This is a genomic window from Leptospira sp. GIMC2001 (assembly GCF_028462125.1).
Classification (GTDB): domain Bacteria; phylum Spirochaetota; class Leptospiria; order Leptospirales; family Leptospiraceae.
This window is the reverse complement of record NZ_CP115468.1, coordinates 3,684,662-3,742,332: the sequence shown is the minus strand read 5'-3', so window position 1 is coordinate 3,742,332 and position 57,671 is coordinate 3,684,662. Positions and strand designations below refer to the sequence as shown.

The following is a 57,671-nucleotide window of genomic DNA, read 5'->3' as shown; positions in this document are numbered from 1 at the left end:
CCAAAATCTCTATATGAGACTAGTGTCCGAAATACGCATGGCGAAATTGTAATGCTAAGTCGATTGTTGAAATTTGAAGAAACTGAATCTCAAAAAAATATCACACGTGTTGATAGGGCGAGATCAATCACAATTTATGGCAATCCTAAGGATCCTTTTTCTCAGCAACAGGCTATTGAAGAATCCCTTCGCATTGCGAAAGAAATTCTGCCTCAAGGCTATATTGCAAAAATAACGGGTGCAGCAAAAACATCTTCCGAGTCAATGAATAGTTTAATAGCTGTGTTAGGTGTTGGTATTTTGATTTCGTATATGATACTCGCAAGTCAGTTCAATCATTTGCGACAGCCAATTTATATATTGTTGGCGTTACCCTTTAGTTTCTCCGGTGCTTTAATCGCACTTTATAGTTTTGGTCAGAGTATCAACGTATATAGTTTTATAGGATTGATACTCTTGTTAGGTTTAGTTAAGAAAAACTCAATCATTCTGGTTGAATTTATCAATCAAGTAAGACATAAATTACAAACTTCTAAGAAAATTTCAAAGGCTAGATCCAAGAAAACTTTTGAAAATGCGGATATTGATTCTGCTAATTCTTTAGAAAATTATAAAGAAGAAATGCATTCAGCAATCTTGGAAGCAAGCCCACTTCGAATGCGTCCGATACTTATGACTTCGTTTAGTTCTATAGCTGCAGCAATCCCGCCAGCACTAGCAATTGGACCTGGCGAAGAAACCCGAATTCCAATGGCAATCACCATACTTGGTGGAATGTTCTTATCAACTTTGGTTACCTTATACTTAGTTCCTGTTGCTTACGGCTGGGTTGAAGGAAAAATGTTGAATCGAAAATGATAAAGTATCTAATTCTCTATGAGTTTTCAATTTTAATTAAATAACCTAACCTAACCTAACCTAACCTAACCTATGAATAATCCCTTTCTACGGATGGTATACGGCATGAACTGGCTTTTTAGTTTTTAGCTCTTCGAACGGAAATTTGGTCTCTAAAAGTACTTTCAACTCTTCCACATCAATTACCTTCATTCCGTTATCTTGTTTATTGTAATTGATCACAATCAAGTAGGGACTATAACTGAAAGTTCTTTTGGATAATCTACCCGGTTCCGAAAGTAATTCAGCTTGTTCGTCTAATAGAATTTCTTTTCTCTTTTCACTCGAAATATTATAGGCAATGTAAGATTTCTGATTGCTAGCTGTCACAATCTCTTCTTTGTTAGCCGGAGATGTCGAACTGTTTGCTTCTGGATTTGTTGGCTGAATAAATCTTTCATATATGATCCAATTGTTTCCAATCCAGGAAAGCCAGAAAGGAGTTTGCTGTTTATTTAAATCTTCATGATTTGATTGTGTAATCAGTTTTATTGAGCCATTATCTAGATTGATAGAATCTAAAATCCAAACTTTATCTTTTAAATTTTTATGCCATATTACAATAAAGTTATCTGAATCTCCAGTAAGCATAGGATTTATTCCGGGTTCAATGGAACTAATTTTTTCTATCTGAGCTAAATCCGAACTCATTACACAAATACTCCACATTTTCCCTTTCTTTGATCCTTTGAAGCTATCACATTTTTCATCTTCAATGATGTAGGCGATGCTATTGTCCGCACGTGGAAACCAACCTCGAATCTTTATCGAAGACTGAATTTTTAATATCTTCTCTTGGTCCGAATCGTAGTAAGAGTATTCAGTTTCATTCTTATTGGAAAGATAAATGTGATTTCCAACTCTTCTAATAGGAATTAAATTAGAAGGTATTTTAGAGTAAGGTTGAAATGAATTTTCTTTTAAATTCCAGAGTCCCCAAGATGGTCGTTTCCATTCCATTGTCTCAGGAATTTTATACGAGTTGAGATAGATATAAAGGTGATCCCGGTCAGCTTCTAGGATTTCATTGCTTTTCCAAGAAGAATTTTTAAAAAAATATTTCCAAGTATTTCTGTCCAACACATAAGGTTTGTCACTTATTAGCAAAAGTTTTTCTGCAAGCAAAGGAGTGATAGAATAAAAAAGAAATAAGACTGTAAAAGTTAATCTCTTAGTCATACTGTATATTCTAATTAATGAACTTAATCGTAAATCTTTTTTTGACAAATATTCTAATATTAAATATAATGTAAACTAGATGAAAATTGCCGTAATAGCTGTCATTTTCTTTTATAATATATCAATATTCGCAGATTCTCAAGACAACAAACCCAAGAAAAATCAAGTATATAAAATTCCTGATGTAGAAGGATTTCCACTATCAGATATTAAAGAACCTAACAAGCAAGAGAAAGATATTGTAGCAGAAGAACCAACTGAAGAAATTGAAAAATTTTATATCTCTAATGTGCGAGCATTGCCAATTTCTGAAGGATTTGCAAATAGACCTAAAGAATTAGAGAAAGAAAAATTATTAATTGCAGGTCGCATTCAATTTAGAGGTATGTCAGGACAACGTGAGTCAAGCTTTAACAACGGGTCATCGGACTACAATGCTGTGGATTGGAATTTTCGAAGATTAAGGTTTGGTTTTATTTATGAAGGAAATAAATGGTGGGGAATGCTTGCACAGATTGCAATGGAAAAGCAATCTGTAGGGCCTTATATTTCATCAAAAACTAACCCTATAACAGGCGCAGTTGAACAAGTTGAAATTAATAAAAGTCAAGGATCAATATACCAAGCAAATCTTTGGTTTCATATTCCAGTAATGGAGAGCATGCTTTTTCTAGGTCAGATTCGTCTCCCTTTTCTTCGTGAGTGGAGCTCTGCTGCAAATCTTTTAACGCCTGAAAGATCGTATGCAAATTCTACCTTACCTCAATTCGACCTAGGTGCACAATATGTATTTCATCCACTGAGTTTGTTTTCTGATAAATATAAAAATCATCTCTTGGTAAGAGGTTCTATTACAAATGGGACAGGTGCCAGTAGTGAAAGTGTGGGTTATAAATCAGGTCTCACAGAAACTAGGGGTGGATCCAGACCTCTATTGATATCGCCTGCTTATCATTGGAGAGTCACCTATGATCCATTTGGTGGTTTTATAAGGGATGGTTATGATGTAGGTTGGCATGAAGGAGAGGAAATTTTTCAGAGCAATCAGAGACTATCTATTGGGATAGGTGGAATGCATATGAATGAGTTAAAGGTAATGTCTTCGTATGAACCCTTTACTCGAGGTGTTTCAAATCAGACTTTTCTCACCAATCAATCTTCTGAATCTGGAGGATTGGTAAGACAGGATCTGCCTGATTACAATGTTGATAATACAATCACAACTCCAAGTAGAAAACAATTTGATCTTCAAGCTTTGACCTATGATTTTACATACACTGTAAACGGATATTATGCTTCAGGAGCATATACAAGGTTTAGAGGTCAAGCTTCTAACGATACTGAAACTTATAACTATACTTTGGGATATGTTATTCCAATTAAAAGTATGTATTTAATGCCAACATATCGATATGAAGTAATTGAAGGAGATTTTAATAGAAATGGTAGAAGGGATAACACAGATATTCTCAGAAGTCATTGGTTAGGTGTAAATTTATTTGCAGAAAGGCATTTGATGAAATTCCAATTTTTTTATCAAATTGAAAATGATAGATACGGATATGATCCAATCTCGAATCAATCAAGAGATATGGATAATAATAAATTTTATTTTCAAGTTCAGATGATTTTTTGGTCGGGCGCTGTAAAGATGGAAGACTAACTAAAATGCTTAAAAATAGATTTAGAAATAATCTCAATAAATTTATTCTAATAAATTTAATCATCATTGCATCCATGATCAATTGTTCTAAGGATCGAACGGATGAGGATTTGATTGGATTTTATCTATTGTTACTTCAGAATCCTAGCAATCAAACAGCTACCTCTATTATTACTATTGACCAGAGGGATTTTGCTTCTTATGAAGGTTTGTGCTTGGATCAATTTTTAGGAATCAATGTTGTCTCATATTATAATATTTATTACCCACAAGAAATAAGAAATTTACCAACCAAAAAATCTGTATTAAGTGACAAACCCTGTGCACTCCTGGGATTTTCCGGAGGGGTCGAGAATCGTGTGAATGGAAGAAATATTTCCATGCGTTCATATACTTGCAGTCCTCAGACTTCTTTATGTGATACAAAAGCAATTAGAGAAGCTGGATTTTCTGATTAAAAAAACAGCACGATTTTCGTTATTTATCATTAAATTTTTCTTTAGAACGTTTTGTATCTTAAACAGAGAGCCTGCAAATTCCCTCTATTGCAATTGATTTAGCTTTAATTAAATTCTAATATTCTATATCAATTATTTGATTAAAAAAATTTCGTTCGAATTTTAAGCAGGATTATATTTTAGATTTTGGATTGTTCAATTAATAGGCACTAATTTTGCATAATAATATTTGAGCAAATCAATGAATACCACCGATTCTTTAAGTAGTCTTATGATCATTTTATCAACAGCCCTTGTACTTTTTATGCAGGCTGGATTCCTTTGCGTGGAATCCGGACTCACTCGCTCCAAAAATTCAATCAATGTTGCTATAAAAAACATTACAGATTTTGGAATTGCTACTATCTTCTACTGGTTAATCGGATTCGGGATAATGTTTGGTGTTACTTTCCAAGGTTGGATCGGTCTTGATTCTTTTGCTCCAACATGGGAAGGAGAATCGGCTGATTTTATGTCTGGTTTTTTTATCTTTGAATTGGTTTTCTGTGGAACGGCAGCGACCATTGTGTCCGGTGCAGTTGCAGAGAGGCTCAAATTCCAAGGTTATTTGATGATTACTTTTTTGGTTTCTGTTGTTATTTATCCCTTCGTTGGCCATTGGATCTGGAAAGGATTACTTCCTAATTCTGGAGAAGGATGGTTGGAGGCGATTGGGTTTCTAGATTTTGCTGGTTCAACTGTTGTGCACAGTGTTGGAGGTTGGGTTTCACTTGCGGCATTGATTGTTATTGGGCCACGATTAGGAAGATATGATGAAAATGGAAATCCAGTTCAGATAAATCCAAGTAATTTGCCGATGGCAATGTTAGGTGGAATTATTCTCTGGTTTGGATGGATTGGTTTCAATGGTGGAAGTGCTTTGAATTTTGATGGTCGCGTAACGAGTATTATAATGAATACTTTGCTTGCAGCCGGAGCAGGACTCGTGATCGCATTATTTGTTGGATGGAAATTTGAAGGATATCCAGAACCTATTGCGCCATTAAATGGATCATTGGCTGGATTGGTAGCAATTACCGCTGGTTGTGATGCAGTCACTGCGAGAGAAGCGATTTTTATTGGTGCTGTTGGTGGCGCACTTGTTAAGCCAGCGGAAGCTTTATTGAATCGATTTCATATTGATGATGCCGTTGGTGCAATTCCCGTTCACCTTGTGGCTGGGATTTGGGGTACACTTGCAGTTGGGATTTTTGGAAAGGGTGAATTTCTCGTACAATTGTTGGGAGTTGTAATCGTTGGAATTTTTGCTTTTGGTCTTACTTATATAATTCTATTCTCTATAAATAAATTTTTTCATTTAAGAGTTAGCATTGAAGAAGAGAAAGATGGTCTTAACATCAGCGAACATAAAGCAAGGACAGATCTAATTGATCTCTTGATCGTTATGGAGAAACAGAAAAAAACGGGTGATCTAACTGATGATGTTCCAGTAGAACCGTTTACGGAAGTAGGACAAATCGCCATTCAATACAATAAAGTTCTTGCCAAAGTTCGAGAGACATTGGCTGCAAATGAAGCTGCACGTCAGCAGATTGAAGAAGCATTTGAAAACATTGCATTGGAACAAAATCGAGCAGAGAGACTTCTACTCAATATCTTGCCTGATTCTGTTGCTCAGGAGTTAAAAGGGGAAGAGAACAAAGTAATTGCAAAAAGTTTTCAAGAAGTGACAATTCTTTTTGCTGATATAGTTGGTTTTACTCGGATATCGGAATCTATGACTCCACATCAAGTGGTTGAGATGTTAAATATGATAATATCAGTATTCGATAGGCTAACAGATAAATACGGTCTTGAGAAAATAAAAACAATTGGTGACGCCTACATGGTCGTGGGCGGAGTTCCAAATCCATTACCTAATCACGCCGATGCGATCGCTGGGTTTGCTTTAGATATTCAGAATCAGATAAAAAAATTTACTTGGAAAACAGGCGAGCCTCTTCAAATGCGCATGGGAATCAATAGTGGGCCTGTGGTTGCTGGAGTCATTGGAGAAAAGAAATTTATTTATGATATTTGGGGTGATGCAGTGAACGTTGCTAGTCGTTTGGAATCACATGGTATACCTGGTAAGATTCAAATATCTGAAAGAACAGCAAAATTACTGGATGGAAGATTTGAGTTGGAAGAACGAGGTGAGATCGAAGTGAAGGGGAAGGGTAATTTATTTACCTACTTTTTGCACAATCGTAGATCGAATCAATTCTCTTTTAGTTGAAGGGAAGATGGTAGAATAGATTTCGAAACTGCGAAAGTTGGAATATTTAATTTTTTCAACTCTTTAATAAAGTTTCGGTCGAATGTAACTGTTTGTGCATCTAAGGATTTGCTCGCAGCTGCTAGTATTGCATCATCCTAATCTTTAATTTCTCTTTGAAACATTGCTCATGATTGCTTTTGTTTAAAGTTTGAAATCTTTTTAGTTTAGCATAATGTTCAGCGAAATCTTATTCATGTTCTTGCGAATACTTCATTTTTGGCTCAATGGCTCATATTTTTTCTAAATAAAAAAGTCTCCAATTCTCCCGAAAATACTCTACTATTTGGTTTAGTAATTGACAGAATTTTAAGATCAAATATATTCAACTAAATGGTTGAGTATATTAAAAAGAATCCTAATCTGGATCGAATTTTTGCAGCTCTTGCAGACAAAACAAGAATAGCGATATTGGAGCGATTGCGAAGCCAATCTCTTACAATTTCCGAGCTTGCCGGACTATTTTCTATGTCTCTCGCAGGTATCGCAAAGCATATAGAAGTTTTATCTCAAGCAGGATTGATTCAAAAAGTTAAGTCCTTAGAAGATGCGAGAAGTTTTCGTTTGGAATTGAGAGAAGAACCGATTGCTTCTGCAAACCAATGGCTGACATATCACCTGCAATTCTGGACCAACAAGCTTGATCATTTAGAAAAATTCATTGAGGAAGAGAAAGATGTTCCAAGAAATTCTTAGAGTTGAAAAGAAGATTAAGTCGAATCCTGTTCGACTTTTTGATGCATGGCTCAATCCCGATCAATTTGCCAAGTGGTTTCTTTCTGGCAATGGAATCACTATTGAGTCTGTTGCTTTGGATCCAAGACCAGGTGGTAAATTTCAGATCAACATGGAATTAAGCGGAATCTTATTGCCACATTACGGTGAGTATGTGACAATTGATAGACCCAGAAAATTGGTATTTACATGGAGATCTCAAGAAACACAAGGACTTGATACCTTAGTCACAGTAACTTTTGAAGAAATCCATTCCGAAGAAATAAACCAATCATTAGCTCTAGATTCTAAATCCAATATAAAGATTGGAGATTCACATGGTAAGCGGCAAAATAATTTTGAATCAATTACATTAATTACTCTGACTCATGAGAGATTAGCGAGCTCCGAATCTGTAGGCAAACATCGATTTGGTTGGGAAAGCATATTGGATGCTTTTGAAACATGGATAACTAACTAAGAAGTTGCTATGGAATATTAAGATTTGGTAATTAGCGATTCTAGGATTTGAAGAATTGGAAAATTCAAATATTTGCAAGTAAAATTTATAGGAAAAAGGAGATAGAATATGAATGGAATCTATCATAAAATTGGTATCCTCAGTGAATCTGAGAATGTAATTGAAGCTTTGACAACCAAATCTGGTTTGGCTAGTTGGTGGACTGAAGAAGTGGACGGTGAATTCAAAGATGGTAAATCCAATGTCGGTGAAATGATACGATTTACTTTTGGTGAAAAAGGGAAAATGGAAATGAAAGTGAAAACTATCGAATCCGATGCGATAAAATGGGAATGTATTACTGGCCCAGAGGAATGGTTGGGATCACATATTGATTTTTTATTAAAACCAAGCAATTTTCCGGACGGAACACCAATGACTATCATCCATTTTAAACATGAGGATTGGAAAACTGAGAATGAAATGACAGGTCATTGTAGTATGAAATGGGCAACCTTTCTATTGAGTCTTAAAAGTCTTATCGAATCAGGTAAAGGTAGGCCAGCACCTAATGATTTAAAGATCGACGATTGGAATTAAAAGATAAAACCAATCATTCTAATATTAGTATATGAATGATTGGCGCAATTGCTAAGAAAACTTTTATTTTAGATCACACGCCAAAATAAAATCTTCAAACACTTGACTAATGAAAAGAGTTTTGCCATAGGCTATAGCTCCACTTGCAGCAGAGATTTCGTCACCAAGATTAGAATAGATTAAATTTGAATCTCTAGGAAGATTGATTCGGTATATTTGCGAAGGAGAGAATTTACTTTTATCTTTTGCATGTCCAAGAAAATCTGTGTTAGACGGATGAATAGATGCGTAGAATCCTTTTTCTGTTTTGTATAGATTGTCCACTCCACCGGAAAACGGAATTTTGTATTTAAGATTGAGAATCGGGAAAGAATTTTCAATCCAACGTGCAGAATATACATAAATCGATTGATCAAAATGTGAAGCACGATAGATTAATTTCTCCTCGTTATTTTCTTCATACCAGATCCCATTTCCAAACGGAATTTTCTGATCTAATAAATACCATTTTCCATTTTCATAATAAGTGATATCTGAAGTGTTCAAATTGAAAACCAAATCTATTAAAGTTACAAACAGATTTGCAGTTCCATCATTGGAAATTAGGAGTTTTCCCTCTGGAAGTGCGAACAAATCATTCGGACTCATCAATTTATTGCTAGATAATGTCTCTATATGTTTCCAGGAAAATTGAGAACCTGATGCTTCTTCAAAAATTTCAATCGTGTGAGCCAGATTTTCTAGCTTCGGATGAGATATAACATAGAGTCGATTTTTGCCATTTACTTGCGTGCTACTGATTCCATGTGGGCGAAAGTTTGGTGGATAGGAATCAACTTTCAATGGAGTGAGAACTAGTGGGTTGTTTTTCTGGGAACCGACCCCTTGAGAATTGCTTAGGCTCAAATTTGGTTTGAGCTCCAGATAAAAAAGACCACCGTTCAGGTTTGGAATTCTCCTTTCATGAGAAGAGACAATGAGATAGTCTTTGGATTTGGCTCGAATCAATTCGAAATCTTCGGGACCAGGTGCCTGTCCAATTTTTTGGCAGTTTGCTCCTTTATCTCCCATTGGTTTTAGCTCAGGAATCTCTTTTCCACAATAAAATAGACCAAATATCAGGATTGAAACGACATAAATACGGATTCTCATAAAAATAACCTCTTGACGGTTTATAGTGCGATGCAACATTGACTTATGGGAAAAGACTCAAATAAGCTAGAAGACATGGTGAATGTTGGGATAGGCGCTGTCAAGACTTCCAAAGAAGTTTGGGATAAGCTCATGACCGATCTTCATTCGAAAAAGGGAGAACTCACGGAGTCCTTCGAGAAATTAAAAGAAAATGGTGAGAGAGATTTTAGCGACAACGCTTTGAAATTCAAAGTCGGAGCCGCTTGGGGAATTGTTAAATTTGATGAACTCAAAGACAATATCATTCAATTCTTAGATAAAGAGAAAAATAAAGAATCCTAAACCATTAGAATAATACTATTTTCTAATAAACTCTAATATGCCCGAAATTACTTTCGGGTCATTGAGCAGTGCAGAATGTTCATATTCTGTCTCCAAACTATCATATTTGATTCCATCCGGTGGCAAAGAGTCCTCATAGCAGACACTTCCATCTCCAGGAACTTTCGGACTTGAATCAAATTTCCATTCACTTCCTTTACCCATTTCAGCTTTCGACAAACGAACCATCGAACGCATGGTAGATCTGTTTTTGGCGCTTATAACCAATCTTCTATTTGTAGAATTGATTGGCTTACTCGGATCTAGACTTTTACGAAAAAGTTTTGCTCGATTAAGAATATCTTGAAATGCAATTGGATTCGGTAAGTCATCTGGTTTACAATTTATACTATAGTGACCGAGAGAATGATCATGCCAATCCTTCGCACTAAAAAAGTCAACGGATAGGCTCTTACCCTGCTCATCCAAAATTGTATTTTTGGAATCTGCAGTATTTAGCCTCGGGAAAAAACCGTATACAGACCGAAACTTAGCGAGCACACACGGACTCACAATTTCAGAATTCAATCCAGTATCGACACCTAACATAAGATCATCCATAAATCCAATTCCACCGCGAAAAGGAGTTCCCACATAAATGACTTTATCAACTAAGTTTGGTTTTGAATTCTCAATCGACAGAGATATCATTCCTCCCATTGAATGACCAACTAGGATTGGTTTCTTTTTATATTTTTGGTTGAGAGATTCTAAAAATGAAATCAGTCGATCACGATTGATGAGATTATCCTTTCGCCAGTCATAGGAAAAAACATAAAAATCAATATCTTTCTCTTGGGACATTGATTCAAGAAAAGGTGAATATATAGCAACATCTAGAATATATGGAATCGCTGTTACTCTTGGGATCGCTCCACTGGGAATCAAATCATAGGACTCACCGTACAATCTCAGCTCTGGAGTGGAAAAATTCAAAGATTGGAATCCAGTCAGCCATCGGATATCTCCTTTGTTATCTTTGAGAATCGATCCTTTGATTCCGGGGACTAAAACCACTGGCAAATTATCGACATTAAAATCTTTTCTAATTTCTGCGATCTGAATCTCGGGAGGGATGGACGTTCTGCACGAAACGAAAAAAGAGATAAGTAGAATCACAGAAAAGAGAATGGATCGGAAAAAGTACATTCCTCTTTGTAAAAAAGGAAATTGAATCTGTCGAGTAGATTGTAGGTCTAAATTCGAAATTTCCTCAATCTTTTTACCAAATCTACATAATCCTGTCACAATCCTGTAACATGAATCACTTACATTGATTCTTGCGAGGGGATGAATTATCTCCGAAAGCAAACGAAATCAAATGGAAATGAATTTTCGAAAGAATGTTCAAGGAGATATTTAATCATGAAAGATTTTTTAAAAAAATACTCTCGTATAGGACTAGTTGCCTTGTTGGCGATTTCCTTTACGACAAACTGTCCCGGAAAAGATGACGATGATGACAACCTGTTGTTGTTAGGTGCATATTTGCTATTGAACCAACCACAATATGCAGTTTCTATTGTGGGTGAGCTTAAGACCAAGTCAAATGGAGCTTGGACATTGGCAAGTTTCTCTGGCGCAAATGATAATGAGAGAAGATACTATTCTGCTCGTCAAATGAATTTAGGATCTGAACAGCTAATTCTAGCAGATGGTGAAGTTGTAAGACAAATTACATCTGGTGCCGATGCACAAGGTAAATTTTCACTATCTTTTAAGATGCGAAGTCTGAATGCAAATATTGCAATCACTGGATTGGGATTGCCGGATAGTGTACTAACAAATTTGGCAATAAATTCTTTCGGAAATAGTGTAGAGGGTGATAAACCTGAGAATTATACTGCATCAAAAGGCTCATTTAGTTTTTCTCTAACTGGTAACTTAGCAGATCCAAGTAATTTAAATCAGATTTCTGGTAAAGTTGTGAACAGCGATGATTTCAATGCTGATATTACCCAGATCACAGTTACACAGATTGGTGTTTACAACCTTCCAAATCCTACAGTTGGCGAGCAAGTTTGTGACGGGGCTCGTGTGACGGGTTCACCAACCGTTAAATCGGGAACCATCAATGCAGCGGAAACTTGGTCGGGAGCGATTCTTCTTCAAGGAACTGTAACTGCTAATGCTGCAATTACAGTGCAACCAGGAACCGTAATTTTTGGACAGAGAGGTTCTTCTTTATTTGTTTTAGGAGCTAACAAGCTGACAGCTATCGGAACCGCTGCAGATCCGATTTGTTGGACATCTGCTTCATCTCCAGGATCAAGATTCCCTGGTGACTGGGGTGGTATCGTAACAGTAGGAAATTCTGGGGCTTCCAGGACTGCAACTACTGAAGGAACAACTCCTCAAAACTACGGGGGCGTTCCGAGTGGAAACACTTTGAATGTCGAAATGGAATATAATATTATCGAATTCGGTGGCAACGAGGTTGCTCCAGGTGATGAATTGAATAATATTTCCATGTATGCATCCAATACAAAACTAACAAATGTTCAAGCGCATAGAGGTCTAGATGACCAATTCGAAGCTTGGGGTGGACAATTAGCTTGGAACAGAATGCTTGCAACAGGTGGTTTGGATGATGACTACGATCTAGATGAAGGGGTTACAGGAACAATTTCTAATGCCATTGGACATAAATATCCAGCATCATGTGGTGGATCAGCTTCAACTGACCCACATGGCTTAGAATGGGATGGTATTCATTCGAATGGAACACCTGCGTGTAATACTTCATCTACTGGGGGTTGTACAACTATTACTCTAAATAAATTTACATTGATTGGTGCGAATATAACATCTGGTCAAGCAGGTAGACTTAGAGAGAGAGTTGTTGCGACTCTAACGAATGGCGTGAATTATGGTTATTCTGCGGGCTTTAATGCCAGAAATACTGGAACTGCCGTAACAGTAACGAACGTTAAAACAGACAAAGCAAATACGGACGATGGTAGTGCAACAATTCAGGCTGCAACTGTCGATCTTAATGCATTGCCAATCGTTTCTGATGGCGGAATTTCAACCGACTGTGGATTTGGAGAAGCAAATCCTGATTACACACTTACTTCGGCAGCAAGCGGAGCTCTCGGTGCTACAGACGGGGTTGGAAAATTTTGGGAAAATTGGGCAGTGTTTAGAGCTAGATAAATTGTTCTTTTAGCTTTTACAGTCTATGCAAAAAGAAGGGGATCTTTAGATCCCCTTTTCTAATTCTAGTTCATATACTAGTAAAAAATTCAATTCTATGGATACGCTTTTATGGTCTCAAATAAATACAAAAAAATGTTAAAATGGAAATTTATAATTCTTTTAGCTCTAATTTTTTCCTCCATACTTATTAGTTGCAAAGACAAAGATTGGCGTGAAGACCTTGACGAACTGAATAAACAAGCAGAGATGAAATTAAAATCTGATAAAAATTTACTTTTAAGTTTAAAAAAAGATAAATATAAGATAAACAATTCATTTGAAAATCGCGATAAAGCAGTACAACAATACTTAATCGAACTCGAAAAAAATCAAACATCAGACGAACATGCGTACGTTTTTTCCAAGAAGGAATTAAAGGAAATTCTTTACCCGAATGCATTGGGTTTGGGAACATCTTTGGATAAAACTCCTTTAGACGATTATGAAAAGCTAATTTGGGAACGAAGAAAACTAGGGGAAGCAAGAATACTTCAAAAACTTCCCAGTGGATTTAAAGTTGGAAAAATATTTTGGAAGGATGAAATTCGTCAAATTGGTGTTCTTAAAGGTCACAAGCCGGAATCTATTGAAATAATTTACAAAGAAAATAAATATTTCATAAATGAGATAAAACAAGTAATTGAACACAATGGTCAATTCAAAGTAGCCATAGTTTCACCGTAAATTTTGTAACCCAATTGTAATACAAATTAAACTGTTTGTAACATAAATCGTTCGGTTTCTCTTTCGGTATTTCTCAGCTCGAAAAATCTGACTTCATAAAACCAATTTATAGAGTTATTATGAAAACATTTAGAACCAAATTAATTATAGCGATTGTCGTTGGACTATTACCTAGCTTACTATTTGCACAGGCAACGGGAAGCTTACGAGGAACAATTATTGATTCCGAAAATGGAGAAGCGGTCTTCGGTGCAACGGTTGTCATTCGCTCTGTAAACAAATTTGCAAAGTCGGACTTTGATGGTAAATACAACGTTGCTTTACCTCCCGGCAACTATGAAGTAGAATACCAAATGTACGGATATGGACCGCAGATAAGAAAAGTCACTATTGCATCTGGTCAAGCACAATCTGTAAATATCACATTCGGAGCTCAGGTTCTTCAAACGGTCGAAGTTTCTGATCGAGCTCTCAACAATACAGATTCCGCGCTTCTGGCTCTTCAGAAAAAATCAGCAACGGTTTCGGACGGAATATCTGCGGAAGCAATTAAGAAATCTCCAGATTCCTCTGCAAGTGAAGTTATGAAACGTGTTACTGGAGTTACTTTAGTTGGAGGAAAATTTGTTTTCGTTCGGGGACTCGGCGAACGATATTCATCCACATTCTTGAATGATGCATTTATTCCTTCTACGGAGCCTGACAAAAGAGTTGTACCGCTGGATATATTCCCAGCTAGCCTACTAAAGAATATTCGTGTAATTAAAACTTTTGTCCCAGAAGAATCTGCTGAGTTCTCCGGCGGACTTGTAAAAATTGAAACTAAAGAGTATCCAGATCAGTTCACAATGACAGCAGGTCTGGGAATTGGAATGAACTACAATACGACCAATAGAAAATTCCTGAGTCCTCCACAGAAAGGTGATTTTTTTGGAAGACCAACATCCTCTCAAGAACTTCCAAGTATTGTTCAGTCTGTACCTGATGTTTTGCCTTTTGAACCTGGGAATAGATTCGGAGGACTTCCTCCTCAACTAACTAATCTGGGAGCAGTTACATTTCCTCAAGCATGGACACCAAAAGAAAGTAAAGCTCCGTATGATAAGAATTTCAATTTTACCGTTGGAAACACTTTCAAAACTACAGAATCCGGTCAAAGATTAGGATTGATTTTTGGAACTGTTCACCAAAAGGATTATCGATTTAAAAAAATTAAAGATGTTAGATATGTTCCAGTTACTCCATTAGGTGTTTCTGATCCTAGAGTATCTTCGGTTACTCCGCTTCAAGAGCAAGATTCAGATGTCTATTTGGAAGAAACTCTATGGGGTAACAATTTAAACCTTGCTTACGAATTCACAAATGGACAACAACTATACTGGAAAAATCTATATACGGTTCAATCAGAGTCTCAAGTAAGAGAATTTCGGGGTGTGAACAACATTGACAATTTTGAGTTTTTTTCAACTGCATCAGAATTCACAAGTAAGGAATTACTCAATTCCACTTTCGGAGGAAATCACGCTTTAAATATACCCGGTCTAAGCAGACCCCATAAATTGGAATGGCAGTACAATTATGCGGAAGCCAATCGAGATCAACCCAATTTACAACAACAAGTCTGGAGACGAAGCAATCCAGCACCAGCAACTCAAATACCAACTAGGTTAGGTAATAACCCTGATGGTTCAAGATTTTATTCAAACGCTGAAGACACAATCCGTAGTGGAAGTCTCAAATACGAGATTCCTTTCGATCAGTGGGATGGTTTGAAGTCAACTTTTAAATTCGGTGGATCAGTTCTTGATCGAGAAAAAACTTTCCGATTTCGAGAATTTGGTTCAAAATCAAATATTGGAGTAAGACCTACAGATTCATACTTGGTTCCAGGAGAGGTGGTTTACAACCCAGCTGAGTATTTGCAAGCAGATCCTCTCACTCGATTGAACAATAAAACCTTCTCAGAAAGACAGGTGGAGCCCAACGCATATGACGCATTCCAAAAACTTCAAGCATATTTCTCTCAAGTTGATCTTCCCATATTTTCGGGATTGCGTTTCATAGGTGGAGCAAGATATGAAGATTCCTATCAAAAAGTTAGAACTTTTGTTCTTAAGGAACAATATAATGGAGCGAGACCAACCTATTCTTGTGATGATAGAAATGCGCAAGTGCGTATTGCATTGATTAATAGCAACGTATGTTCAAATGATAACAATGGAATCGGAGAATTGCGAACAAGAGACTTATTGCCATCAGCAAATTTTGTTTGGGAATTTATAAAGGATCAGAACCTAAGATTTGGCTATAGTGAGACTCTCACAAGACCGGATTTTCGCGAAATGTCTCCATTTGCATTTACACCATACTTTGGTGCTGATCGGATTCGTGGTAACTCCAATTTGCAAAGAACCTATATTCACAATTATGATTTTAGATGGGAATGGTATGCTACCGCAACTAATTATATTGGGGTAGGTATATTTCTTAAAGATCTTTCTAACCCAATTGAGACTATTGGACAACCTGTAGCTGGACAAGTTTCTCCGTTCTTTACGTATGCAAATGCTAATAAAGCAACCTTGCGAGGAGTTGAGTTTGATTTTCGTACAGACTTAGGGAGACATTTTCGTTTTGAAACTAATATTTATTTTATCAAATCGGAAGTGAATGTCCTAGATTATGCCCAATTTAGTTTAGGTAAATTAGGATTATTGGATTTAAATGATCGTGCATTTGTATACGATCCTACAAACTTGAAGAGACCACTCCAAGGGCAATCAGAATTTGTCGCAAACTTGAAATTTGATTACTATCTAACTAGGAAGAAAAACTCCACAATAGGAATCTACTACAATTATTTTGGAGATCGTATCTATGTCGTCGGTGCGAATGGAACTCCTGACGCATACGAGCGAGGTGTTGGTCTAACAGATATAGTCTACACATACAAGCACGAAGAGCGCATGGACTTCAAATTTGCAGCTAGGAATGTCTTGGATACAAGGTTTAGAATTTATGTTAAAGATGAAATTTTTGGAGAAGAAAGACTTTTCCGAGCATACAGAGAAGGCGTAAGTTTCTCAATGTCGGCTAGTTATAAATTTTACTGAGATCTATTCATTCAAATCAGTAAATTAAGTATTGCGTTCTTCCAAATATTCAATTGGCAAGAACGCGATTCATTACATCGAAAAAAAGAAAAATAGCAAATTTGATCCAAATTTGTTCAGCAGTTTATGGTAGAGTTTTTCTAACAAGGGGAAAAGCTATGAAAACAACTCTACCAACGAATCAAAATCAATTAGTTGCAATTCAAAAAGGAATCATTACAAATTTCTGAATTCTTCTAAGCTTTTCGTGCGAAAGGATTGAAATTCAGCTATGGAATTGAATTTGCATCTTGTAAGAACCGCGTAAGGAATCTCAGTTGCTTTCGCCTCAAGGAAATTGATCTTAATCATCATATCAGAAATGTAGATCGGATAGATTAAATCCTTATATTGCTCAGCAACCAAGAGAGGTTTATGATGATACTCCATTGCTTTAGAGAAGATTTCTGGAAAAAACCATTTTTCTGCGATCATTGCACCTAACTTAGTATGCGTGATCCCAAAAATGGATTCCTCCATAGACAAGGTAGATGATATTTCTTTCGAATTTGAATACTTTTGCAATTCGGTCATCTTATCGCCTTCAATTGACAAAAGTATGATTTCTCCAATGTCATGAAGTAATGCAGCTGATATTAAGTTGCTTGAGATGTCTTTGGGAAGACCCATTTTTTGTGCTAATTTTTTGCAATAGAAAGCGCATTCATTAGATTTTTCCCAGATCGTTGCAAAAGCGGGAAATTTATCCTCTAATATTTGTTTGGTGCCTAATGAATAAAGGATTGTTTGCAATTCTTTGAGTCCGATCAATTGGATTGCACGATCTAAGGATTCTACTCTATCACCTCGACGAAATGCAGCGGAGTTTGAAAGCTTGAGAACGCTTGCAGACAGGGAGACATCCTTTTTTATCATAGTTGCAATATCAGAAATACTTGAATTAGGTTTTTCGATAGAAGCTTGGATGTCTTGAATTGTTTTGGGAAAAGTTGGGAGATGATCTATCTCGGAGAGAATGCTGTCGGCTTTCTGGATCTGCGGATTATTAATACCCGTACTAGTTGGCACATCAATGATCACAGAAGTTTTGTCTTGGACACTTTCGTATTTGAAAGAGTTCACTCCCAAGCCATCATTCTTTAGCATCATCATAGTCATAATGAGCCCAAGTCCAGCACCTTCGGTATCATCACCTGCATCCATAAAAGCTTCACCTAAATCTTGGTATTGGCTAGCTTTCTGGATTTTCTCTTTGATGCGATTCACTTCTTCCGAAGTGATTTGGATATTGTTCATTACTCGAATTCGGAAAAGATCTTTATTGTGAACAAAAGAGACGATTATTAAAAATTTTGAACCAGCTAATTCCTGTTCGAATGCTTCCTTTTCTTTCAGGAAATCTGTTTTGAACGTTTGCATATGAGACTTATAAGAGCTTGAATCCATGATATCAGAATTCTTTTTTTGGAAGTAGAGTCGCTTAGCATTTGCTTTGACTGCATTGGTAACACTTTCTCTAAGGGCAGCGATCAGCGACTCTCTTAGGAATAATAAATCTAAGGTTACTAAGTATCGATCTAGAATTTGGATAGTTGTGTTCTGGGCAGCTTCAGTAAAATGTGAGAATCGAAAATGAATTGGATTATTCTCCAGAATAGGATCGGTTATCGTCTTGAGGGTAGTGGTAACCCCCAAATCCTTATTGAAAATCAATTGATTCGGCGTTGAAGCGCTCATATAGATTCATATTTGTTGGACTCAGTAATTGGTCAACCAATCTAGGAAATATGCAAAGTTTTGGTGCCAAATTAAATGCTAACATTGAAAATTTGCCAGTTTTTATGATTAAATAGCGATAAAACGGGCATTTTGTTAGTTAATTCCTATCTTAGTTGGTATAAAAATTGCGATTGAAAAATATAATATGTATAGCGTATATATTATATATGAAAAATTAATCCAGCTTCAGCATTGTTTGATTTTATTGTTTCATAAATAATTAGAATACAACTCTACTTTTCGTATTAACAATTCTCAGTTCAGTATTTTACTCTATAGGTTTTCAGCAGTCAGCAGATGAGATCGTAAATTTATTTCTTAACTTGTTCGATTTCGGTTCGAAATGAACTCAGGACGAAATACAATTTTGGAATTCTTATAGAATAAGAATCAACAGATTGAAGTATTGGGTAATCAATTTCTGCGAATGAGCTCTTCTTAACCCAAGAGATATTTCTAGAGTTTCGAATGTAGGGAAATCCTTTTTGAAGTAATGCAAGGGAGGGATAAGGTGATGGCTGGAGAGAGTGAGAGTGATTGGCTGAGGGAGGGGCTTAAGCCCCGGGCTAAATTAAATTAACCCACAACAAAATTGAGAATTTTACCAGGAACAAATACTACTTTTCGAATGGTTTTACCTTCGAGAAAAGGTATAACTTTCTCGTGAGACTTGCCAATCAGTTCAGCCTGTTCTTGATTTATATCCTTAGGAACTTTTGCTTCGCCACGCAACTTGCCGTTGACTTGAATGGGAAGAATGATCTCATCATCTACTAAATATTGCGGATCCGCCTTAGGAAAAGCCTCATAAGCTAGTGTCTTGTTGTGACCCAGTTTCGACCAAAGCTCCTCAGCAATATGTGGAGCAAAAGGGCTTAGCAAGAGTACAAAAGGTTCAAGTATTTTCTTAGGTCTACGATCTGTAGGCGTGATTTCGTTAACAAAAATCATCATTTGCGAAATCGCAGTGTTAAATGAAAAATTCTCTATGTCTTGGCGGACTTTTTGTACGGTTTTGTGCAAAACTTTCCATTCTTCTTTTGTTGGTTCGCTATCATCAACTTTGAACTGATCGTTGGTTCCTTGATGATAGAGTCTCCAGACTCGATGTAGAAAACGTGAGACTCCTTCAACGCCCTTGGTCGACCAAGGTTTGACCATCTCAAATGGGCCCATGAACATTTCAAATAGCCGCAGTGAATCAGCTCCGAACTCTGCAACTACTTGATCTGGATTCACAACATTTCCCAGTGATTTGGACATCTTTCTTTTGTCTTCACCTAGAATCAATCCTTGATGAACCAACTTTTGAAATGGTTCAGGAGTTGAGACATGACCTAAGTCGAAAAGAATTTTATGCCAAAATCTTGAATAGAGTAGATGCAATACTGCATGTTCTGATCCACCGACGTACATATTGACCGGCATCCAAGCCTTTTCGAGGTCTGGATCACATAACCGTTCTTTGTTGGTTGGATCGATATATCTTAAATAATACCAGCAAGATCCTGCCCATTGAGGCATAGTATTGGTCTCACGCTTGCCAACCATTCCGGATATAGGATCTTTGTATTCTAACCAGTCCTTAGCGAGGGCTAGAGGTGATTCACCTGTTCCGGATGGTTTGAACTCAGCTAAATCAGGTAGAACAAGCGGGAGCTCTGAGGTTGGGATCGCACGCGTTGTTCCATCTGGATAATGAACCAGTGGAATTGGCTCGCCCCAATATCTCTGTCTAGCAAACAACCAATCGCGAAGTTTGAATTGAACTTTTGCTTTGCCGATGGATCGTGAGGCAGTCCATTCTATCATCTTGTCAAAAGCAGCTTGATATCCTAGTCCATCTAAGGTAATTGCACTCGAAGAAGAGTTGATACAAATGGATTCCTTGGAATCGAAAGCCTCAGCTAATTCTAAGTTGGTGGTAGTATCCTTTGGATTCTGAATTACTGGAAGTATAGGGAGGTTGTATTTTTTGGCAAAATCAAAATCTCTCTGATCGTGCGCAGGAACTGCCATAATCGCACCTGTTCCGTAAGTCGCTAAAACATAATCAGATATATAGATCGGAATTTTCTTAGTTGGATCCACTGGATTGAGGCAGTAAGCCCCAGTAAATACACCCGATTTATCTTTATTCAGTTCTGTGCGATCTAAATCACTTTTGAGAGCTGTGGATTTCTTGTATTCGTTAACAGACTCGCGATAATCTGAAGTAGTGATCAGATCCACGAGTTCATGTTCTGGCGCAAGAACCATATAACTTACACCGAAAATGGTATCTGGTCTAGTTGTGAAAATTCGCACGGAGTTGTGATTGGGAGATTGTGCCTTTTCTAATGGAAAATCCATTTCAAGACCTGTACTTTTGCCAATCCAGTTCTTCTGCATTTCAAGCGTGGAAACCGGCCATTCACATAGGCTAAGATCTTGCAAAAGTCTTTCTGCATAGCTTGTAATCCGCATCATATACTGACGCATTGGCTTTCTTTCGACAGTATAGCCCTTTTGTACCCACTCGTCGACTTCCTCATTGGCGAGAACCGTTCCTAGCGCTTCGCACCAATTTACTGGGATATTCGCTAGATAGACCAATCGAAAGTAACTTAGAATCTGGTCTTTTTCAGCAGGAGTTTTACTTTTCCATTCTGATTCCGAGAACTCGAAACCTTCTGGTATTTCGTGTCCGTCATAATCTTTAGAACCTTTAGATTCTAGATTTTGGATGAGATCTTGGATTGGCTTAGCTCTGCCGACCGAACGATCGAAATAAGAATTGTAGATTTCCAGAAAAATCCATTGAGTGAATTTGAAATAATCAGGATCCGTTGTCGATATTTCTCTCTGCCAATCATAAGAGAGTCCTAGAGCCTTAATCTGCCTTCGGAAGTTGTCGACGTTGTTCTTGGTCGTTATACTTGGATGGATACCTGTTTGCATCGCATAGCGTTCTGCAGGCAAACCAAATGCATCCCAGCCCATTGGATGCATAACTTCAAAGCCTTCCATTCTCTTGTAGCGGGATAGGATATCGGTAGCTGTGTATCCTTCTGGATGACCGACATGAAGACCCGCTCCGCTTGGATAAGGAAACATATCTAAACAATAGAACTTCTGCTTACTTGATTTGCTATTCGTTCGGAATGTATTCTCATCCTCCCAAATTTTCTGCCACTTCTGTTCTATATTGTTAAAATCGTATTCCATCACCTAATATTGAAAAATTGTTTCTATTGTCCTTCGTCTTTTCGCTTGGTTAAAAACTTAAATAGCATTTATAAGCTACATTCTATTGGTATGAATTTATTTTCTGACTGAATCAATCACTTTTACCAGTGATTTGAATCTCTCAGTCAAACATTCCCTGCATAAATCATTTTGATACACTTCTTTCACAATCTTACCACATGCGCAAACTTTGCCTGTAGCTTGATTCTGAGTTCCGACTTCTGAGTCGTTTTCCACCATCTAGTATACACCCTAATATTTATTTATACTTTATTGACATCCATCGTTCGTAATCCAGAAAACTCAACGTTTCTTATCTGAATTATTAAGAGGATGAAAGATACTGTATAATTTTTCTTCGCTTATGGGTCAAAAAAAAAGCATCATACGAATTCTTTTTTTGTAAGATTTTTTTTCAAAAAAAACCAAGTTACTGAAAAATCAACGTGCCAACTTTGTTGCAAACGAAAGCTGCTATACTTAACAACCACTGCCCAATTCCAAACAGTTTAACACTTAGTTTATATATACGATTGATTTTTTTGTTGGATGCCTTAGCGTTTTCTGTCTAAAGTGCAGAATGTTAGAATTCCAATCAGTCAATAAATCCTTTAAGAACAGTACAGAAGAAATTCATGTTGTAAAAAACGTCCATTTTACTGTAAGATCAGGCGAATTTGTCGCAATCGTTGGCCCATCCGGGTCTGGCAAATCAACATTATTGGGTATGGCAGCTGGCTTGGATCGACCAGATGATGGATTTATAATATTAGATAGTACGAATATATCTTCAATGAACGAAGATGATCTCGCGAAATTGCGATCCAGTAAGATCGGATTTGTATTTCAAAATTTTCAACTACTTCCAAACCTTACAGCGCTTGAGAATGTGGCAGTACCTTTGATGGTTTCGTCCAATCTTCCTGAGAAAGAAATTTTCAATAAAGCATTAGAATTGTTACAGTCGGTTTCTATGGATCATAGAGCTTCCCATTTTCCTTTGCAACTATCCGGAGGAGAAGAGCAACGTATAGCGATCGCTCGATCATTTGTGAATGATCCTAAGATTCTGTTCGCTGATGAGCCAACAGCCAATCTTGATACTAAGAATGGTAACATTGTAATGCAACTATTGCAGGACTTGAATCGTAAGAAGGGTTCAACTTTGATTGTTGTAACACATGATCATGCTGTTGCGGCACTAGCTGACCGTGTGTTTGAGATGAAAGACGGTGAATTGACCGAAAGGACAACTTCTTCTATAAAGAAACCATCGAAATCGAATAAGTCAGCTTCTTCCTCTAAAACAATTCCATCCAGAAAATCCAGCAATCCGAAAGCAAAAAAGTCAGCTACGAAAACGAAGCGGAAAAAATAAGAAACTATGAATCAGGCCGCTTTTTTTAAAACTTTTATCAAACGTGAGTTGTTTAGTCGAAAGACCTATTCATTACAAGTTATTTTGTCGGTGGCAATTGGAGTTGGGGCAGTTGCAGGTATTCAATCATATAAATCATCCCTGACTCAGCTTATTAGTTCGGAAGCAAGAAATATGATGGGTTCTGATATAGTGCTTCAGACTCCAGAGAAATTTCGTGATTTTCAATTCAAACTAATGGATCGAACACTTCCACCAGGCTCTAAGAAAGCAGAAGTCGTTCAATTTCTTTCCATGCTTCAAAATCCAGCAAATGAAGAAGTATCACTGTCTTTGATTCGTGCTATGGAAGAGTCTTATCCTTTTTATGGAGGAATTGAGACTTCACCTCCCGATAGTTATAAAACTTTAGATTCAGCTGGAATCATATTGGAAGATAATTTAGCAAAAAACCTTGGACTATCAATTGGAGATAAGATTCGATTGGGAGACAAATTCTTTCGCCTTCATGCCATTCTAACTAAAGAACCTGGAAGCGTTGGTGGATTCACTGGAATGGCTCCAACTTCAATCGTTCGACGAGCTTCCTTAATTGGATCAGGTCTTGAGGAACGGGGAAGTCGGATTCGATATATGGAGTATATCAAGCTTCCAGCTAACACTGATAGTTCGGTATTCAAAGACAAATACTTCGACGAATACAATGAAGCAGATCTAACCATATTGCATAATACGGAAGTCAATTCTGGATCTCAGTTATTCATTACCAATACTCTTGATTTCTTAAGTCTATTAGGTCTATCTTCCTTCTTTCTTGGTGCCATAGCAATATTTATATCTACAAGAACAAGAGTTTTGGATTCGCAGAAACAGATTTCTATTCTAAAATGCCTTGGACTCGAATCAAGGTATGTACGAATGTTAGTTGTCGGCGAGACAGTAGCTCTTTCTCTGATTGGTTCAATTGCAGGACTTGCACTTGGATATTGGATTCAATCTAGTTTACCCAATATTCTTTCAAGCAATGATATTCCAAATTTAGGAACTGGCCTCACAAATATCGCTCTACTAGAATCAATCGGTCTTGGTTTATTGGTTCCGATTTTTGTCTCAGTCCATTCTCTGATTAAGGCAGGCAATGTAAGTCCGATCAATGCTTTAAAGAATCCCGAAGGAATCTCTCTAGATGATACACCGGCATCACAGGGATTTGGAAAGTATGAATATGTTATGCTTGCTGTAATTTTTGTAATATTTTTCCTGATAGCATGGTTGGACACTGGAAATATATTGAAGGGTTTGGTGCTCTGTTCAATATTTTTTGTCTTACCTCTTCTTATCTGGTTGGTGTATCTAATTGTTCGATACATGATCTCTGTCTTTGTTAAAAAAGTTCCCGTAGCACGTGTAAGCTCTCTTGTTTTTAAAAAATTCATCCGCCAATACGGGTTGGTTTCATTATCCATCATTGGACTTGGAGCTGCTATTTTTGTTCTGTTATTGTCATTGATTCTGCGAGAGAGCTTATTGCAGTTAGGTGGCGGAAGGCAAATTATCAAAAGACCGAATGTTTTCGTTCTAGACATTCGATCTGAACAGAAATTAGCTTTTGATGAGACTGTGCAGAAATTTCAACCTAAAGAATATCGTTTAGTTCCAGTAATTGGTGCAAGATTATCCAAAATCAATGGTGAGAAAATTGATAAATCTTCTATAGAAAAAGACGCTCGCAAAAGAGATTGGAGGGCAACTGCTCGAACCAGAGAGTATATGTTGTCCTATCGTGATGACCTCTATGAAACGGAATCTGTAACTTCTGGTGAATTCTGGAATTCCAATTCCAAAAATGAAATCTCTGTCGAAAAAGATTTCTCGAAGTATCTAGGTGCAGGTATCGGAGATGAGCTAGAGTTCTCGGTGCAAGGATTCCCAGTTAAAGGTAAGATCACAAATTTAAGATCAGTAAATTGGTCAGATATGAAACCAAACTTTGTAGTTTTGTTTTCTGGAGGAGATCTAGAGGCTGCACCTCGGTATTACCTCTCATCATTCTTTATAGAATCTCCAGAAGATCGATTCGCACTGCAAAAGGTTATTGTGAAAGATTATCCAAACATAACTTTTATCGATACAGAAAAGGCAGTAAAAAGTTTTGAAGGAATCATTGTTAAAGTATCAGGAATTATCAATATAATGTCATCGCTTTTGATTTTTGCCTCGGTCTTATTACTAGTATCTGTTTTGTATTCTTCTGCAAGAGAACGGCTAAGAGAGTTAGTTCTATATCGAGTCGTTGGTGCGGAGAAAATTTTTGTTCGAAAGTTGATTTTCCAAGAAGCACTGCTGCTATCCTTCTTTGCCTTTTTTTCAAGTCTTGCATTGTCATTGATTGCTGATTTTGTATTGAATCGATTTGTCCTGGAATTGGAATCCGTTTATCCGGTTTTGGAAATTGGTCTGGTCGGTATCTTTGTATTTGTTGGTGTAATTCTTGCTTACTATCTGACTTCAAGAAGACTATTCAGCATTCCAGTGAAGCAATTGATGAAGTCAACTAGTTGATCGGGATTTTAATAGATTTCTATTCTGAAATTGTCGAAAAATGAATTGAAAGAAATCCAGAAAACTAGAACGGATTAAAATAAATTTGTATTTATTATTGGTAGATCTTCAATTCTTCTTTTCATGAATTGGTATTGTAAACCAAAACCGAGTACCTTTTCCTTCGGTGGATTTGATTTCTAAATTTCCACCCAATTGCTTGATAAATTCTCTGCAAAGGGCTAAATCCAGTGATATCAAAGTTTGGTTATTGTCTGGATGATTGTAGGATCTATATGTAAAATTTTTGCTTTGGATGTCCAGGCCATGTCCTGTGTCAGTGATAGTAAAATGGAATCGACCAATATCGGATGATTCCAGATTTCCTATATCAGTGTTTCTTCGAATCGATAGTTCAACTTTACCCTTGTTAGTTGATTTTATTCCCATATCTATTAGTATTTTCAATGCCTGACACAACTTTGTGACATCTCCTTCCAATAGAAAATGCATTGGAAAAGTAGATTCAATTTTGAACTCAATGGATTTTTTCTTTGCCATCGGTATGAAGTGATTGTAGAGATCCTCAACCACTTGATTGATTGTGAAGGTTGTTAAATGCTTTTGGTTGCTACCCGATTCAAGATTCGATAAGGATAAAATGGAATTGATCATTTCGAGTAATAAATTGGAGTTATTTTGAATCGCTTCTAAGAAGGGAGCTGTGTTTTTGGGTAATTCAGAATTATCCATTAATATTTTATTACTGTTCAGAATAGCGTTGAGAGGTGTTCTGAAATCTTGAGTAAAGTTAGAAAAGAAATTTTTTCGGGCTAGATTCGATGACTCGATACCGGAAAGCGCTAGTTGCAATTTGATATTTTTATTTTCAATTTCTTTAGTATATTCGCGGAGAAGCTGTTCATTCCTTTTCCTCTCAGTAATATCCTCAATGATTCCAACTATGTACCGATTGTTATTTTCATCTAAATAAAGTTTCTTTTTGGTAATAATATTTTTTTCAATTCCGTTTTCATCAACGTATCTCTCTTCGTGAGTAAGATCGATTCCGAAATTTAACATCTGTATGTCTCTTTTTCTATACAATTCTGCATATTCACTTGGAACCGCTTCTAAATCAGTTTTACCAATGAAGTCCTCTTTCGTCTTATTTACAAGATTCACAAAAGCGTTATTAACTAATATATATGTCAGATTCTCGTCTTTAATAAATATTGGCTCAAGGATAGAATCAAATATCTTATTCAAAAAAATAAATTCTGATCTATCATCTGTTTTGATCTTAGTTCTAAACAAAGTAAGCTTTTTGTTACTTCGGTCATTGTGATAATTAATGTTAACTATCATAACAACGAGAGCGAGTAAGGAGAAAGTCAGCATAATACTGAACATGTAATCTTTGAGTTCATCTGGAAGTTGTGAGTCTCCAAAATAAGAATATTCAACCCATTCAAGAAATATTATTTCCGCAACGAGTATTGTGAATAGAATTGCAATCGTAAGTCTTTCGGAACTTGCAAAAATTACAAATATACCTACACAAATCGGGAAATAAATAAAGTAAATTCCTGATTCTTTCCCAAGTAAATTGGACATAATCAGCATTACAAAAAGGTTAGCTAAGAATAAACTGGTTCGTGAAAGAAGAAACCAACCTTTTGAATTGAATAGAATGACAAATGGAAAAAATAAAGATAAAATTCCGACTGTGATAGCTAAATTTTCAGCACCATAAAACCAATAGATTCCACTAAAACTCAAACAGGAAACGAGTGAAAACAGAGACAATTGATTGGTAATTGTAATTCGATAGTACAATCCTGGATCATTGACTTCGCGAACGCTGCTAGGTATTCCATATTTAGTAATTAAATTATTGATAAAATTGAAAAGAAAGTTCATGATCCTGTTTTTCAACATTTATCAGTAATTGAGAAATTGTGGAAGTTAAAAAAAAAGATTTTCAATTATTTCAAAGTCGATCGTATCAGTGGATCTTTTGCACTTGAACTCCAATTTGGAAAGTAAGTATGACTTGATAGATTGTTATTAAAAATGAAATCTATGCGATTCCTGGCATATATCTCTAACGTATAAAAAATAACTAAAATATTCTGGAAGGAATGATAAGTAATAAGGTAGATAAATTCAGCAGGATTAGATGGGCTTGTGTAATTTGAACGGTTTTCTATGCATTCTTTGAATCAAAATTTTCTAGTAAGAGAAAAGGCCCGGACTTAAATCCAGGCCTCACTCAGACTAAAAAAGAGACGCGATTGGTAATTAAGGAGTCACCGAAATTACTTCGTCCCTGTTTACAAGATTTACGATATGCTTGTATTCGGGAGAATCTTTTCCGTATTTCAACTCAGTAGCTCTGAGAAGATGAACGTTTTTCTTATAGCGGTATTTCAACATTTGATCTTCTGATCCACCGCCATATTTCTTGATCATATTTTCTTCAAATGCATAAGCACTCGCAAGATATTTATGAGCAGGATACTCTTTTTCGTTATCATCGATCTCAATATAAAGCTCTAAGATTGGGATAGTCTGTGGAAGGTTTTGTAGGTCATACTCAACCATGATCCAGTTTCTATATACATCAGAGAGAAGTCTCTTGAATTCAGGTCTTTCTCTAAGATCTGGGTTATTGATTTCGTCCAAGTGGTTGATCGATCTTGTGAAGTAATTCAAAGCCATTTGCTTTGATGAGTTCTTCTCTCTAGAGAGTACTCTTTCTTCACGAGCTTTACGATCGACTTTTTGCCAATACCATTTCTCATCTAGACGCTTCTTTTCTGCTTCTTCTTTGCGATATTGTTCCACCCACTCTCTGTTCTTCAATAGAACGTTAACACCAGATTGGTAGTTAGATAGAGCGAGACGAAATTTATTGTTCGCGAAAGCTTTGGACAATTGGTGAAGCTCTTGAAATGTCTTATGGTAAGCTTTGAAATCAGGGTTCTTCCAAATAGCTTCCTGCTCTTGGATGATGTTCCTTCTTTCTTTCTGCTCTTCAGTCAGATCGGCGTCTTCATCTTCGGGAACAAGTTCCCCTTTCAGAAGTTCGTCAGCTTGTGGTTCGTCCTGGCCTTGGCCTGGTTGTGGTGCTGGAGCTGCTTGAGCGTAGATAGCTACATTCAATGACAGTGCTAGCATGAGGATGAGGAGTTGTTTCATGATCTTCATATCCTTTGACCCTTTCGTTCTCTTTCGATAGTCTTTTAAAGAGAGGGAATCCGTTCCCTGTTCTTCATTTAATACATCGGAAAACCGTCTGTCAATAATAACCATAAGACAGATATTTTTTTGCTATTCTTCTTAAGAAATTTCCGAAAATAACAGTTTCATGGGACATAATTAAATAAAAAGCAACCTAGTTCAATGGTTTTGTTGACAAAGGCATATAATCCATCAGTGTTTCCTTTAATAATGAATCTCTCCGAAGTATTTCCTTTCAAGCATGGTATTCCAGATTGCCCATATTGCGGTGGGGCTGGAATTGTTTTGGATGAAAATATTCGAGGATCAAGATCTGGTGCTTTAGGAATATGTCATTGCGTAGCTTCTGATTGTAACACTTGTCCCTCTGCTGGACAACCGCCTTACTTAGTATATGACGAAGAACAAGATATGCAAATTCCTTGCTTATGTCAAGGCGCAAGATTTGAGCTTTTAAAATTAGAATCGTTGGTCGCAAAAGCGGGCATTCCTCCGCGATATAGATTTCAATTTTTGCAAAGTGTTGATTTGGGTGATAAGCTGAATGATCCTGAGCTTTCATTTCTTATTGCGCATGACTGGGCAAGTGAGCTCGTGCATAAATGGAAAGATCCCAATTTTATACCAAAAGGTTTCTATCTATGGGGTGGAACGGGAAGTGGCAAAACATTACTTGCATGCGTTATTCTAAATGAATTGATTTTTCGTTTCGGTGTGAAATGTAAATATGCAAAAGTAAATAAAGATTTTCTCAATGCAATTCGCAATACATACCAAAAAGACAGTGATACCCATGGTCAAGAAGGGTATATCGAAAAAGAATTTGCCAATGTTGATGTTCTTATCATTGATGATTTCGGTGTTCAGAAAGATTCAGATTTCAACAATTTGAAGTTATACGATCTTATCGATACAAGATATGAGAATGATAAATTGACCTTACTGACATCCAATCATCCTTTGATGGATTGGAAAGAGAAAGGTGACGGAAGAATATACAGCAGACTCTGTGAGATGACAAAAGAAATTCAATTGAAATGTCCTGATTATAGGCTCAAAGGTGTTCACTCTTAGTCACCAATTTGATTTAGGAGAGAAAGATTGAAATCATTCCTCTCATTAGGAACCAATCTTGGCAATCGAGAAGAATATTTAGAATTAGCTAGAAATTATTTACACAATCCTCCAATAACCAAATTGGTTCATTCTTCGCAGATAATCAATACACCTGCCATGGATTTTCTAGATCAGCCTGATTTTCTCAATCAGGTTTTGGAAATTGAAACTGAATTGGCTCCTTTAGATCTACTCGACTTCACTCAATCCATTGAACAAAAAATAGGTCGTGTCAAAAGATTTGATAAAGGTCCAAGAGAAATAGACATTGACATCTTGTTATACGAAGGAATTGAAAGAATGGTTAATGACAGATTAATCCTGCCACATCATTCTATTGAATCGAGGCCTTTTATCGGGGAATTACTAGAAAGTATTTATTAACTATAACTCATATCATCTATTAGTGATCTGAGTTGAGGCATAATATTTCGGTTTCGATCGAAGGAACGAACGAACGGATGATACGTAAGTCTGCGTTTAAGGTGAGGGATATGAACAAGAAGGAATAACAAGCCAGGGGCTTAAGCCCATGGCATTTCACGATCTCCTATAAATCAAGAAACACAAAATACTCCAACAGTAAAAACAATGCAAGATTTTTAGCGATATGGTAATTCTGTTATCTAGCCAATCTGGTTAAGAAAACATAAAATTCAAGAAGCTTGAAGCTTATAAACGCAATCGTAAAGCGGAGGATTGATCTCTTTATCAACGAGATATATAATTCTAGTTGAGTCTACAGTTTTCTCAAGATCAAAATTTGCTTTTCTACGATCTACTTTGATCTGTGTTCTATCAAAATCCACAATTTTGTATTTATTATCTTTTTTAATAATAGGTTTGATCGTTCCAATTCTTTGAAGCAATGGACGAGTTTGGTATCTCGCAACGGAGACCACTTTACAAATATCAAAGTGAACACTTCGTTCAGAATCCATCGAAGCAGTAATGACAAAATCATTTGCATTAATTATGGAAATATTATTCGTTAGACTCGAACCAACATAATCAATTAAATGCCGAATGTTCCTATTGCTATAAGAAAAGAAAGATTCATTCAAAATTAATTTCAGTGCTTTCTCGGGTGCGAGTGCTTGCCTCCAAGATTGCTCCGAAGTTAGCGAAGAAAATTCACTTGCAAGAGAAAGAATCGCAACATCTTCCTCCATATTCGTTGAAGTAACATCATTTGCAATCAACCCAATTTGATTTTGAATATCCGTAACTATCCTTTCTTTATTCGTTTCTTTAGAATATTTGTCTCTAATAGCCATTAGTCGATTGAATATAACTCTTTGGTCTGGATAGTTATTATTAACTCCGATACCGCGATATGGCCTATGATGATTCAAAATCATAGTTCGAACATAAGTTGAGACTTCTGGTGCAGTAAGCGACATCAAGTAGCTTATGATTGGATGTTGTTGAATAGTTGCATAATCTTCCGCACTCAGTTTTGGATTTTCTTTTAAGTTCATCCGTGTGTAACCAATATCAAGAAGATAACTCGCCATCATAAGATTGAGGTGATCTTTTTTGTCTTGATTCTGATCCGCATTTTGAATTACTTTTCTATTTCTGACTTTCATACCCATTGCAACAATGGTACGTTTTGTCATCATTTCAGATTCCAGAGAAACTCCAGCCTTACCCATTATCTCAACTACATTTATAATTCCTGTTTCGTATTCTGGATTCTTTATGAAATCTGTTAATAGCTCATTAATTGAATTGTGAATGAAGACAGCGTGATTTGATGAAAGTGAAGATTTTCTCAAATCATCGATAAGCGCGTTAGTTCTTTTCGCAAACGCGATCGTTTTCTGCTGATCAATTAATTTGGATCTAATCTGAGTTTTATCAACAGATTCTTCTCCAAACGACATAAGTCTTTTTAGATCGTCTTTTAAAAAGAAAATGCCTTGAAAGGCAAATTTAAGTAAACGTCCAAAATCATCCGAATTGGCATTATCTTGTTTGTGAATTAATACCTGACCTTCTTTGTTGTAAAAATCCACTGGAATGACAGCAGCTTTGCGGAAGCCGTCAATTATTTCCTGAGTGAACTCGAATTTCATCAGTCGATCTTTGGATACAATTTTCGAAGTTAACATGGATGTTTCTCCCAATGTCTATATAATTTATTTCCTGTAAATGAAAAAACATATTATAGATCTTTAAAATTCATTAAAAATACATTAATTCAGAATGCTTCAAAAAAATGACATTTTTAACACGTATTAAGTTCTAAAAGTATAGCTTGTTAATTTAATGGGATAAAAAAATGATTTTTAGGGCTATCAAAATGGATAGTTTTGTCATTTTTCAGAAAAATAAGATAATTGAACCATTAAATTTTAAGAACTCTAGAATTTAACCCTCCGATTTTGGGAATTTTGAAAGACAATTTATTTTTTAAATATAAGAATTGGTTAAAATGAAAAGCCATGTGCTTATAGAAAATGTAAGTGCGCCGGAAATTAGAATCTCTCTAAATTTTGAATATGAACAAAATCCTAGAAAAATTGACAATTAAGGTTTTGTTTTACGTAACAGAATGATTAAATTTTAGCATTCTCTCTGCTAAACTGATTGAGATTGAGAGGATGGTAGCCACAGCTGAATTGCCCGTCAAAATCACTTTCGACCAGGCTCGAAAATCATGCATATTTGGACAAAACATGAATTTGAATTAGATCATCTATTTTAAGCAAAAAAAGAAAAATTCAAATTCTTCAAAAATTGAGTTTGAAATTTCTTTACAAAATTAGATTGTTAGTATATATAATAAATAGAATATACTGATGCTATGAAGTATTTGATCCTACTTAATATCATATTTTTGCATATTTGGAATTGTATTCCATCCGATCTGGAATATCCTTGTGATCTTGAAAATCCATCTTTTCTTGATACTCTGATTGCAAAATCTATCATTGGTGAAACTTCTCCCCATTGTGGAGTTCAGATACCTAAGCCAACGACAGAATCGGTTCCCGAGGAAGCATTTGTCTGCAGCATCCAAGATTCCTTTGACACAATACAGCCAGGTAGTGTTCAGACATTTTTCGATGAATTGAATGCGCGAGCAAGTCTCGGATCTTCTGGGACTCCAACAGCGGACACAACATCCATAGTGGGTCTTTTTGTTGGAGCAGCTTGGGCCGGTGGAGTTCTTGCGCCCAATGGTAAGATTTATGGAATTCCGTTTGAATCAAACAGCGTCTTGATTATAGATCCAACTAATAATACAGCAGATACCTCTTCGATCACAGGACTTACTGGTACGTTTAAGTGGATCGGAGGAGTTCTCGCTCCTAATGGTAAGATATATGGAATTCCTTTCAATTCTGGTATTGTATTGATCATTGATCCAGAAACAAATACGGCAGATACAGCATCCATAACCGGTTTAACAGGTTTTTCAAAGTGGGCAGGGGGAGTTCTCGCACCGAATGGGAAGATTTACGGAATTCCTCAGAATAGTGATGACGTACTTATAATAGATCCAACGAATAATACCGCTGATCGAGCATCAATTACAGGTCTTGGAGTAGGAGGAACTAAGTGGAGGAGCGGAGTTCTTGCACCAAATGGGAAGATTTATGCCATGCCTTATGATTCGAATAGTGTATTGATCATAGATCCCGAATCCAACACAGCAGATACAGCTTCAATAACCGATCTTGGAGTAGGAGGAACTAAGTGGGGAGGAGCAGTGCTTGCACCCAATGGTAAGATATATGGAATGCCGTTTGGAGCAGATCATGTGTTGATTGTAGATCCTGCTAACAATACTACCGATACGACTTCTATCTCTGGATTAGGTGCTGGTCAAAAATGGTCTGGTGGAGGTCTGGCTCCGAATGGAAAAATCTATTCGATTCCTACTAGCAGTCAATCTGTACTTATTGTTGATCCAGAATCCAACACAGCAGATACAACTAGCATTTCGGGTTTGGTTGGAGGCACAAAGTGGCAAGGTGCAGTCCTTGCACCGAATGGTAAGTTCTATGGAATTTCGGATAACGCAAGTAATGCGATAATAGTAGATCCAAAATCCAATAGCAGTTTCTGCAAATCTACCGTTGAATCTAGTTATATTAATAAATTTTAAAAAAAGCCCCCCGTCGCCGGGGGGAGTTAGGTGTTGGTCGTCCGTATCCTTAGGTTGGAAACTAATAAGATACCATCAATCTTCTGATATGAAGGGAAAGCCCCGGATGACCTCTCGGAAGGCTCCTTCATCTTTTGCTTTAATTAAATAAATCCAATTCTTATTCGACCAGGCATACACTCTGGTTCCATCCTTCAATGTTCCGCGTCCAATCCAATTATTGTTGAATTTTCCTGAGGCTTTCGTTTTGAAATCACCTTTGAAATAATTCTCTAAAATTTTCGATTCAAAAAACTGATCAAGTATCGCTGTGTCTTTTGTTTCGATGGATTGAATCTCTGCATAATCTCCATACTTCGCACGATGACCGAAAATTTTCTTATCATCGTTGTCAGGCAAAAATTCAAACTTCGGATCAATTCCTCCAATAGAACTGGGATAGATGGCTCCGATTTTTACACCCTCATCCGGTGGTGGAAAATCAGTATTGAAATCAGTTTTCTGACAATTGGCTAATATCAATCCAATACTTAGGAGATTCAGCCAAGTCCTTATCATTGTCAAAATATTATCATTCTCAGATCAATAAAACAATAGGGGGATTTACCCTATATATATTTACTTTATCAAAAAATTTCCTTCACTTAGAATCAACATATACAAAATGGTATATTATGATTGAAACCAGACCCGCGAAAAGAGGGGATGTCGAACGAATTTTTTCGCTCATTCAAGAGCTCGCAGATTTTGAAAGATTGTCTCATGAATTCAAAGGAAATGTAAAGGATTTAGAGGAACATCTCTTTGGTACTAAGCCATATCTACAAGCAATCGTTGCAGAACTCAAATCTGAAGTTGTCGGATACGCATTATTTTTTTACAACTACTCTACATTTCTAACAAAACCTGGGATCTATCTTGAGGATCTATATGTCCTCCCCCATCATAGAAAAAAAGGAATTGGAAAATCTCTTCTATCTGCTGTGGCTCAGCGTGGGAAAGAAATAGGTGCTGGGCGATTTGAATGGTCTGTATTGGACTGGAATGAACCTGCAATAAGATTCTATAAATCGATGGGCGCTAAGATCTTACCTGATTGGCGAATTTGCCGATTGAGTGGTGATGATCTAGATAACTTCTGGACTTGATGGATTATAAAGATTCAGATAATCGATCAGATCGAATTAACACTGAGTTATCGTTATTGAATTTTATTAGTTGCGACTATAAAAAATGATAGAAATTAATTATTGAATGCCTTAGTCTACCTGGGAGGTAGCTTATGGCTTCGGACAAATTGCACTCAAAAAAGATTCTCAATCAGTTGCTCATAATGAATGAGTTACCTCTTTATTTACTTAGTTTTCCTTATTTTATTAATTTTGCTATTGTCGCAAGTGAACTGGAAGGAATGCGATTATTTACTATCGGAGCATGGGGAACTCTAGCATCTGCAATTCCACTTGCTATAGGAACCTATATTAGGCATAGAAAATTGAATCCTATTCTTAAATTTCTGAATGAAAAAGATTCTTACGATTACAAATCAATAAAGAAACAGCTACTAAACCATCCATCATGGGAAGGAAGATTAATTCTGCTTCGATGGAATTTTGCGATTTTAGTTTTTGTAACAATTGCAATACCTGCATTCGATTTGAGCTTCAAGGAATTCCTTCCGTTAATTTATGGATGTTTTATGCTTTCTCCAATTCTCTACCTATCTTTTTACTATCAGACTGAAATTCAATTAATACCTGTTCTGAATAGGAAAGAACTTGCTAATACTATATTTAATATATCTGATATTAAATTATTCTCACATGCTAAGAGAAATCTCTATACTCAGATTGCAGTAAGCCTACTTCCAATTATGACATTAGGATATTATTTAGTCGCTTTTTACCAGAAATTAATTCAACTTCCTAATCTCGCGATTCAGTTGCCCTTAATCCTAGCTATGATGGCTCTGATAATTGCTTACACATCTTACGTTGGTAGCAATTCTCTAAATAAGGATATTGAGAATATCAATCAATCAATCCATGAAATTGGCCAAGGGAATCTCGGAGTAAAAGTTCCCAATATTTCCACAACGAATCTAAATCTAACGAATCAAAATTTAAATAAATTCATAGAAAAATTAGGAAATTTTTTCAAATTAGTTCATATTGAATCCTCTAAATTAAAAGAACATTCTTTAACGCTCGGACATGATAATGAATTGTTCGTCAAAGAGATACAGATAGAAAAAGATAGCTTAATCAATATTGAAGAATCAATAAATTCTATCAATAGACTATCTAGTTCGATTCTTGATAGAGTGAATATTCAGTCTGAGAAAACTTCTTATCTGAACACTTCTTTGAATTCGATAACATCAAATATGGATGATTTATCTAAAGAGGCTGATCGATTAGTTGATTCAACTTCAGCATCATATGACTTTTCACTGGAAGGACAGAATATTGTAAACCATGCACTTGCAAAGGTAACTGAACTTGCTAAAAGTAATGAGAATATTCGGATGACTGTCTCAATAGTTGAAGAGATATCCGATCAGATAAATCTTCTCTCACTCAATGCTTCTATTGAAGCTGCCCGCGCTGGTGAATATGGCCGAGGTTTCGCTGTCGTTGCTGGCGAAGTTTCTCGTTTGGCGGATAAAACACGGGAGAACATTGATAGCATAAAACAAGTAGTAAAAGATTCTCAGCGAGCATCAAAGGAAAGTTTGGATGCAATGAAGCAAATACAAGAAACAATGTTGAGTTCCATGAATGATCTAAAAAATATCTCTGAGGATATTCAGAAAATTGCAAAAGGTAGTACTAAGAGTTCAATCAATGTCCAAGATTTAAAAATTACAGTTGAGGAATTGAGTTCAAACGCCAATATTATTTCTTCAAATATTGTGGATCAATGGAAAATGTCAGAAGAAATCAATTCCTCACTTTCTGATATTACAGAAATCAATTCCAAGATCGATGAATCTTTTAAGAAAATGCAAAATCTATCAAAAGATATCAATGGAATCACAGAAAGCTTGGATTCGAATCTAAGAACTTTCCAAGCCTAGAATAAGAAATTTCAATCGATATTGATCAAAATAACGAATATTATTCAGTTATAGCAGATTTTATACTTGTATTATCTGCTATATTGGAATTATTATCCATTAAGACAGTATTTTGTTCGAATTTAGATCGGGCTACTTTCCAATTCAATTAGAACACATGGAGAAGTTTAGTGCAGTTTTCAGTTACCAAAGTCCGATTCCTGCAAAATGAAAAAGTTTTCATTGTTGTACTTTTATTTGTAAATATATTGTTTCCTTTATTTGCAGAATCGACTGAACAAATCAAACCCGAGAATACTAAGTCAGAAATCAATGCAGGAGAAGATAATAAGTCAAAAAATTATTATGTTAATCCACGTAGTTATGGAACGAAGAGAGTTCCGCAACCTGATGAATATGTTAAGCTTGGAAGCCAAACTGGAATTCCTGGTTTAGAAGATGTTGATTGGTTGGAGATGGGGTTGGATTACAGAACCCGATATGAATATCGAGAGAATGATTTTCGAAGAAACAAAGAATTGATAGACCGACCATTATTATTACGGACGAGAGGTTATGTCGGTGTAAAAGAAAAATTTGATCCTTTTCGTTTTGCTTTAGAGATCGAAGATGCCCAGAGAATTCAAGGAAAATTTGAACGAGATACACGTGACTTCAATCAGATTGAACCTATTCAAAGTTTTTTTGAGTTATATTATCCTGATGCTCTAGGCAAGAATCGACCACTATCAATCCGTGCAGGTCGAATGGCGTTTGAATTTTTGGATAGACGTCTATTGGCAAGGAACGCTTGGAGGAATACAACGAACACTTTCCAAGGATTAAGAATGAGTCTTGGTAAAGAAGAAAATGACTGGAATCTCGATGTTTTAGCTCTATCACCTCTTGAAATTATTATTGATAAAGTTGACAAACCAGTCAGGAATTTATATCTATATGGACTGCTTGGAAGCATTCAGGCTTGGAGCGATATAATAACCATTCAACCTTTTTATATTGGACTTGTGCAATCTAGGCTCAATGAAAAAAAATATTCACTAACTAAATTTAATTTTGAAGAAACGAAGCGAGTTGGTAGAGAAATCCATACAACAGGCATTAGGGGATATGGATTAATTGGAAAAACTGGCTTTGACTATGATATATCTGCGATCTATCAATTTGGTATCAATGATATAGAGAAAGGCCAAGCTCATTTAGCTTATGCGTTTACCTTCGATTCTGGATATACTTTCAATTTTTCATGGAAGCCAAGACTTGGATTTTTTTATGGATTTGCAAGTGGGGATCGAGACCCATATGATAAAGTCAATAATCGATTCGAAAGGTTGTATGGTTTTGCAAGACCTTGGTCTAGTAATGATTATTTTCAAATGGAGAACCTAAGTAATCCAAAAATTGTGATTGAATTTTCTCCAATTAAAGATTTACGAATTGATACAGCATATGTTTGGTATTATTTAGCGAGCAACACGGATCGGTGGAATAATGCTAGGTTAAGAGATGAATCTGGACAAAGTGGAATAGCTATTGGTGAAGAATACAATATAAGAATGCGATACAAAATAAATAATAAATTGAATACTACAATCGGTTATGCTTTCTTCAAACCAAATGAGTTTACGCTTGAGACAAGCGGTCGCGAAAAAGATTCTCATTTTGCCTATATAGAAATGTCACTCAGTGCATTCTAAAAATTAAATTGAGAAATCTTCTGTATAAACTTGAGCTTTTCTAATTCGAAGGTAGACTATCTCGCCCGGTAATAGATTCAGTTCTTTGTAAGTATCGCGATCTATGACACTTTCAACCAAGAAACCTGTATCTTGTCGTTTGAGTTCGACACGTACATTTCGTCCAGTTGAATGGATATGTCTAATCTCGGCTGGTATTCCGGATTCTTGTGAACGAACGATCTCTACATCGTAAGGTCGAACATAAGCTACTGATTTAGGATCTGCTCCATCTTCTGAATTTTCAGTATCACTGCGATTGTCTCCATCCTGAATTCTTCCATGGAAAAGATTTACATCGCCTAGAAAGTTAAAAACAAATGGTGACTTTGGACTGTTATAAACTTCATCAGGAGTTCCAATTTGCTCGATTCGTCCATTATGGAGGATGACAATTCGATCGCTAACTTCAAGAGCTTCATCCTGGTCATGAGTTACAAAAACGCTTGTTATGTGAATTTCGTCATGCAAGCGACGTAGCCAATTTCGAAGTTCTTTTCGAACTTTTGCATCTAAGGCTCCAAATGGCTCATCTAATAATAAAAATTTTGGTTCAATAGCAAGAGCTCTTGCAAGTGCAACTCTCTGTCTCTGTCCACCTGATAATTCAAAAGGATATCGATCATGAAAATTTTCTAGCTGAATGAGCTTTAAGAGCTGAAGTACCTTTTCTTTAATTTCTGATTTGGTTGGTCGTTCCGACCGGGGTCTTACATTCAAACCAAAAGCTATATTATCGAATATACTCATATGCCTAAATAGAGCATAATGTTGGAATACGAATCCCACTTTTTTGTCTTTTTCAGTTTTTGCATTCTCTGGGAAAATAATTTCCCCGGTATCAGGTGAATCCAACCCAGCAATCATTCTTAGAAGTGTTGTCTTTCCTGAACCTGATGGTCCAAGGAGAGCCACCAAATTACCATCAGGAATTTCTAAGTTTATATCATGCAATACTTGAATATTTCCAAAACTTTTATTAAGATTTTTGATTTGAATTGGCATTTTAAAGACTCATTTTCTAGTTTATTTAGTTAACTCTTTGTTATTCGGTGACTCAATCTGAATTTTCTTTTCCAGAAAAAATTTTATAATGAGTGTTCCAAGTGATAGAAAAACCAGCAGAGAAGCAGCGGAAAATGCTCCAACCGAATTGTACTCATTGTACATCATTTCTACTTCTAATGGTAAAGTATTGGTTTTGCCCCGAATATGTCCTGATAAAACCGAAACCGCTCCGAATTCGCCCATTGCTCTTGCATTGCAAAGTATGATCCCGTAGACCAATCCCCATTTTATATTCGGTACTATAATTTTTATAAATGTCTGCAGCATAGAGGCGCCAAGTAATAAGCCAGCTTCTTCCTCTTCCTTACCTTGTGATTCCATCAGAGGAATCAATTCTCGCACAACAAAAGGAAGTGTGATAAAGCAGGTTGCAATAATCAACCCAGGTGTATTAAAAACTATTTCAAGATTCAAGCTTTCCATTGTTGAACTCATCCAACCTTGCTTTCCAAATATAAGAAGGAAAATCAATCCCGATATGACCGGAGATACAGCAAAAGGTGAATCAATGATTGTCATTAGTATATTCTTACCAACGAATGTAAATCGAGTCAAGAGGAAAGCTGCTATGATTCCGAAAACAGTATTGATCGGAACGGATATAGCTGCTACTTTAATCGATAACCAAAGTGCTGTTATGGTCTCACTAGCGCTAATCCCTTTTATGTAAGCACTAACTCCATCTGCAAAGGCTTCAGTAAAAACATTAATCAAAGGTAAAAAAAGAATGATACTTGAAAGGAAATAAACAATACCAACGAGACTGTATTTGATCCATCTGGATTCTGTTCTGTTCAACCTAATTTCCTCGCTGCCTTGTTCTGAAGATAGTTGATCGAAAACATTATTCCAAATGATAATACTAACATTAAAATTGCGATTCCTGTGGCTTTTGAATATTCATATTGTTCTAGTTTAGTTACTATTAATAATGGTAAGATTTCTGTTTTGCCAGGAATATTGCCGGATATGAATACAACCGAACCATACTCACCAATTCCACGAGCAAATGCCATACTGGTGCCTGCGAGAATCGAAGGCCATAACTCAGGCAAAATTACTTTATAAAAAGTCTGAAATCTATTTGCACCAAGACAGAAAGAACTTTCTTCCAATTCTTTCGGAAGTCCTTCAATAACAGGTTGTACGGTTCTTACTACGAAGGGGAATCCTATAAAAACTAGAGCGATGATGATACCGATCGGAGTGTATGCTACTTGTATTCCTATAGGCTCTAAAAATTGTCCAATCCAACCATTTTTTGCATATATTGATGTTAGCGATATTCCTGCAACGGCAGTAGGTAACATAAAAGGTAAGTCGATTAACGAATCTATCAATTTCTTTCCCGGAAATTCATAGCGTACCAAAACCCATGCGAATACAAAACCGATAACTAAATTTAAAATTGCAGCAACAGCACCTGTCCCAAAGCTTAAATATAAGGCTGATTGAATCCTTGGATCTGTATAAATTGATGAAAGGTCATTCCAACTTAATTTAAAAGTTTGATAGAATAAACCGAAAAGAGGAATAACAACTAGTATGCTTAAGTAAAAAACTACAATTCCTAATGATAATCCAAAACTAGTTTTGGTATAAGGACGATATGTAAATCTCATAAAAAAAATTGAACAGATTCCAAAAGTTTAGAACTTTTTATCGGAATAAATTTGATCAAAAATTCCTCCCTCAGCAAAATGTTTCTTTTGAGCGTCTTTCCAGCTGCCCTCTAAGTCACGGATATTTACAAGCTTAATTGGCTTGAAAATTGTAGAATATAATTTTAGTATTTCATTATCAAAAGGGCGAAAGAAATGCTTTGCTGCTATTTCTTGACCTTGCTTCGAATAAATAAATTTAATATAATCTGCTGCTACTTCAGTTGTTCCTTTTTTCTCATTGATTTTGTTCACAGCGGCGACTGGAGTTTCTGCTAATATACTAATACTCGGATAGACTATTTCAAATTTGGCTTGTCCACCATTTTTGCGTTTAGATTCTTCAATTGCAAGTAAAGCTTCGTTCTCCCAAGCTAGGAGAACATCACCTATACCTCTTTGAACAAAGGTTGAAGTGGATCCTCTTGCACCAGCATCAAGGACAGAAGTATTTTTGTATAGAGCTTGGATGAATCTGATTTTATCTTCTTCTCTATCTTTATAAATATTTTTTGCATAGGCCCAAGCAGCCAAATAATTCCATCTGGCACCACCGGATGTTTTTGGATTTGGAGTAATAACTGAAATGGAATCTCGTACTACATCATTCCAATCAAAAATTTGCTTCGGATTTCCAGCTCTGACCAATAAAACTATGGTCGAGTAGTAAGGCGTAGAATGATTAGGATAAGAATTCGCCCAATCCTTATCGATAAATCCTGAGCGCTCTGCAATTGAATCTATATCGTAGGATAGAGCTAAAGTAACGACATCCGCTTTGAGCCCATCGATCACTCCTCTTGCTTGTTTACCTGAACCACCGTGGGATTGTTGGAAATTAATTCTTTTCGTGCTCTTCTGATTCCATTCTTTTTCGAATTCACGATTGATTTCTTCGTACATTTCGCGAGTTGGATCAAAGGAGACATTTAGAAAATCGATTTTTTCTTCGGATGAACCTTTGCAATGGATAAAAGAGTGACCAATAAAAACAGCCAATACGATTGCAAAAGAAAATACTCTCGTAAATCTGAGCGGATTGTGTGGCATACAGCGATTTTTCATTTTGTCACTTCTTACCAATAAGACAGAATTAAGTTCTGTTTTATTGGACAATATCCGCAATTCTTTACTAGATGGCTGTCCTGTAAAGAAAATTTCTACTTTTATCCAGTATTTTCTTTAGAAAGGTAGCGATTGATTCGGTACAAAAACGGAATTGTACAGAGGACAAGGCATATTTCCAAAAGTCCAAAACTTGTGGAAAGTGCTGGAAATGCTTGTTCACTTGCAAAAATTTGATAATAAAATTTTTCCAAATAAACTGAGCAGATTGGACCACACATAAAACCGAGTGATCCTAGTCCTGTAAAAGCACTCATTACCGTTCCGTTCAGTCCGTTCGGAGACATTCTTGATGCGAGTATCATCGAAGGTACATACATGACCCCGGCTCCAATTCCCGCCAACATCAAATAGATAAAAAGTAATACAGGATCGTCTGTCCAACCGGTAGCAGATAAAAATCCACCATACATAAAAGATCCACCGAGTACTAAAGGTAACAATCCGTACTTGCGCGATAGGATAGCAGATGGGTAGGAAAGTATGCTCATGGGTAGAAGCACAAGGCTAAGATAAGCGCCTGCTTTTCCAGGATGAAAGGACAAGTTCTCTCTTAAATATATATTGAAAGAACTCACAAGAAAACCAACGGTAAAACGATCAATAAAGTGAAATGCAAAAGGTACAAGCAAATAAGGATTTAATTGTATAGATTTAGATAGGTCTGCTAATCTAAATTCCTTTTGCCCAGAGTGAATATTGTCGCGTAGAAAAGATAAGCTAACAATGCCAATACTAAAAAGCAAGAATGATCCAGCGTAAAAAGGAATCATCGGATTCGATTTACCTAAAATACCAATTGGCATGCCTATCGCAGCACCTAAGGATAGGAACATTCCCGCAATTCCCATCAATCGACCTTGTTTATAAAATGATGAATTCGGATTATTCTCCAAATCGGATACACTCGCAAGAAGCAATCCGATTACAAAAATATGTGTTCCACCTTCCATAAATCTAACAAACATAAGAACATTTATATCTTGTACAAAAGTTATTAAAAGAAATAAGAAAGCATCTACAAAACAAGCTATTGCAATAATAGTTCTGCGATCTCCCAATTTATCGGAAATCAATCCAGCGATAGGTGAGAATATGAAAGATCCAAGCATAGATACACTTGTAAACAATGCAACTGCAACATTTCCTGCACTCAGATTGTCCTTGATAATTTCTTTCATCACGGGAACAACCATCGTTACAGGAAGCATTGCAAAAAATACGAGACTTAGAAGAAGAATAGGTAACTTTGATTTTTTCATCTTATCTTTTTAGTCTCGATGGAATAATTTAACTTTCTTGTTTTTGGAAATGATTGATTCCATAACTATCATTAGTTATTGGACTTTTTTACGAAGCCTTTTGTACCGAATCGTATTTCTCTCTTCCAATATTTCGAATTAAATCATCCTCTAGCTCAAGAAAAATTTCTTTATTCAAGTCGAAGACCTTTCTAGATTCTAAAACTATTTGATTTTGCTGATCCTCAGAGAGATCTAAACTATCGAGAGTTTCACGATAAACTTTTTTAAATTCATTAGGTGAAGGAATTTCTGGAAATTCATAAAAATCCAAACCCGCTCCGTCCAACTGCAAAGCACGAGCTGCAACTTTTTTTAGAATCTGTCCACCACTTAGATCACCTAGATAACGTACATAAGAATGAGCGATCAATAACTCAGGAGAGTTATTCGAGATATTTTTAATATTATTTACATAATTTTGAGTTGCAGAAGTAATTTTGATTTTGGATTTCCAATCATTCCCTAGGAAGAAATTCAGATCCTTCTCAATCTGAGATGTTCTATATAATTCTGGGAAATAAATTTTTGACACGATTGGATGCGTTTTATGGCGGTTTAATTCTTCTTCCAACGTTTGATAGACAAAATAGAAACTCTCTAAATGACTCGTATAGGTCAGTTTTTCAAGAATTCCTTTCATAAAGCAGCGAATAAACCCTGCAGATTCCGCTTCGTTGTGGTTTTGTGATGTTCCTTCTCTTAATTTTAAAGCTAAGCTCATAAAAATTTTTCCTCTGGAGTCAAATTATTTCAGCGATCTTGAGAATCAATCTTATTACTGACAAAACTGTGACAAATGAACATAGTTGTATTTTGTTCAGGAATGCAGAATTTTAAACTTAGTGCATTATCTAGAAAAGTTTCATTCTGTTTTTCGGAAATATCTTTCGTACTTTATAATATATAATCTTGCTAAAGTTAGAAAGAGAGATGCAACAAGTGGTCCATAGAATATTCCAGCCATTCCAAAAACACTCATTCCAGTGATTATGCTGAAGAAAACAAGATAAGAGTTCATTTCGATATGTTTTCCAACGAAAGCAGGCTTAAACCAATTCTCAGTAATCAGGGCAATCAAAGTACAATATACAAATAGGAATACAGCCTGCCAGATTTTTCCAACTATCAAAAGATAAATAGTTGCTGGTACATAAATTATTGAAATTCCTAACAACGGAATAAACGCAAGAATGATCATTAATACTGTCCATAACAACAAAGATTGAATTCCAACAATCCAGAATCCAATGGCTGCAAGCAAACCTTGTATAAGACCTCCTATACCATTAAAAACTAAAGTCACATAATTCATTCGATTGAACTGTTGGATGATTAGTTCTTCGTCTTCATTGCGAATGGGAGAAAGATTGAGCATAAATTCTTTGATTCTCGGACCTTCCTGCAGAATCACAAATATTCCAAGAAGCATAAGAATGAATTGAAATAGGAACGAAAAAAAGTTACCAACTATTGCATTGAGTTTTTCAAAAAAGAACCCGCTTGCAGATTTTACAACTGAGAGAATTAGATTCTCTATGGCCTTCAAGCTATAGTCAAGATTTAGGAAATCAAAAACACGATTCACGAGAATTGCAAAACTATGGTTACCAAAAAAAATCATATTCAAGTTTTCTTCCGTAACTAGTTCACGAGTAGATTGATAGAAATTTAGAATCTCTTTCGATAAGCGTACTACAACATAAACAGTCGGTATAAATAAAATTACAATTATAATACTACAAACAATCAATGAAGCAATAGTTCTTGAAAATTTGGTTTTTCTTAGAATAAAATTAAGTAGAGGATAAAAAGTTCCTCCGACTATACCTGCGAATATTAGTGGAGTGAAAAAGTCCCAGATCATATAAACAATCAAAAATATAATTGCAATCAACAATAATATGAATGAGTAGGTTTCATATTTAAAAAGTTCATTAGGTTCTTTCTTCATATTACAAGTTTAATTCAAACCAATTATTTGAATCAAGAATATTCTTATCGAACCTATGCAAAGGAATTAGCTAAAAAAGAAATATTGAAATGTTTGATTGGAGATTTGTTTTGGAATAATGTTGTTTATTACTGGAGACTAATTGGTGAGTCTTTTTTGAAAAATTCGAATTTCTGAGAATTACTTTCTGGATAGATAATTGTAGAAAGAAGATAAATTCCTATGCTTACAGCAATCCCAAGGGAAGCAAGAATCACATCTTTTCCAACTTTTCGAAAAGTATCTAGATAGGGAAGATCTCTGTAGGTCAAAATGTTCAGTATAATTTCTCTGCCAGCTAATAAGCCTAGAAAAACCCAGGTTGTAGACATCGGAAGATTGCTGAGGCTTTGGAAGACAAATAATATAGTTCCATATACTAAATCCACAATCGTTGCAGCTTTTGCCCATTTGATATCCGATTTCTCAGAAACAACTTCTTGAATTGTTCCGCCATTGGTTCGAATGATGACAGCCAGAGCAAAAACTAGAATTCCAAGTGCGATTACCAATTCGATCCAGTTCAATCTACGTGGTAAGTAAACTGCGATATTTGCAGTATCCTGAAGTAACCAAGCTATCCATAAATAAATTGTTGATAGCCATTGAAGATTGGACCAGCGGCGTTCTGAGACTGGATCTGGAAGATGATCTTCTTCGTATTCATGTGGATCCAATTTCGCAAGTATTGCCCAGATGATGATTGCAGCGAAGAAAGCAATACCATAGCCCAAAAATGACTTGGTGAGCATTTTATCGATATTCTGTCCACCGAACAGTCCTAATACGAGAAAAGTAGTTGATACCGGTGCTTTCATGCGAGTGATTACTACTAGTATCACTGGAGCTAAGAGTTGAATTAGATTGAAATGAGTTGTTTCAGGAAATCGATCCAATCTTTGGAAATGGATCTGACCTGCATCGCGATACCAACCAATAAGATGAACAATAAATAATAGTCCACCTAGAACAATGAGTTTTGGAACCCAATCAATTGATTTTTTACTTTCGAAAAAGGTTCCGACTGTTTGAACGGCATCATTGCCAGCCACTGAAAAAGTTGCAGTTGCAAACGCAATCCATCCTAAATAGTAAGGTGGGAGTCCTAAGAAATAGCCGGCAACAATAACTAGAGTTATGAAAACAGTGACCAGATAAAATCGAATCTGGTCACGATAACTCGGATGTTGATAATCTATTTCTACAGTTTCTTTCATTTTCTAGAGATCGTAATGTTTGCCATATTTTTCTGTGATTTGGTTTCGATCGAACAAAATAAATACATCTGTTGTGCCGAAAACTGAATCAAGAGCTGGCGCTCCGCAAATTTTTGATCCAACTCTGATATAACCTTTTATGAGTGGTGGTATGGTTTTGGTCAAAGCTTTTAAATCATCAATTTCTAGGTTTTCATTTAAATTTTTTATAGCATAACCTGGGTTAGGATATACTCTAAATTTTTCATCAGCAATTGCGTCTTTTGCTTTTAGGAAAGCGTATGCTTCAGATGCCATCTGAGGATCGGTAGAATGAATTGAACCGCATCCCATTAAGTAGCGAACGTTCTGAGTCATCATATAATCAGCAAGACCTGCCCATAACATTGTGATCACAGAGCCATCGCGATAGGATGGATGCACACAAGAACGACCAATCTCGGCTACTTCTTCATCCAAATTATAGATATTGTTGATATCAAATTCTGTCTCGGAATAGAATCCAATATTCTCAATTGCAACACTTCGTTTCAAAATTCTATATGTTCCAACAATTTTGCTTTCTTGATTCTCATCTAGAACGATTAGATGATCACAGTACAAATCGTACTCATCTCTGTCTTTTCTAGTTGATGCTGATTGTGGTAGTCCTTCGCCAAGTTCCAGATTGAAAACTTCATATCGTAGGGCTAAAGCCCTTTCGATTTCAAGTTGGTTTTCAGCGATTCGAACGGTTAGTTTTTTTTCCGCTTTTTTCGTAGGTTGTAAAGATTGTATGCTCATATCTTGTGTCCCTTAGAGTTTTAATTTTCTCTATATACATTCATTATTAAGGGATTAATGTTACATGAATATTACGGGAATGTGAAATTTAATGCGCTTCGTCCCAATTCTTTCCTATCTTGCCATCAACTAGAACTGGGACATTTAGAGGCATCGCCTTTTCCATTACGCTCTTTGCCATTGTAAAAAAGGAATCTTTTTCTTTTTTATGAACTTCGAAAACCAATTCATCATGAACCTGCATTATGATTCGGGATTTGAGATTATCTTTTTTAATCTTTTCATGAATTTGGATCATTGCGACTTTTATCATATCTGCCGACGTGCCTTGGATTGGACTGTTGATTGCAACTCTCTTAGCACCTTCTGCAACTTGCCTATGAGAAGAATTTATTTCTGGAATGTATCGCCTACGACCAATTAGAGTTTCGACATAACCATTCTTCTTGCAAAATTCTATGGTCTCATCCATATATTTGCGAACTCCAGTATATTGCTCGAAGTATCTGTCTTTGAATTGTTTTGCTTCTGTCCTAGAAATTTTTAAATTCTGAGCAAGTCCAAAACTGGATGCTCCATAAATTATTGAGAAATTTACAATTTTTGCCTTATCTCGCATTTCTGATGTGACATCTTTCTCATCAATTCCGAAAAGACCACTTGCGGTTCGTCTGTGAATATCTAGTCCTTTACTATAAGCCTCAATCATCATTGGATCTTTGGAAAAATGAGCCATGATTCTTAACTCAATTTGAGAATAATCGAGACTTAACATTTCATAATCTTTTTCGGGAGTGATAAAACCTTTTCGTAGCCATCGGCCTTCTTCATCCTTAATTGGAATATTTTGAAGATTAGGATCCTGGGAAGATAATCTTCCAGTTGCCGCAATGGTTTGGTTATATGATGTATGAATTTTTCCTGTAATAGGATTCACCAAATGTGGTAAAGTATCTATGTAGGTAGATTTGAGTTTAGTATATTTTCTATGCTCTAGTAGATCTTCTATAATTGGATGCATACCTTGAAGTGTCTCAAGTACTGAGTGATCGGTCGAATAACCAGTTTGGATTTTCTTTTCTGCTGGAAGTCTCAATTCTTCAAAAAGGACTACCTGCAATTCTTTAGTTGAAGCGATATTGAATTCTTTTCCAGCATGAACATGAATTCGTTTCTCTAAACTTTTAATTTTCTTTTCAAAATCTTTTTCGAGCTTAGCAAAATACGGAAGATCGATGCTGACTCCGTTCATCTCAATATCCTTTAGAACTCTTACTAAAGGCATTTCCAAGTCGAAATAAACTTTATCCATTTGCGATTTTTGAATTTTCGGTTCTAAAATATTTCTAAGCCGCAAGGTGATATCTGCATCTTCACCCGCGTATTCTGTAACTTTATCTGGATCAATTTCAAATAGAGCTTGTTTCTTTTTGCCTTTTCCAACTAATTCTTCATAGGTGATTGTTTGATAGCCAAGATAATCCAATGCCATATCATCCAAATTATGTCTTCGGTAACCTGGATTAAGAAGATAAGATGCAATCATTGTATCGAATTCAATTCCCTCCATCTCAACACCATGGCGTTGAAGAACGATCCAATCGTATTTTATATTTTGTCCAATCTTTTGAATTTTTGGATCTTGCAAAATGGGTCTTAATATTTCTAAGACTGCTTCTGCTTTGGGTAAGGTAAGTGAATACAAGGATTCGGAGTAAGCAACTGGAATATAATAACCAGTTTCCTCTTGCCAAGAGAACGATATACCAAGTAGAGAAGCACTATTGGGATTCACAGAGGTTGTTTCTGTATCGATTGATAGTATCGTTCCTTTTTTTATGGTCTTAATCAGAGCTTTGAGTTCATCAAGGGTTCGAACTCGAATGTATTTTCCTTTTTTGGCTTCGCCAGTAATCTTTTCTGGTTTTCCTTGATCATTCAAATTGGGGTTTGATTTCGATTCGGATGCTTTTTTAGTTTTGGAGCTAGATTTCTTATCGCTAGAATCTTCTGATTTTTCTGTCGTTACTTTGATTCCAGCAAGCTTTGCTAGATCTCTAAATAATGTATTGTATCCTTCTTGCTTGAAGTGGTAGACTTTTTTTTCTTCTAAGTAATTAGGTAGAGTTAGATGGGATTCATCTATTTTTAAATCCAGGTCGCATTCTATAGTTGCCAGTTTACGTGATAGAAATGCATTCTCTTTATTTTCTTCTAGCTTTTGTTTTATAGAAGCATTGGATATTTTATTAATATTTTTATAGATATTTTCAAGGTTACCATATTCGGCAATAAGTTTGGAGGCACCTTTCTCTCCGATTCCCTTGACTCCTGGAATGTTATCAGAGGAATCTCCAAGTATAGCCATATAGTCTGTTACTTGTTTGGTTGTGATTCCGATTTCTGTTTCTACCCATTCGGGATCGATTTTTAGGAATTCACTAACTCCTTTCTTACCTCTTAGCATATGAACATTTTTGCTTAAAACTTGGTATAAATCTTTATCACCAGATAGAACTATAATTTCTTCGGATTCTTTTTCAAATTTTTTACAAAGAGTTCCAATGATATCATCTGCTTCTTTGCCATCAATCTTGAAGACTGGGAACTCCAATACATTCAATATATCAATGATCTCACGAATCTGAGGTCGCAAATCTTCCGGCATTGGTTTGCGAGTAGCTTTATAATTTTCGAATAAGTCATTGCGATCGAGTCTTGTTCCTGGATCAAAAGTACAAGCTATATGAGTGACATCATAGTCTTGAAGAAGTTTAAATAGCATTCTAAAAAATCCAAAAACTGCGCCACTTGGTAAGCCAGTTTTTGAATTAGTAAGATTGGATGCGGCAAATGCAAAATACGATCTGAACGCGAATGCATGCCCATCAATGATCATCAGTCTTTTAATTTTCTTTTTCGCCATATGCTTATATATAAAGAGAATTACCTAGAAAGGAAAAGTAAACCTGAATAGTTTTTTTTACCATATAATCATTAGAAAATTTATGAACCCAATCGCGGTTCCATTCTCCCATTCGATTACGAAGAGCTGAGTCTTCGATCAATAATTTATATTTTTCTGCAAGGGATTCGCTATCGCCGATGTCACACAGGAATCCTCCATCATCGGGAATTACCATTTCCGGTATTCCACCTGCTCTTGTTGCAACAACCGGAATTCCGCAAGCCATGGCATCTAGAATAGAGGTTCCCAAACCCTCTTCTTTCGAGGTCAATGTGAAAATATCAAATAATTTGTAAAATTCATATATATTATCTTGGAAACCCAAAAATTGAACCAGTGATGTGATTTTTAAATCATTTGCCAGCTGTTTAAGTTTGGCTTCCAGTTTTCCTTCTCCGAGAATCAATGCAACAAAGTCTGAGTTTGTTTGAATCTTTGCTATTGCATGCAGAAATGTTTCATGATCTTTGTGATCAACCAGTGCGGCAACAATTCCAATTGTCACTGTTTTCTTATTTATTTTTAATTCTTTTCTAATTGGTTCTGCGGATGGCAGTTTTTTGAATTTTGAAATATCAATTCCGCTATGAATTGCCATCACCTTCGACGGGCTTACTCCATCTTCGATTAAATACTTTTTAATCTGGTGTGAAACTCCAATTACTAGATCGATTTTTTTAGATGTGAATTTCCATTTCGAGAAAAAATTCTTACTCATTCGAAAATCGACTCGTCTAGCAACAATTAATTTCCAATTGTCTTTTTTTCTTTTAGCAAAGAATGCTAATGAATGAGCATGTGCCGTATGTGTGTGGACAATTTGTACTTTTCTAGACGAAATAATTTTTCTAATATTCCAAATTGCAGAAATATCAAACTCACCTCGCATACTGAGTTCGATGACTTCAATACCTGCTTCGGAAGCTTTCAAGGCAAGTGGCGATTTTGGTTGAGCTACAATGATTTGTTGAATATTTCTTTTGGATAGGCCGATTGCAAGATTGAGTACTTGGTTCTCACCACCACGCCACTCATGAGATGTATTGAGATGAAGGATCACAAATCCAATGAATGTGTTCTTGGAAATATCAGAAAGTAAAAAAGCTTATGAAACGTTTCTTTTCTTGCCGCTGTATTCGAGTTCAACAATTGAACCTGTAATTCTCTCGGAGTTGGCTCCACCATCTTCCATTACTTCTCCGTCAGCGTGAAACATGATTTTTACGGAATCCATAAGCGAATGAATGATCTTCAGTCCTTTTCCCACATTTTTATGTCCTACTCGAACACCATTGAATGGTAAGGTTTCAGGTTTATTGCATTGATGGTTACGGATTTTTTCTAGGAATCCAATCATTGTTGTAGGAGATTGAGACTCGCTAGGATCCTCATTTTTTGCATCCATTCTGAATCCACAGCCATAGTCTAGAATGAAGAGCGTTATTTTGAGATCTTGGATGATCCAGCGACAGATTATCGTTTCATCAGAATTGGAACAAACGTTGGCAGAAACAGAATTGGTCAGAGCTTCATCAGCTGCTAGCTCAATTTGCATAATGTCTTCATCAGAAAATGAATAAGATTCTAAGGATTGACGTAGGGCTTTGCGAAAAACTTTCACGCAAGACATGTCTGGAGGTATGAACATTGCGTATGAGCCTGGAGCGGGTTCCAGTAGAAGAGGAGTTGGTATCGAACCGTCCATTATTCTTAAATAATACCTTACAAATACCAAGTTTATTATATGAAATTAATTGGTGCAAGATTAATTTTTCTGAATCTGGTTTTGGAGAAAGAATTGCTTCCTTAATTTTAGGAAATAAATTCCAAAAGATTGCTTATGTCTCGGTTCGAAGGCGTCTCTATTCTTTTTGCATTTCTTCTAAATTGCGGATGTAACGCATACGCTCACCTGGTAAATCCGATTTGCCTTCCAATTCAACTCCTAAAAGCAGCTCTTCATCATTTTTCTTTGCAGTCCAACGAATGTTTCCGAGCACAGTCAATGGAGGTTGCATTTTGAACGTTATGTCAAAAATAAAATGTTTCTGCTTGGGAAGGATTTTCATCAGATCAAAATTGTTTACTTGCAATTGAACTCCAGTTGGGCTCGCGTCAATGATGGGAAATTTGCCATTCACTTGCATTGTATTGGATTCCAGTATGCGTTGAACCATCTTTTCGGCTAAGGATTGAACCTCGAGTAAATTCTTCTCTGTAAGAGGTTTCTCTCGATTCTGAATCAAAATATATCCAATTGGGAATTTTGCAGTTTCGCCGTAGATAACTGGAACAATCATCTCGGAGATGATCATCTCGGATGCAAAATTTTTGATTTCGGTTTCTATTTCTTCATCTATGTCTTTTCCATAGGAAAGACGATTCTCGTTATCATTTGAATATTTGCTTTTATCCGAAGTATCCTCAATGAAAAGAGGCTTCATCGTTTTCTTGACAGCTGCAAATCGACGAGGAAGGTCAGGTTTGAAAATATCTATTTTTACAGTCTCATATACTTCTTCATTTAGTTTAGCTTTGAAATCGTCAAAAGCAACTTTCACTAATGTCGGAATCTGAAACATATTGGCGTCGATAATTGTCTTCGCCGTAACTAGTTTGGATGCATGCACATTGCCATTACCAGGAATTCGATTGTTGTCACGATTTTTCTTAGCGATACCCAATTTATTGACAACAAGAATCATTGTATTGTCTTCTTGGATCTTGGCGATCTTACATTCGATCTCGATATATTTGTTTAGTATTGTATAAAAAATTGCGGATTGACCAGAACTAAATTCATTAAAATCAGTTATCTTAACTGCGATCTGACTTCCATCATCCTTTACTTTTAGAACAGTAATCGTTTTCTCAAATGGATATTCTTTGAGAACGAGTTGTTTATCTTTTAAGTATTTATTGAGAACATGGTTTTTCTGTGCAGCTTCAGTTATATAATCAAGAGGGCGTTCTTCAACCTGTTTGAATTCCATCAGTCTCTATTGAATACTGAGCATATACTTTTTAGTAAAGAAAAATATTTCATAAATAGATATCTTGGAAATTTTTTTCCAAAAAATACTCCGCGAGTTTGATTGAATACTCCTTGAGCTGAATAATTCTATTCAATCGAGTCGCTTTTTAAGCATTTGAAGGTTTTTGTTTGAAAATTGCATTAACTTAGATTAATTCATATATAGATAATACATGAATTAATCATCAATTAGTTGAACTCGGGATCAATCACAACTTCTGATTTGATGGACGATGCGATGAAACAATTTCGATGCGCCGTTTCATGTAGCTTGATTAAATCTTCATTGGATATTTTTACTGAATCCACAAAAGCGACTCTTGGCTTGAGGTAAATTTTTGTTACCTGCATTTTACCAGATTCACCCTTTTCTAGAATTGCTGTTACATCATCTGAATAATCCAATACGATCAATTTCTTCTTGGAAGCAACGGCAAGGAAAGTCAGCATATGACAACTGCTGAGTGCAGATGCCAGTAATTCTTCAGGATTTGCATGCTGCTCATTCCCAAAAGTTTCTTTGGTCGATGATGAGAAAATACTCTGTCCACCATTAAACGCGATAGCATGAGTTCTATCGTAGCTTTCGTAATCCATATTACCTGTTGGGTTTTTCCAAGAAAGTTGAATTTTATGTTCTGACATTTATATACCCCCGTAGGTATCTACCTTAAGTTTATTGTCTTCTTTTGGCAATGGTTTTTCTGATTGGTTCTTAGCCTGGGAGAGGAATACGATCTGTCTCATTGGGAACTTTAGGAAAACGATCTTCATACCAGCGAACTTTTGCATCTTCTATAGCTTCCTTAGATGATGACACAAAATTCCAATAGAGATGCCTTGGTTCTGGATGGGGGAGCCCTCCGAGTGCAACACATCGAGAGTCTTCGGAAAATTCTAGGTTTATAGATTCTCCTGGTTGATAAAATGCCATCTCACCTATTTTAAATTTTTTGTCTCCGGAAGACATGGAACCTTGAGCTAGATAAACAGCTGATTCCCAATCTTTAGGTGCTGACCAATCAATCTTTGCACCAGCCTTTGCCTCCAGATCGCTGTAAAATAGAGGTGAGTACACTTTGACTGGCGATTGCAATCCTAGAAAATTGCCAGCTAACAATCGCAATATGAATTTATCGCCTTTTAATTCTGGAATTTCATTGGCTGAATAGTGGAAAAATTCTGGATCCATATCTTCTGCTTCTTTCGGAAGAGCAACCCAGGTCTGAATTCCTTCCAAGCTATCTGATCCTTCAGATTTTCGTGACCTTTCGCTATGAACAATTCCATTGCCAGCAGTCATCCAATTCACCTCAAATGGTCGAATCAATTCCTCTGTTCCCAAACTATCCCGATGAAGAATTGTTCCGCTATAAAGATAGGATATTGTAGCGAGTCCGATATGTGGATGGGATCGTACAGAAAGTTCGTCTCCAGTGCGGATGGGTGTTGGACCAAAATGATCTACGAAAACAAAAGGACCAGCATGACGGGCATCGACAGATGGAAGAATCCTTCGAACGAGAAAATCATCCCCTAAATTTTTGACCTGAGATTGGATTAATTTCATACGATTTAGACAATTAGAATAAATCGTTGTTCGATAGTGTTAATGAATTGTTGAACTAAAGCTGCATTGTTGCTTGGATTCTTTGCAAAATTTTATCAACACCCAATAATTCAAATAAAACTGGCAATTCCAATCCATGCAATTTTCCTGTTGTTGCTGACCTAATTGGCATAAAGAGGTTTTTGCCTTTTTCTCCTGTTGCAATTCCCGCCTGATTCATTGCTTCTTTGAATTCTTCAGCTTTCGTTGGTTTCTTTTCTATCAATTGATTTTTGAAAGCAAGAATTACATCTTTTCCTTTACCATCGTTTGCCATATTCTTAGCATCATCGTTTTCGAATTCTAGCTTATCAACGAAGAATTCTTCCACATAACCAGGAGCTTGCGAAAGTCTATCCAGATATACACGAATAGAATCTAAAATCGAAATCAATATTGGATTTGTTGGGTTCTTAAAATCAGCTGGGATTTTTGGATTATCTTGAATGAAAGGAATTAACTCTTTTGCTAAGATTTGGATATCCGTGTCGCGAATGTACTTATTCGAAATCCAATTCAATTTGGATTTAGGATTCATATATTCTGCAAGTTCAAGGGGCTTAAGTTTATTGAAGTCAACGGCATCTTTTTCTTCGGCACTCATTTTCTTGAAGACATCGAACATGGCAGGTGACTTTGAACATCTTGCAATATCGAATACAGATTCAAGTTCGCCAGGTAAATACTCTCTTCCATCGGCATTGGTCCATCCGAGAAGAGCCATATAATTCACTAGAGCTTCTGATTGGTATCCTAAGTCTTTGAAAGCGAGGATGGAAGTTGCTCCAGCTCGCTTTGATAATTTCTTGCCATCACTGCCCACAATTTCGGAGACATGCGCCCATTTCGGAATGGGGAATCCAAAGGCTTCACCAATGATCACTTGGCGAGGAGTATTGGATAAATGTCCAACTCCACGAATCACATGGGAAATTTTCATGAGATAGTCATCAATCACCACAGCATAGTTATACGATGGAAATCCGTCTGACTTTACAATGATAAAATCACCGATCAATTTTGTATCAAATTTTACTTTGCCTTGGATCTCATCTTCAACGATTAGATCTTTATTAGGATTGCGAAAACGAACTGCAAATGGTAGACCTTGTTGTAATTTCTCTTCAATCTCTTTATCTGTCAGGTTAGCATACATCCCATCATAAATATAGGGAATTCCCATCGCTTCGGCTTGCTTCTTCTTCGCTTCCAATTCTTCGGAAGTACAGAAGCATCGATAGGCTTTGTTCTCTGCAAGCAATTGATCCGTGTACTTTTTGTAAATATCCAATCTTTCTGATTGAGTATAGGGACCATATTCGCCACCAACTCCTGGACCCTCATCCCAGTTCATGCCAAGCCATTTGATAGATTGAAGGATTATATGAAAGGATTCTTCTGTTGATCTTTCGCGATCTGTATCTTCTATGCGAAGAATGAATTTTCCACCTTTTGCTTTCGCATAAAGATAGTTAAATAATGCAGTTCTTGCTCCTCCGACATGGAGAAAGCCGGTAGGTGAGGGGGCGAATCTAGTTCTAACTTCCATAATTATTTCTTCTGTAGGGTAATCTTGCCGTTAAGGTAATAGATTGAGGATTCTTTACCTTCAAATACTAAGTTTGCTGCGTCGGCTATTTTATCAATCTTTAGTTTCTTGAAACGGTTCAAGTTGTAATCGTAATCAAGAGATGCCGAAGCAGTTTCACTCGATTTGAATTCAGATCTTGGATGGAAGAAATCTAGAGTGCCAAGCAAATGCTTCCAAGCAAATTCACCTGCTTCATATTTTTCTGTTTCTTCCGCAAGCCACAAGCCATCCTTAATCGTTTCCCATTTCTCTCTGCGATCGATGCTATCACGTTTATAAGAAGATTTTTTATAATTCTCATAA

46 protein-coding genes (2 of these 46 running past the window's edge) are annotated in these 57,671 nt (G+C 36.2%); 19 read left to right on the top strand and 27 right to left on the bottom strand.

Annotated features, from left to right (window positions below; genetic code table 11):
* Positions 1–858: the final stretch of an efflux RND transporter permease subunit gene (locus O4O04_RS18555; protein WP_442915915.1), read on the top strand. It extends 2,316 nt beyond the left edge of the window; only the last 858 of its 3,174 coding nucleotides appear in the window; the start codon falls outside the window, past its left edge; the stop codon is at positions 856–858.
* Between the two features lie 87 nt (positions 859–945).
* Here O4O04_RS18555 and O4O04_RS18550 read toward each other — a convergent pair whose 3' ends face one another.
* Entirely contained in the window at positions 946–2,076 is a 1,131-nt protein-coding gene (locus O4O04_RS18550; RefSeq protein ID WP_272533357.1) for a hypothetical protein, read from the bottom strand.
* A 79-nt stretch (positions 2,077–2,155) separates the two neighbouring features.
* On the opposite strand from O4O04_RS18550, the gene O4O04_RS18545 reads away from it, so the two are divergent.
* From O4O04_RS18545 to O4O04_RS18520, 6 genes are all read left to right on the top strand, one after another.
* Positions 2,156–3,739: a hypothetical protein gene (locus O4O04_RS18545; protein WP_272533356.1), complete on the top strand. Its 1,584-nt coding sequence runs from the start codon at positions 2,156–2,158 to the stop codon at positions 3,737–3,739.
* 5 nt (positions 3,740–3,744) lie between these two features.
* Entirely contained in the window at positions 3,745–4,197 is a 453-nt protein-coding gene (locus O4O04_RS18540) for an LA_3150 family lipoprotein (protein WP_272533355.1), read from the top strand.
* A gap of 241 nt (positions 4,198–4,438) precedes the next feature.
* Positions 4,439–6,475 carry an ammonium transporter gene (amt, locus tag O4O04_RS18535; protein WP_272533354.1) on the top strand — a complete coding sequence of 679 codons (2,037 nt, stop codon included), beginning with the start codon at positions 4,439–4,441 and terminating at the stop codon, positions 6,473–6,475.
* 372 nt (positions 6,476–6,847) lie between these two features.
* Positions 6,848–7,210, top strand: a complete 363-nt coding sequence (locus O4O04_RS18530; RefSeq protein ID WP_272533353.1) for an ArsR/SmtB family transcription factor — start codon at positions 6,848–6,850, stop codon at positions 7,208–7,210.
* A complete protein-coding gene (locus tag O4O04_RS18525; RefSeq protein ID WP_272533352.1) occupies positions 7,191–7,709 on the top strand; it encodes an SRPBCC family protein in 519 nt (172 codons plus the stop codon). The genes O4O04_RS18530 and O4O04_RS18525 overlap by 20 nt, the downstream gene beginning before the upstream one ends.
* 108 nt (positions 7,710–7,817) lie before the next feature.
* Positions 7,818–8,288 (top strand): SRPBCC family protein, encoded by a 471-nt coding sequence (locus O4O04_RS18520; RefSeq protein WP_272533351.1) that lies wholly within the window; start codon positions 7,818–7,820, stop codon positions 8,286–8,288.
* Positions 8,289–8,351: 63 nt separating this feature from the next.
* On the opposite strand, the gene O4O04_RS18515 is transcribed toward O4O04_RS18520, so the two are convergent.
* Positions 8,352–9,440, bottom strand: coding sequence for a hypothetical protein (locus O4O04_RS18515; RefSeq protein WP_272533350.1), 1,089 nt, complete (start codon positions 9,438–9,440; stop codon positions 8,352–8,354).
* A gap of 45 nt (positions 9,441–9,485) precedes the next feature.
* Between O4O04_RS18515 and O4O04_RS18510 the strand changes: the two genes are divergently transcribed.
* The gene (locus O4O04_RS18510; RefSeq protein WP_272533348.1) at positions 9,486–9,764 is read left to right on the top strand and encodes a phasin-related domain-containing protein; all 279 of its coding nucleotides are present in this window, start codon (positions 9,486–9,488) and stop codon (positions 9,762–9,764) included.
* Between the two features lie 15 nt (positions 9,765–9,779).
* On the opposite strand, the gene O4O04_RS18505 is transcribed toward O4O04_RS18510, so the two are convergent.
* Positions 9,780–11,051 carry a lipase/acyltransferase domain-containing protein gene (locus tag O4O04_RS18505; RefSeq protein ID WP_272533347.1) on the bottom strand — a complete coding sequence of 424 codons (1,272 nt, stop codon included), beginning with the start codon at positions 11,049–11,051 and terminating at the stop codon, positions 9,780–9,782.
* A 117-nt stretch (positions 11,052–11,168) separates the two neighbouring features.
* Here O4O04_RS18505 and O4O04_RS18500 point away from each other — a divergent pair, with 117 nt between their 5' ends.
* From O4O04_RS18500 to O4O04_RS18490, 3 genes are all read left to right on the top strand, one after another.
* Positions 11,169–12,959: a hypothetical protein gene (locus O4O04_RS18500; RefSeq protein ID WP_272533346.1), complete on the top strand. Its 1,791-nt coding sequence runs from the start codon at positions 11,169–11,171 to the stop codon at positions 12,957–12,959.
* A gap of 111 nt (positions 12,960–13,070) precedes the next feature.
* Positions 13,071–13,685, top strand: a complete 615-nt coding sequence (locus O4O04_RS18495; protein ID WP_272533344.1) for a hypothetical protein — start codon at positions 13,071–13,073, stop codon at positions 13,683–13,685.
* A 119-nt stretch (positions 13,686–13,804) separates the two neighbouring features.
* Positions 13,805–16,798, top strand: a complete 2,994-nt coding sequence (locus O4O04_RS18490; protein ID WP_272533343.1) for a TonB-dependent receptor — start codon at positions 13,805–13,807, stop codon at positions 16,796–16,798.
* Positions 16,799–17,014: 216 nt separating this feature from the next.
* Here O4O04_RS18490 and O4O04_RS18485 read toward each other — a convergent pair whose 3' ends face one another.
* From O4O04_RS18485 to O4O04_RS18475, 3 genes are all read right to left on the bottom strand, one after another.
* Positions 17,015–18,535: an HDOD domain-containing protein gene (locus O4O04_RS18485; protein ID WP_272533342.1), complete on the bottom strand. Its 1,521-nt coding sequence runs from the start codon at positions 18,533–18,535 to the stop codon at positions 17,015–17,017.
* Positions 18,536–19,153: 618 nt separating this feature from the next.
* On the bottom strand, positions 19,154–21,784 hold the full coding sequence (gene leuS, locus O4O04_RS18480) for a leucine--tRNA ligase (RefSeq protein ID WP_272533340.1): 2,631 nt from the start codon (positions 21,782–21,784) through the stop codon (positions 19,154–19,156).
* Between the two features lie 96 nt (positions 21,785–21,880).
* Entirely contained in the window at positions 21,881–22,045 is a 165-nt protein-coding gene (locus O4O04_RS18475; RefSeq protein ID WP_272533338.1) for a hypothetical protein, read from the bottom strand.
* 340 nt (positions 22,046–22,385) lie between these two features.
* On the opposite strand from O4O04_RS18475, the gene O4O04_RS18470 reads away from it, so the two are divergent.
* Both O4O04_RS18470 and O4O04_RS18465 read left to right on the top strand, forming a co-directional pair.
* On the top strand, positions 22,386–23,183 hold the full coding sequence (locus O4O04_RS18470; RefSeq protein WP_272533337.1) for an ABC transporter ATP-binding protein: 798 nt from the start codon (positions 22,386–22,388) through the stop codon (positions 23,181–23,183).
* A 6-nt stretch (positions 23,184–23,189) separates the two neighbouring features.
* Entirely contained in the window at positions 23,190–25,745 is a 2,556-nt protein-coding gene (locus tag O4O04_RS18465) for an ABC transporter permease (RefSeq protein ID WP_272533335.1), read from the top strand.
* 108 nt (positions 25,746–25,853) lie between these two features.
* On the opposite strand, the gene O4O04_RS18460 is transcribed toward O4O04_RS18465, so the two are convergent.
* Positions 25,854–27,647 (bottom strand): sensor histidine kinase, encoded by a 1,794-nt coding sequence (locus O4O04_RS18460; protein ID WP_272533334.1) that lies wholly within the window; start codon positions 27,645–27,647, stop codon positions 25,854–25,856.
* 381 nt (positions 27,648–28,028) lie between these two features.
* Complete coding sequence (gene fcpA / locus O4O04_RS18455; RefSeq protein ID WP_272533332.1) at positions 28,029–28,937, bottom strand: flagellar coiling protein FcpA; 909 nt, start codon at positions 28,935–28,937, stop codon at positions 28,029–28,031.
* Between the two features lie 243 nt (positions 28,938–29,180).
* On the opposite strand from fcpA, the gene O4O04_RS18450 reads away from it, so the two are divergent.
* The gene (locus O4O04_RS18450) at positions 29,181–30,044 is read left to right on the top strand and encodes an ATP-binding protein (protein WP_272533330.1); all 864 of its coding nucleotides are present in this window, start codon (positions 29,181–29,183) and stop codon (positions 30,042–30,044) included.
* Positions 30,045–30,071: 27 nt separating this feature from the next.
* Positions 30,072–30,470 (top strand): 2-amino-4-hydroxy-6-hydroxymethyldihydropteridine diphosphokinase, encoded by a 399-nt coding sequence (gene folK, locus O4O04_RS18445; RefSeq protein ID WP_272533329.1) that lies wholly within the window; start codon positions 30,072–30,074, stop codon positions 30,468–30,470.
* A 272-nt stretch (positions 30,471–30,742) separates the two neighbouring features.
* On the opposite strand, the gene O4O04_RS18440 is transcribed toward folK, so the two are convergent.
* Positions 30,743–32,203, bottom strand: a complete 1,461-nt coding sequence (locus O4O04_RS18440) for an HD domain-containing phosphohydrolase (RefSeq protein WP_272533328.1) — start codon at positions 32,201–32,203, stop codon at positions 30,743–30,745.
* A 695-nt stretch (positions 32,204–32,898) separates the two neighbouring features.
* On the opposite strand from O4O04_RS18440, the gene O4O04_RS18435 reads away from it, so the two are divergent.
* Positions 32,899–34,206 carry an NHL repeat-containing protein gene (locus O4O04_RS18435; protein ID WP_272533327.1) on the top strand — a complete coding sequence of 436 codons (1,308 nt, stop codon included), beginning with the start codon at positions 32,899–32,901 and terminating at the stop codon, positions 34,204–34,206.
* Between the two features lie 75 nt (positions 34,207–34,281).
* Here O4O04_RS18435 and O4O04_RS18430 read toward each other — a convergent pair whose 3' ends face one another.
* A complete protein-coding gene (locus O4O04_RS18430) occupies positions 34,282–34,764 on the bottom strand; it encodes a hypothetical protein (protein WP_272533326.1) in 483 nt (160 codons plus the stop codon).
* A gap of 116 nt (positions 34,765–34,880) precedes the next feature.
* On the opposite strand from O4O04_RS18430, the gene O4O04_RS18425 reads away from it, so the two are divergent.
* The 3 genes from O4O04_RS18425 to O4O04_RS18415 all read left to right on the top strand — a co-directional run bounded on the left by O4O04_RS18425 (position 34,881) and on the right by O4O04_RS18415 (position 38,979).
* Positions 34,881–35,354 carry a GNAT family N-acetyltransferase gene (locus O4O04_RS18425; protein WP_272533324.1) on the top strand — a complete coding sequence of 158 codons (474 nt, stop codon included), beginning with the start codon at positions 34,881–34,883 and terminating at the stop codon, positions 35,352–35,354.
* Between the two features lie 134 nt (positions 35,355–35,488).
* The gene (locus tag O4O04_RS18420) at positions 35,489–37,285 is read left to right on the top strand and encodes a methyl-accepting chemotaxis protein (protein ID WP_272533323.1); all 1,797 of its coding nucleotides are present in this window, start codon (positions 35,489–35,491) and stop codon (positions 37,283–37,285) included.
* Positions 37,286–37,455: 170 nt separating this feature from the next.
* A complete protein-coding gene (locus O4O04_RS18415) occupies positions 37,456–38,979 on the top strand; it encodes an alginate export family protein (RefSeq protein WP_272533321.1) in 1,524 nt (507 codons plus the stop codon).
* Between the two features lie 3 nt (positions 38,980–38,982).
* On the opposite strand, the gene O4O04_RS18410 is transcribed toward O4O04_RS18415, so the two are convergent.
* From O4O04_RS18410 to O4O04_RS18330, 17 genes are all read right to left on the bottom strand, one after another.
* Positions 38,983–40,023 (bottom strand): sulfate/molybdate ABC transporter ATP-binding protein, encoded by a 1,041-nt coding sequence (locus tag O4O04_RS18410; RefSeq protein ID WP_272533320.1) that lies wholly within the window; start codon positions 40,021–40,023, stop codon positions 38,983–38,985.
* 21 nt (positions 40,024–40,044) lie between these two features.
* Positions 40,045–40,884: a sulfate ABC transporter permease subunit CysW gene (gene cysW, locus O4O04_RS18405; RefSeq protein WP_272533319.1), complete on the bottom strand. Its 840-nt coding sequence runs from the start codon at positions 40,882–40,884 to the stop codon at positions 40,045–40,047.
* Complete coding sequence (gene cysT, locus O4O04_RS18400) at positions 40,881–41,708, bottom strand: sulfate ABC transporter permease subunit CysT (RefSeq protein ID WP_272533318.1); 828 nt, start codon at positions 41,706–41,708, stop codon at positions 40,881–40,883. The genes cysW and cysT overlap by 4 nt, the downstream gene beginning before the upstream one ends.
* Positions 41,709–41,735: 27 nt before the next feature.
* Positions 41,736–42,797, bottom strand: a complete 1,062-nt coding sequence (locus tag O4O04_RS18395; RefSeq protein WP_442915974.1) for a sulfate ABC transporter substrate-binding protein — start codon at positions 42,795–42,797, stop codon at positions 41,736–41,738.
* 116 nt (positions 42,798–42,913) lie between these two features.
* A complete protein-coding gene (locus O4O04_RS18390) occupies positions 42,914–44,134 on the bottom strand; it encodes an MFS transporter (protein WP_272533316.1) in 1,221 nt (406 codons plus the stop codon).
* An 88-nt stretch (positions 44,135–44,222) separates the two neighbouring features.
* Positions 44,223–44,897 (bottom strand): biliverdin-producing heme oxygenase, encoded by a 675-nt coding sequence (locus O4O04_RS18385; RefSeq protein ID WP_272533315.1) that lies wholly within the window; start codon positions 44,895–44,897, stop codon positions 44,223–44,225.
* 141 nt (positions 44,898–45,038) lie between these two features.
* On the bottom strand, positions 45,039–46,127 hold the full coding sequence (locus O4O04_RS18380; protein WP_272533313.1) for an AI-2E family transporter: 1,089 nt from the start codon (positions 46,125–46,127) through the stop codon (positions 45,039–45,041).
* A 128-nt stretch (positions 46,128–46,255) separates the two neighbouring features.
* On the bottom strand, positions 46,256–47,383 hold the full coding sequence (locus O4O04_RS18375) for a hypothetical protein (RefSeq protein WP_272533311.1): 1,128 nt from the start codon (positions 47,381–47,383) through the stop codon (positions 46,256–46,258).
* 3 nt (positions 47,384–47,386) lie between these two features.
* Positions 47,387–48,166, bottom strand: coding sequence for a GNAT family N-acetyltransferase (locus O4O04_RS18370; RefSeq protein WP_272533309.1), 780 nt, complete (start codon positions 48,164–48,166; stop codon positions 47,387–47,389).
* An 88-nt stretch (positions 48,167–48,254) separates the two neighbouring features.
* Positions 48,255–51,077, bottom strand: coding sequence for a DNA polymerase I (gene polA / locus O4O04_RS18365; protein WP_272536144.1), 2,823 nt, complete (start codon positions 51,075–51,077; stop codon positions 48,255–48,257).
* A gap of 19 nt (positions 51,078–51,096) precedes the next feature.
* The gene (locus O4O04_RS18360) at positions 51,097–52,194 is read right to left on the bottom strand and encodes a glycosyltransferase (RefSeq protein ID WP_272533306.1); all 1,098 of its coding nucleotides are present in this window, start codon (positions 52,192–52,194) and stop codon (positions 51,097–51,099) included.
* A 45-nt stretch (positions 52,195–52,239) separates the two neighbouring features.
* The gene (locus tag O4O04_RS18355; RefSeq protein WP_442915914.1) at positions 52,240–52,839 is read right to left on the bottom strand and encodes an ATP-binding protein; all 600 of its coding nucleotides are present in this window, start codon (positions 52,837–52,839) and stop codon (positions 52,240–52,242) included.
* Between the two features lie 157 nt (positions 52,840–52,996).
* The gene (locus O4O04_RS18350; RefSeq protein ID WP_272533305.1) at positions 52,997–54,127 is read right to left on the bottom strand and encodes a DUF1577 domain-containing protein; all 1,131 of its coding nucleotides are present in this window, start codon (positions 54,125–54,127) and stop codon (positions 52,997–52,999) included.
* Between the two features lie 230 nt (positions 54,128–54,357).
* A complete protein-coding gene (locus O4O04_RS18345) occupies positions 54,358–54,813 on the bottom strand; it encodes an OsmC family protein (protein ID WP_272533303.1) in 456 nt (151 codons plus the stop codon).
* A gap of 70 nt (positions 54,814–54,883) precedes the next feature.
* On the bottom strand, positions 54,884–55,738 hold the full coding sequence (locus O4O04_RS18340; protein ID WP_272533301.1) for a pirin family protein: 855 nt from the start codon (positions 55,736–55,738) through the stop codon (positions 54,884–54,886).
* A gap of 55 nt (positions 55,739–55,793) precedes the next feature.
* The gene (gene gltX, locus O4O04_RS18335; protein ID WP_272533300.1) at positions 55,794–57,326 is read right to left on the bottom strand and encodes a glutamate--tRNA ligase; all 1,533 of its coding nucleotides are present in this window, start codon (positions 57,324–57,326) and stop codon (positions 55,794–55,796) included.
* A 2-nt stretch (positions 57,327–57,328) separates the two neighbouring features.
* Positions 57,329–57,671 carry the 3' end of a hypothetical protein gene (locus O4O04_RS18330; protein ID WP_272533298.1) on the bottom strand. The gene runs 353 nt beyond the window's last position, so the window shows 343 of its 696 coding nt (coding positions 354–696); its start codon lies off the right edge, out of view; it ends in the stop codon at positions 57,329–57,331.

Excerpts from the sequence above, each read along its gene's own strand:
- O4O04_RS18550 (WP_272533357.1), bottom strand. The coding sequence starts at position 2,076 with ATGACTAAGAGATTAACTTTTACAGTCTTATTTCTTTTTTATTCTATC.
- O4O04_RS18545 (WP_272533356.1), top strand. The coding sequence starts at position 2,156 with ATGAAAATTGCCGTAATAGCTGTCATTTTCTTTTATAATATATCAATA.
- O4O04_RS18540 (WP_272533355.1), top strand. The coding sequence starts at position 3,745 with ATGCTTAAAAATAGATTTAGAAATAATCTCAATAAATTTATTCTAATA.
- amt (WP_272533354.1), top strand. The coding sequence starts at position 4,439 with ATGAATACCACCGATTCTTTAAGTAGTCTTATGATCATTTTATCAACA.
- O4O04_RS18530 (WP_272533353.1), top strand. The coding sequence starts at position 6,848 with ATGGTTGAGTATATTAAAAAGAATCCTAATCTGGATCGAATTTTTGCA.
- O4O04_RS18525 (WP_272533352.1), top strand. The coding sequence starts at position 7,191 with ATGTTCCAAGAAATTCTTAGAGTTGAAAAGAAGATTAAGTCGAATCCT.
- O4O04_RS18520 (WP_272533351.1), top strand. The coding sequence starts at position 7,818 with ATGAATGGAATCTATCATAAAATTGGTATCCTCAGTGAATCTGAGAAT.
- O4O04_RS18515 (WP_272533350.1), bottom strand. The coding sequence starts at position 9,440 with ATGAGAATCCGTATTTATGTCGTTTCAATCCTGATATTTGGTCTATTT.
- O4O04_RS18510 (WP_272533348.1), top strand. The coding sequence starts at position 9,486 with ATGGGAAAAGACTCAAATAAGCTAGAAGACATGGTGAATGTTGGGATA.
- O4O04_RS18500 (WP_272533346.1), top strand. The coding sequence starts at position 11,169 with ATGAAAGATTTTTTAAAAAAATACTCTCGTATAGGACTAGTTGCCTTG.
- O4O04_RS18495 (WP_272533344.1), top strand. The coding sequence starts at position 13,071 with ATGGTCTCAAATAAATACAAAAAAATGTTAAAATGGAAATTTATAATT.
- O4O04_RS18490 (WP_272533343.1), top strand. The coding sequence starts at position 13,805 with ATGAAAACATTTAGAACCAAATTAATTATAGCGATTGTCGTTGGACTA.
- O4O04_RS18485 (WP_272533342.1), bottom strand. The coding sequence starts at position 18,535 with ATGAGCGCTTCAACGCCGAATCAATTGATTTTCAATAAGGATTTGGGG.
- leuS (WP_272533340.1), bottom strand. The coding sequence starts at position 21,784 with ATGGAATACGATTTTAACAATATAGAACAGAAGTGGCAGAAAATTTGG.
- O4O04_RS18475 (WP_272533338.1), bottom strand. The coding sequence starts at position 22,045 with ATGGTGGAAAACGACTCAGAAGTCGGAACTCAGAATCAAGCTACAGGC.
- O4O04_RS18470 (WP_272533337.1), top strand. The coding sequence starts at position 22,386 with ATGTTAGAATTCCAATCAGTCAATAAATCCTTTAAGAACAGTACAGAA.
- O4O04_RS18465 (WP_272533335.1), top strand. The coding sequence starts at position 23,190 with ATGAATCAGGCCGCTTTTTTTAAAACTTTTATCAAACGTGAGTTGTTT.
- O4O04_RS18460 (WP_272533334.1), bottom strand. The coding sequence starts at position 27,647 with ATGAACTTTCTTTTCAATTTTATCAATAATTTAATTACTAAATATGGA.
- fcpA (WP_272533332.1), bottom strand. The coding sequence starts at position 28,937 with ATGAAGATCATGAAACAACTCCTCATCCTCATGCTAGCACTGTCATTG.
- O4O04_RS18450 (WP_272533330.1), top strand. The coding sequence starts at position 29,181 with ATGAATCTCTCCGAAGTATTTCCTTTCAAGCATGGTATTCCAGATTGC.
- O4O04_RS18440 (WP_272533328.1), bottom strand. The coding sequence starts at position 32,203 with ATGTTAACTTCGAAAATTGTATCCAAAGATCGACTGATGAAATTCGAG.
- O4O04_RS18435 (WP_272533327.1), top strand. The coding sequence starts at position 32,899 with ATGAAGTATTTGATCCTACTTAATATCATATTTTTGCATATTTGGAAT.
- O4O04_RS18430 (WP_272533326.1), bottom strand. The coding sequence starts at position 34,764 with ATGATAAGGACTTGGCTGAATCTCCTAAGTATTGGATTGATATTAGCC.
- O4O04_RS18425 (WP_272533324.1), top strand. The coding sequence starts at position 34,881 with ATGATTGAAACCAGACCCGCGAAAAGAGGGGATGTCGAACGAATTTTT.
- O4O04_RS18420 (WP_272533323.1), top strand. The coding sequence starts at position 35,489 with ATGGCTTCGGACAAATTGCACTCAAAAAAGATTCTCAATCAGTTGCTC.
- O4O04_RS18410 (WP_272533320.1), bottom strand. The coding sequence starts at position 40,023 with ATGCCAATTCAAATCAAAAATCTTAATAAAAGTTTTGGAAATATTCAA.
- cysT (WP_272533318.1), bottom strand. The coding sequence starts at position 41,708 with ATGAGATTTACATATCGTCCTTATACCAAAACTAGTTTTGGATTATCA.
- O4O04_RS18395 (WP_442915974.1), bottom strand. The coding sequence starts at position 42,797 with ATGCCACACAATCCGCTCAGATTTACGAGAGTATTTTCTTTTGCAATC.
- O4O04_RS18390 (WP_272533316.1), bottom strand. The coding sequence starts at position 44,134 with ATGAAAAAATCAAAGTTACCTATTCTTCTTCTAAGTCTCGTATTTTTT.
- O4O04_RS18385 (WP_272533315.1), bottom strand. The coding sequence starts at position 44,897 with ATGAGCTTAGCTTTAAAATTAAGAGAAGGAACATCACAAAACCACAAC.
- O4O04_RS18380 (WP_272533313.1), bottom strand. The coding sequence starts at position 46,127 with ATGAAGAAAGAACCTAATGAACTTTTTAAATATGAAACCTACTCATTC.
- O4O04_RS18375 (WP_272533311.1), bottom strand. The coding sequence starts at position 47,383 with ATGAAAGAAACTGTAGAAATAGATTATCAACATCCGAGTTATCGTGAC.
- O4O04_RS18370 (WP_272533309.1), bottom strand. The coding sequence starts at position 48,166 with ATGAGCATACAATCTTTACAACCTACGAAAAAAGCGGAAAAAAAACTA.
- O4O04_RS18355 (WP_442915914.1), bottom strand. The coding sequence starts at position 52,839 with ATGGACGGTTCGATACCAACTCCTCTTCTACTGGAACCCGCTCCAGGC.
- O4O04_RS18350 (WP_272533305.1), bottom strand. The coding sequence starts at position 54,127 with ATGGAATTCAAACAGGTTGAAGAACGCCCTCTTGATTATATAACTGAA.
- O4O04_RS18345 (WP_272533303.1), bottom strand. The coding sequence starts at position 54,813 with ATGTCAGAACATAAAATTCAACTTTCTTGGAAAAACCCAACAGGTAAT.
- O4O04_RS18340 (WP_272533301.1), bottom strand. The coding sequence starts at position 55,738 with ATGAAATTAATCCAATCTCAGGTCAAAAATTTAGGGGATGATTTTCTC.
- gltX (WP_272533300.1), bottom strand. The coding sequence starts at position 57,326 with ATGGAAGTTAGAACTAGATTCGCCCCCTCACCTACCGGCTTTCTCCAT.